General features: G+C 58.4%; 48 protein-coding genes, 1 tRNA gene and 4 pseudogenes (2 of these 53 cut by a window edge). 27 read left to right on the top strand and 26 right to left on the bottom strand.

Annotated elements, in window-relative coordinates; all coding sequences use genetic code 11:
• Positions 1-657: the 5' portion of a cyclase family protein gene (locus CIC12_RS29145; RefSeq protein WP_168669419.1), read on the bottom strand. Its footprint begins 396 nt before the window's first position; 657 of the gene's 1,053 nt are visible here — the first part of the coding sequence; its start codon is at positions 655-657; the stop codon falls past the left edge of the window.
• A gap of 69 nt (positions 658-726) precedes the next feature.
• The gene (locus CIC12_RS29140) at positions 727-1,470 is read right to left on the bottom strand and encodes an IclR family transcriptional regulator (protein ID WP_168669417.1); all 744 of its coding nucleotides are present in this window, start codon (positions 1,468-1,470) and stop codon (positions 727-729) included.
• Positions 1,471-1,712: 242 nt separating this feature from the next.
• Here CIC12_RS29140 and CIC12_RS29135 point away from each other — a divergent pair, with 242 nt between their 5' ends.
• Positions 1,713-3,035, top strand: a complete 1,323-nt coding sequence (locus CIC12_RS29135) for an MFS transporter (RefSeq protein ID WP_168669415.1) — start codon at positions 1,713-1,715, stop codon at positions 3,033-3,035.
• A gap of 93 nt (positions 3,036-3,128) precedes the next feature.
• Here the strand turns inward: CIC12_RS29135 and CIC12_RS33720 are convergent, their stop codons facing one another.
• The 5 genes from CIC12_RS33720 to CIC12_RS29115 form a co-directional block, all read right to left on the bottom strand.
• Positions 3,129-3,263 carry a hypothetical protein gene (locus tag CIC12_RS33720; protein ID WP_274597584.1) on the bottom strand — a complete coding sequence of 45 codons (135 nt, stop codon included), beginning with the start codon at positions 3,261-3,263 and terminating at the stop codon, positions 3,129-3,131.
• Positions 3,264-3,299: 36 nt separating this feature from the next.
• The gene (locus CIC12_RS29130; RefSeq protein WP_168669413.1) at positions 3,300-4,355 is read right to left on the bottom strand and encodes a permease; all 1,056 of its coding nucleotides are present in this window, start codon (positions 4,353-4,355) and stop codon (positions 3,300-3,302) included.
• 25 nt (positions 4,356-4,380) lie between these two features.
• On the bottom strand, positions 4,381-5,451 hold the full coding sequence (gene mnmH / locus CIC12_RS29125; RefSeq protein WP_168669411.1) for a tRNA 2-selenouridine(34) synthase MnmH: 1,071 nt from the start codon (positions 5,449-5,451) through the stop codon (positions 4,381-4,383).
• 188 nt (positions 5,452-5,639) lie between these two features.
• Positions 5,640-6,704, bottom strand: coding sequence for a selenide, water dikinase SelD (selD, locus tag CIC12_RS29120; RefSeq protein WP_168669409.1), 1,065 nt, complete (start codon positions 6,702-6,704; stop codon positions 5,640-5,642).
• A 222-nt stretch (positions 6,705-6,926) separates the two neighbouring features.
• A complete protein-coding gene (locus CIC12_RS29115) occupies positions 6,927-7,283 on the bottom strand; it encodes a beta-xylosidase (RefSeq protein ID WP_238812950.1) in 357 nt (118 codons plus the stop codon).
• A gap of 190 nt (positions 7,284-7,473) precedes the next feature.
• Between CIC12_RS29115 and fdnG the strand changes: the two genes are divergently transcribed.
• From fdnG to CIC12_RS29080, 7 genes are all read left to right on the top strand, one after another.
• The gene (gene fdnG, locus CIC12_RS29110) at positions 7,474-10,542 is read left to right on the top strand and encodes a formate dehydrogenase-N subunit alpha (protein ID WP_168669407.1); all 3,069 of its coding nucleotides are present in this window, start codon (positions 7,474-7,476) and stop codon (positions 10,540-10,542) included.
• Between the two features lie 9 nt (positions 10,543-10,551).
• Positions 10,552-11,484 (top strand): formate dehydrogenase subunit beta, encoded by a 933-nt coding sequence (gene fdxH / locus CIC12_RS29105; protein WP_168669405.1) that lies wholly within the window; start codon positions 10,552-10,554, stop codon positions 11,482-11,484.
• On the top strand, positions 11,471-12,127 hold the full coding sequence (locus tag CIC12_RS29100; protein ID WP_168669403.1) for a formate dehydrogenase subunit gamma: 657 nt from the start codon (positions 11,471-11,473) through the stop codon (positions 12,125-12,127). The genes fdxH and CIC12_RS29100 overlap by 14 nt, the downstream gene beginning before the upstream one ends.
• A gap of 87 nt (positions 12,128-12,214) precedes the next feature.
• Positions 12,215-13,216 (top strand): formate dehydrogenase accessory protein FdhE, encoded by a 1,002-nt coding sequence (gene fdhE / locus CIC12_RS29095; RefSeq protein WP_168669401.1) that lies wholly within the window; start codon positions 12,215-12,217, stop codon positions 13,214-13,216.
• Between the two features lie 34 nt (positions 13,217-13,250).
• Positions 13,251-14,693 (top strand): L-seryl-tRNA(Sec) selenium transferase, encoded by a 1,443-nt coding sequence (selA, locus tag CIC12_RS29090; RefSeq protein WP_168669400.1) that lies wholly within the window; start codon positions 13,251-13,253, stop codon positions 14,691-14,693.
• Positions 14,690-16,609: a selenocysteine-specific translation elongation factor gene (gene selB / locus CIC12_RS29085; protein WP_168669398.1), complete on the top strand. Its 1,920-nt coding sequence runs from the start codon at positions 14,690-14,692 to the stop codon at positions 16,607-16,609. Before selA ends, selB begins: the two co-directional genes overlap by 4 nt.
• 20 nt (positions 16,610-16,629) lie before the next feature.
• Positions 16,630-16,725, top strand: a tRNA-Sec gene (locus CIC12_RS29080).
• Between the two features lie 308 nt (positions 16,726-17,033).
• Here the strand turns inward: CIC12_RS29080 and CIC12_RS29075 are convergent.
• The 3 genes from CIC12_RS29075 to CIC12_RS33470 form a co-directional block, all read right to left on the bottom strand.
• On the bottom strand, positions 17,034-17,177 hold the full coding sequence (locus tag CIC12_RS29075; protein WP_446728048.1) for a hypothetical protein: 144 nt from the start codon (positions 17,175-17,177) through the stop codon (positions 17,034-17,036).
• A 26-nt stretch (positions 17,178-17,203) separates the two neighbouring features.
• Positions 17,204-17,908 carry an NIPSNAP family protein gene (locus tag CIC12_RS29070; RefSeq protein WP_238812949.1) on the bottom strand — a complete coding sequence of 235 codons (705 nt, stop codon included), beginning with the start codon at positions 17,906-17,908 and terminating at the stop codon, positions 17,204-17,206.
• Positions 17,909-18,392: 484 nt separating this feature from the next.
• Positions 18,393-18,548, bottom strand: a complete 156-nt coding sequence (locus tag CIC12_RS33470; RefSeq protein WP_342030584.1) for an SDR family oxidoreductase — start codon at positions 18,546-18,548, stop codon at positions 18,393-18,395.
• Positions 18,549-19,361: 813 nt separating this feature from the next.
• Between CIC12_RS33470 and CIC12_RS29060 the strand changes: the two genes are divergently transcribed.
• The 5 genes from CIC12_RS29060 (at position 19,362) to CIC12_RS29040 (ending at position 24,693) form a co-directional block, all read left to right on the top strand.
• Positions 19,362-19,997 carry a VOC family protein gene (locus CIC12_RS29060; protein WP_238812948.1) on the top strand — a complete coding sequence of 212 codons (636 nt, stop codon included), beginning with the start codon at positions 19,362-19,364 and terminating at the stop codon, positions 19,995-19,997.
• Between the two features lie 47 nt (positions 19,998-20,044).
• Positions 20,045-21,004 (top strand): PDR/VanB family oxidoreductase, encoded by a 960-nt coding sequence (locus CIC12_RS29055; protein WP_168669392.1) that lies wholly within the window; start codon positions 20,045-20,047, stop codon positions 21,002-21,004.
• Positions 21,005-21,086: 82 nt separating this feature from the next.
• The gene (locus CIC12_RS29050) at positions 21,087-22,418 is read left to right on the top strand and encodes an MFS transporter (protein WP_168669390.1); all 1,332 of its coding nucleotides are present in this window, start codon (positions 21,087-21,089) and stop codon (positions 22,416-22,418) included.
• Between the two features lie 670 nt (positions 22,419-23,088).
• Positions 23,089-23,385 carry an NIPSNAP family protein gene (locus tag CIC12_RS29045; protein ID WP_168669388.1) on the top strand — a complete coding sequence of 99 codons (297 nt, stop codon included), beginning with the start codon at positions 23,089-23,091 and terminating at the stop codon, positions 23,383-23,385.
• Between the two features lie 72 nt (positions 23,386-23,457).
• Positions 23,458-24,693 carry a cytochrome P450 gene (locus CIC12_RS29040; RefSeq protein ID WP_168669386.1) on the top strand — a complete coding sequence of 412 codons (1,236 nt, stop codon included), beginning with the start codon at positions 23,458-23,460 and terminating at the stop codon, positions 24,691-24,693.
• A 590-nt stretch (positions 24,694-25,283) separates the two neighbouring features.
• Here the strand turns inward: CIC12_RS29040 and CIC12_RS29035 are convergent.
• The 3 genes from CIC12_RS29035 to CIC12_RS29025 form a co-directional block, all read right to left on the bottom strand.
• Positions 25,284-26,114: a LuxR C-terminal-related transcriptional regulator gene (locus tag CIC12_RS29035; RefSeq protein ID WP_168669384.1), complete on the bottom strand. Its 831-nt coding sequence runs from the start codon at positions 26,112-26,114 to the stop codon at positions 25,284-25,286.
• 113 nt (positions 26,115-26,227) lie between these two features.
• Positions 26,228-26,884, bottom strand: coding sequence for a TetR/AcrR family transcriptional regulator (locus tag CIC12_RS29030; RefSeq protein ID WP_168669382.1), 657 nt, complete (start codon positions 26,882-26,884; stop codon positions 26,228-26,230).
• Between the two features lie 777 nt (positions 26,885-27,661).
• Positions 27,662-28,033 carry a hypothetical protein gene (locus CIC12_RS29025; RefSeq protein WP_168669380.1) on the bottom strand — a complete coding sequence of 124 codons (372 nt, stop codon included), beginning with the start codon at positions 28,031-28,033 and terminating at the stop codon, positions 27,662-27,664.
• 153 nt (positions 28,034-28,186) lie between these two features.
• On the opposite strand from CIC12_RS29025, the gene CIC12_RS29020 reads away from it, so the two are divergent.
• Entirely contained in the window at positions 28,187-29,368 is a 1,182-nt protein-coding gene (locus CIC12_RS29020) for an alpha/beta hydrolase (protein ID WP_168669378.1), read from the top strand.
• Between the two features lie 77 nt (positions 29,369-29,445).
• On the opposite strand, the pseudogene CIC12_RS33465 reads toward CIC12_RS29020, so the two are convergent.
• The 3 genes and pseudogenes from CIC12_RS33465 to CIC12_RS29010 all read right to left on the bottom strand — a co-directional run.
• Positions 29,446-29,643 (bottom strand): annotated as a pseudogene (locus CIC12_RS33465) (ATP-binding protein); the annotation flags it as partial.
• Positions 29,644-29,766: 123 nt separating this feature from the next.
• Positions 29,767-30,080 (bottom strand): annotated as a pseudogene (locus tag CIC12_RS33460) (transposase); the annotation flags it as partial.
• Positions 30,081-30,400: 320 nt separating this feature from the next.
• A complete protein-coding gene (locus tag CIC12_RS29010; protein ID WP_168669376.1) occupies positions 30,401-31,627 on the bottom strand; it encodes a porin in 1,227 nt (408 codons plus the stop codon).
• A 2,092-nt stretch (positions 31,628-33,719) separates the two neighbouring features.
• On the opposite strand from CIC12_RS29010, the gene CIC12_RS29005 reads away from it, so the two are divergent.
• From CIC12_RS29005 to CIC12_RS28975, 7 genes and pseudogenes are all read left to right on the top strand, one after another.
• Positions 33,720-34,892 (top strand): cytochrome P450, encoded by a 1,173-nt coding sequence (locus CIC12_RS29005; RefSeq protein WP_168669374.1) that lies wholly within the window; start codon positions 33,720-33,722, stop codon positions 34,890-34,892.
• 71 nt (positions 34,893-34,963) lie between these two features.
• Positions 34,964-35,785, top strand: coding sequence for an SDR family NAD(P)-dependent oxidoreductase (locus CIC12_RS29000; RefSeq protein ID WP_168669372.1), 822 nt, complete (start codon positions 34,964-34,966; stop codon positions 35,783-35,785).
• 86 nt (positions 35,786-35,871) lie between these two features.
• Positions 35,872-36,523: pseudogene (locus CIC12_RS28995) on the top strand (IS6 family transposase).
• 466 nt (positions 36,524-36,989) lie between these two features.
• Positions 36,990-37,730 carry an SDR family NAD(P)-dependent oxidoreductase gene (locus tag CIC12_RS28990; protein WP_168669370.1) on the top strand — a complete coding sequence of 247 codons (741 nt, stop codon included), beginning with the start codon at positions 36,990-36,992 and terminating at the stop codon, positions 37,728-37,730.
• 121 nt (positions 37,731-37,851) lie between these two features.
• Complete coding sequence (locus CIC12_RS28985; protein WP_168669368.1) at positions 37,852-38,355, top strand: hemerythrin domain-containing protein; 504 nt, start codon at positions 37,852-37,854, stop codon at positions 38,353-38,355.
• 274 nt (positions 38,356-38,629) lie between these two features.
• Positions 38,630-39,985, top strand: coding sequence for an MFS transporter (locus CIC12_RS28980; RefSeq protein WP_168669366.1), 1,356 nt, complete (start codon positions 38,630-38,632; stop codon positions 39,983-39,985).
• 453 nt (positions 39,986-40,438) lie between these two features.
• A complete protein-coding gene (locus CIC12_RS28975) occupies positions 40,439-40,822 on the top strand; it encodes a hypothetical protein (protein WP_168669364.1) in 384 nt (127 codons plus the stop codon).
• A 6-nt stretch (positions 40,823-40,828) separates the two neighbouring features.
• On the opposite strand, the gene leuD is transcribed toward CIC12_RS28975, so the two are convergent.
• The 10 genes from leuD to ltnD form a co-directional block, all read right to left on the bottom strand.
• Entirely contained in the window at positions 40,829-41,485 is a 657-nt protein-coding gene (gene leuD / locus CIC12_RS28970) for a 3-isopropylmalate dehydratase small subunit (protein ID WP_168669361.1), read from the bottom strand.
• On the bottom strand, positions 41,485-42,894 hold the full coding sequence (gene leuC / locus CIC12_RS28965) for a 3-isopropylmalate dehydratase large subunit (protein ID WP_168669358.1): 1,410 nt from the start codon (positions 42,892-42,894) through the stop codon (positions 41,485-41,487). The genes leuD and leuC overlap by 1 nt, the downstream gene beginning before the upstream one ends.
• Before the next feature lie 16 nt (positions 42,895-42,910).
• A complete protein-coding gene (locus CIC12_RS28960; RefSeq protein WP_168669356.1) occupies positions 42,911-43,903 on the bottom strand; it encodes a hydroxymethylglutaryl-CoA lyase in 993 nt (330 codons plus the stop codon).
• A gap of 13 nt (positions 43,904-43,916) precedes the next feature.
• Positions 43,917-45,128 carry a CaiB/BaiF CoA transferase family protein gene (locus tag CIC12_RS28955; protein ID WP_168669353.1) on the bottom strand — a complete coding sequence of 404 codons (1,212 nt, stop codon included), beginning with the start codon at positions 45,126-45,128 and terminating at the stop codon, positions 43,917-43,919.
• A gap of 483 nt (positions 45,129-45,611) precedes the next feature.
• On the bottom strand, positions 45,612-47,372 hold the full coding sequence (gene dld / locus CIC12_RS28950) for a D-lactate dehydrogenase (RefSeq protein WP_168669351.1): 1,761 nt from the start codon (positions 47,370-47,372) through the stop codon (positions 45,612-45,614).
• A 118-nt stretch (positions 47,373-47,490) separates the two neighbouring features.
• The gene (locus CIC12_RS28945; RefSeq protein ID WP_168669349.1) at positions 47,491-47,688 is read right to left on the bottom strand and encodes a hypothetical protein; all 198 of its coding nucleotides are present in this window, start codon (positions 47,686-47,688) and stop codon (positions 47,491-47,493) included.
• 181 nt (positions 47,689-47,869) lie between these two features.
• Complete coding sequence (locus CIC12_RS28940) at positions 47,870-48,394, bottom strand: gamma carbonic anhydrase family protein (protein ID WP_168669347.1); 525 nt, start codon at positions 48,392-48,394, stop codon at positions 47,870-47,872.
• A gap of 1 nt (position 48,395) precedes the next feature.
• A complete protein-coding gene (locus CIC12_RS28935; protein WP_168669345.1) occupies positions 48,396-49,991 on the bottom strand; it encodes an acyl-CoA synthetase in 1,596 nt (531 codons plus the stop codon).
• 31 nt (positions 49,992-50,022) lie between these two features.
• On the bottom strand, positions 50,023-51,189 hold the full coding sequence (locus CIC12_RS28930) for an acetyl-CoA acetyltransferase (RefSeq protein WP_168669343.1): 1,167 nt from the start codon (positions 51,187-51,189) through the stop codon (positions 50,023-50,025).
• A 30-nt stretch (positions 51,190-51,219) separates the two neighbouring features.
• Positions 51,220-52,110: an L-threonate dehydrogenase gene (gene ltnD, locus CIC12_RS28925; RefSeq protein WP_168669341.1), complete on the bottom strand. Its 891-nt coding sequence runs from the start codon at positions 52,108-52,110 to the stop codon at positions 51,220-51,222.
• Positions 52,111-52,742: 632 nt separating this feature from the next.
• On the opposite strand from ltnD, the gene CIC12_RS28920 reads away from it, so the two are divergent.
• From CIC12_RS28920 to CIC12_RS28895, 6 genes and pseudogenes are all read left to right on the top strand, one after another.
• Entirely contained in the window at positions 52,743-53,564 is an 822-nt protein-coding gene (locus tag CIC12_RS28920; protein WP_168669339.1) for an IclR family transcriptional regulator, read from the top strand.
• 691 nt (positions 53,565-54,255) lie between these two features.
• Positions 54,256-55,191, top strand: coding sequence for a LysR family transcriptional regulator (locus CIC12_RS28915; protein WP_342030583.1), 936 nt, complete (start codon positions 54,256-54,258; stop codon positions 55,189-55,191).
• Between the two features lie 448 nt (positions 55,192-55,639).
• On the top strand, positions 55,640-55,813 hold the full coding sequence (locus CIC12_RS33950) for a transposase (protein WP_446728047.1): 174 nt from the start codon (positions 55,640-55,642) through the stop codon (positions 55,811-55,813).
• Complete coding sequence (locus CIC12_RS32835; RefSeq protein WP_238812946.1) at positions 55,810-56,553, top strand: hypothetical protein; 744 nt, start codon at positions 55,810-55,812, stop codon at positions 56,551-56,553. The genes CIC12_RS33950 and CIC12_RS32835 overlap by 4 nt, the downstream gene beginning before the upstream one ends.
• A gap of 390 nt (positions 56,554-56,943) precedes the next feature.
• Entirely contained in the window at positions 56,944-57,450 is a 507-nt protein-coding gene (locus CIC12_RS33455) for a DUF4148 domain-containing protein (protein ID WP_238812944.1), read from the top strand.
• Positions 57,451-57,601: 151 nt separating this feature from the next.
• A pseudogene (locus CIC12_RS28895) lies at positions 57,602-57,671 on the top strand (transposase) (its annotated part continues 449 nt past the right edge of the window); the annotation flags it as partial.

Here is a 57,671-nt window from a genome sequence, read left to right as displayed (position 1 = left end):
CATGTCGCCGCGTTCGATCTGCACGCCGTCGGCGTCGATCGCGAACATCAGGTCGTCGTAGCCGACCGTGCGATGCTCGCGTGCGTAGTGCGCGACCAGGTCGACCAGCACGCCGCGGCCCTGCATGCCTTTGACCGCCAGATTTTCGATGCCGAGCACGTCGGCGTGACTGTGTTCGCCGCCGCATGCGTGCGGCGCGAAGCCGTCATCGGCGCGATACTCGATCGGTCCGACGACATCGGCCTGCGCGCGATAACCGTTGTAGTAGACGCTCTCGGGCACGCCGTCGCCGTCCGCGTCGAAGCGCGCGCCCACATGCGCGAGCGAATCCCATTGCGTCGAATATTGCAGGCTCAACAGCACCTGGTCGTCGCTGACGACGTCGGTGGCGCCGGGTTCGTTGCGCGCGAACGGGAAGTTCACGTAGGGCAGGCCGTCCCTGACCGTGGGCCGCAACACGGGCGGGTGGCGGCGCACGTTCAGTTTGTTGTCGCCGGGAAAGTCGAGCGGCAACGACAGACAGAAGCTCAGGCCCGCGCGGATTTCACGCGCGCCCCTCAGTACCTGTTCCGTGCCGATCAGATTCGGCCTGCCGAGTTGGTCGTCGGCTCCGAAGTCACCCCAGTTCGAGCCTTCCGGCCTGTTCTTCCAGCGCATTGCAAATCCTTCTGAGCTGGCCTGCGCACTGCACCATCCGGATACCGAACGAAGCGTGGCGGCGCGCCGTCACGCCAGGAGTTCTGGCGGGATCTGGCCGTAAATGTCGAGCAGCGCTTCGATCGCGCGCTGTTCGTTTTTGAGCAGTCGTGCTTTCGGACCGCCGATCACGAGCGCAAACGCTTCGCCGTGGATCAGGAAGCCGCGTGCGAGACCGGCGACGTCTTCGACGTTTTCGCCGGTCGAGCGATGCCAGCCGTTCGTCACGCCTTGCTCGACTTCGGCTTCGAGTGTCTTGCGGACGATCACCGAGCCGTCGGTCGATGCGGTCAACGGCTCGCAACTGTCGAGCAGCTTGCGGCGTGCCTCCACCGACAGCGCCCCGAGCAGCGCCTTGCCCGCCGCACTCGCATGCACGTACATGAAGCCGCCGGGCTCGTCGCTGTAGCGAATCTTCTGGCGCGACTCCATCACCTCGAGATAGACGACGCGGTTGCCGGCCAGCGTGGCGAGCGCCGCGGTCTCGCCGGTGGCGTCGCGCAGCGAACTGAGCAGCGGCTGGAACAGCAGCGTCAGCGGGTCTTCGCTGCAGATGTCGCGGGCGACGTGCAGCAGCCGCTGGGTCGGGTAATAGCCGGCTTTCACGCCCGGTGCGTACAGGTAGCCCTTGGCCACCATGGTTTGCAAAAGCGCGTGGCAACTCGACAGCGGGATCTCGGTTCGACGCGCAATCTCGCTGTAGATCATGGGTTGCCGCACTTCGGCAAAAAGGTTTATCACGTCGAAGACGCGTACTGCTGTTTTCACATCCATGACAACATTATCGACATTTCGATAACGCGATGGCAATAGGGACACGGGTATACACCTAGTCGCTTGCCGCGTTGTCGGGAGTTGTCGCAGGGTAATCCCTTGATTGACGCATATCGCCGACGATCCTTATAGTCCGGCTCCTGTTCGTTAACGGAAATAAAGTTCGTAAATCGAACAAACAGCGCGGATCGAATGTGAGGTTCGTCCGCTGCATTCGCGACTCAACATGGAGACGTACCCCGATGGCGCTCACGCTCGAAACGCAACACCGGAATGCCCGCAAGGCGGGTATCGCATCATTCGTCGGGACGACGATCGAGTGGTATGACTTTTACGCGTACAGCACGGCGGCGGCACTCGTGCTCGGCAAGATCTTCTTTCCGACCACTTCGGCCCTGGCCGGCACGCTCGCCGCGTTCGCAACCTTCTGGGTGGGCTTTCTGGCGCGGCCGATCGGCGGGATCATCTTCGGCCACCTCGGCGACAGAGTGGGGCGCAAGAAAACGCTGATCATCACGTTGATGCTGATGGGCTGCTGCACGACCGGCATGGGTCTTTTGCCGACCTACAACCAGATCGGTTTGCTTGCTCCCGCGTTGCTGATTCTGCTGCGTCTGATGCAGGGCATCGCGATGGGCGGCGAGTGGGGCGGCGCGGTGGTGCTGTCGTCCGAACATGCGCCGAAGGGCAAGGAAATTCTCTATTCGGCCTTCGCACAGCAAGGTTCGCCCGCTGGCAATCTGCTCGCAACCGTGGCGTTCCTGCTGACCTCGATGCTGCCCGATCACCAGTTCATGACGTGGGGCTGGCGCGTGCCGTTCCTGTTCTCCGCGCTGCTGGTGGTGGTCGGGATGTTCATCCGGATGAGCGTCGACGAATCGCCGGCGATGCAGCAATTGAAGGACCGCAAGAAGGTCGCGAAGCTGCCGATCGCCGACGTGCTGCGCGACCATAAGGGGCTGGTCGCGATGGGCGTGGGCGCGTGCGTGATCGGCTTGTCGGCGACCTACTTCAAGACGACGTTCGCATTGTCGTGGGCCGTGACGAGCATCGGCTTCGACCGCACGCAATTTCTCACGGTGATCACCGGGGCGATCGTCGTGCAGCTCATCGTGCAACCGTTCGGCGCCTTGCTGGCGACGAAAATGGACCTGAAAAAAGCAGTGATTTACATGCTAGTGCCGGAAATCATCGCGCTGCCGCTGATGTTTTCGCTGATTGCAACCGGCTCGACGAAGCTCGCGATGCTGGGCATGGCGCTCGCGTCGATTCCGCATTCGCTGTACTACGCAGCGATGGCCGGTATTCTGGCGAAGTCGTTTCCGGTGCAGGTGCGTTATACGGGTATTTCGCTTTCCTATCAAATCTGCGGCATGGTGTTCGCCGGTACGACGCCGATTCTCGGGCAATATTTGCTCGGCGCGACCGGCTCGATTCTGTCGGTGGTCGCACTCGGCGTATTGCACGTGTTGATTACGCTGTTCTGCGCACTGGGGCTGATCACGCGGATGCGCCAGGAAGGCGCGCGGGATGCGGCGCGCGAAGCGATGCTGGCGCAGAGCTGAGCGTCTGCGCCGAAACGGGAAGGGGGGCGCTGGAAAGGGGACGAGCCGCTACGCGGCGACCCGCGTCCAGTTCGACTGGAACGTGGGTCGCTGTCAGGGGCGCAGCAGATCGAAGCCGGCTAGCGCAACGACGCCGCTGATCGCGATCAGTGCCACCGAGTGCTGTCCGACATACAGCAGGCCGGCAGCCGACCAGCTTGTCAGCGTGAATGCGGCGATTCGTTTCATACGCTGGCGATGGAGATACAGTAACGAGACGGAAATTCAGAAGCCCAAAGCAATCGCAAGCAAGCCGCTCACCACGCCGCATGCGACCACGGCCACGGCCACCACGGTCAGCACGCGCCGCGGGAACGAGCGGCCCAGCATGGCCATCGACGGGACACTGATCAGCGGCAGCGTCAACAGCAATGCGCCGGCCGGACCCGCGGCCATGCCGAATGAAAGCATCGCCTGGATGATCGGCACTTCGCCGGCAGTCGGAATCACGAACAAGGTGCCGGCGATCGACAACGCGACGATCCACAGCAGGCTGTTGTCAATGTGCGGACCGATGTGCGGAAACAGCCACGCGCGCGCCGCGCCGAGAATCAGCACCAGCACGATGTATTCGGGCACGAGGCGCAGCGTCATGCTGGCGAGGATTTTTATCCAGCGGGTGAAGGCGGTGCCGGGGTCGTCGGCGGTGATCAGTTGCGAGAGCGCTTCACGCGACGCTTCGGCTTCCTTCGGCGTGACCATGCGGTTCACCAAGTAGCCGAGGCCGAACACCATTACGATGGCGAGCGCGAGCCGCAAGCCCATCCACTGCCATCCGAGCACGAAGCCCATGAAGATCAGCGTGGCCGGATTCAGCGCGGTATTGCCGAGCCAGAACGCGATTGCCGCGCCCGGCGCCGCCTGGCGCGCGCGCAAACCGGCAACGACCGGGGCCGCGCAGCAGGTGCACATCATCCCCGGCAACGACATCAGGCCGCCCTTCACCACACTGCTGAAATCGGTGCGGCCGAGCGCGCGCGCGACCCATTGCGGCGGAATCAGCGCCTGCACCGCCGAGCCGAGCAGCAGGCCGAGCACCATTGCTTGCCAGATGGCCTTGCCGTACGCGAACGCGTAATCGATCGCGGCTTGCCACGATGCGTCCGGCGCGCTCGCCGAGGTGCCCATGAGGATCGATTTGCCGATCGAGTGCTGGCTCGCGGCGACGAATGCGCGGTTGTAGTACGGGAACCACTTCACGTAGAAGAGGCCGACGACGGCGATCAGCAGGAAGACGATCCAGCCGAGCGCGATACGAGGTTGTCTAAGGGTTGATTGCATGAGTGGTCTCAGCGTGGTTTTTTGATCAGATCACAGAGGCAAGGGCGCGGCTGTCGAGCCGCGCCAATAACGCTTTCGCCTGGTCGACGACGTCGGCGTCGTTGGGGCGGAAAGTCAATGGCAAAGCGTGCGGCAACTGGACGAAATGCTGATGGCTGCTGCGCGCGTACGCCGGATCGTAATGCCGCTCGATCAGTTCGTGCGCGAGTTCGGCGCGCTGATCGGCGTCGACGAGCTGCTGCCAGCCCGTTACCCGTTCACGGCTATGCAAACCGATCAGCCGTTCCAATTGCCCTTTCAGCGCCTCGGGGTCGTCGAACAGACGGGCGTAATCGTGCAGCAGGAACTCGGCGCGATCTTCGCGGCTCGACAGCACCTCGACGCACGCACCCCCGTGAAATGTTTCCAGCAGCGCGAGCGGCAAGGCGACCGAACCGATGCGCCGGCTTTCCGCTTCGACGAACACCGGCCGCCCCGGATCGAACTCGCGCAGCGCGCTCACGAGCAGCGTATCGAAACGCTTCTGCGACGGCTGCGGCACACCCGCCCATGCGCCGAGCAGCGAGCCGCGATGCGCGGCCAGCGCTTCGAGGTCGAGCGTCTGCGCGCCCGCCTGGTTCAGCGCCGCGAGCAGGCGCGTCTTGCCGCTGCCGGTCGGACCGACCAGCGCGATGTAGGAGAAGGTTTTCGGCAGGGTGTCGAGCGTGTCGAGCGTGAAGCGCCGATAGCGCTTGTAGCCGCCGTCCAGTTGGCGCGCGGGCCAGCCGATCATGTTGAAGAGCGTCGTGACCGAACCCGAGCGCTTGCCGCCGCGCCAGCAATAGATGAGCGGCCGCCAGTTGCGCGGCCGGTCGGCGAAGGTCGTTTCCAGGTGATGGGCGATGTTGCGTGCGACCAGGGCCGCGCCGATGCGCGTGCCTTCGAACGGCGACACCTGCTTGTACGTCGTGCCCACCAGTACCCGCTCTTCGTTGCTCAGCACAGGGGCGTTGAGCGCGCCCGGAATGTGGTCTTCCGCGAACTCGAGAGGCGTGCGCACATCGATGATTTCATCGAAATCACCTGCTTTTTCGAGGCTGACGAGAAGGTTTTTCAAGGGGTACGGACGAAACGGGACGGCGAAAGGGTGAAATTATCGCATGCGCCGCCAGGGCGGGCCGGCGTATGCGCAAAGCTGTTGGCGTGCGGGGCGCTTCGCGTGGGGTCTCGTGCCCGCCTATGGCGTGCGCCGGGTGCGTGGAGCACGTGCGCCACACGAGTTCGCTAAACAGCGCCCCAAACGTTTCAAACGACTTCGACGCGTCTTTCTCCACCCACCATTTCGCCGATCACACGCGCGTCGCCGAAACCGTCGGCATGGAACAGCGCGAGCACTTCGTCGGCCGATTCCGGTGCGCACGAGACCAGCAGGCCCCCCGAGGTTTGCGGGTCGGTCAGCAGTGCACGGGCCGCCGGCGGCAATGTGGCGGGCAAGACGATGTCTTTGCCGTAGGCGTCCCAGTTGCGCCCCGAGGCGCCGGTAACGATGCCTGCCTGCGCGAGGCTTACCACCTCCGGCAGCCAGGGGAGATCGGCATAACGCACGCGGGCGGTGAGATTCGAGCCGCGCGCCAGCTCCAGCGTGTGCCCGAGTAGGCCGAATCCGGTGATGTCCGTGAGCGCATGCACGCCATCCAGCCGCGCTAGTTCCGCGCCCGGACGATTGAGCCTGGTCGTTGCGCCGATCATCGCGGCGTAGCCGGCGGCGTCGAGCCGGTCTTTCTTCAGCGCCGCCGACAGGATGCCGACGCCGAGCGGCTTGCCGAGAATCAGCACGTCGCCCGCCTGAGCGCCTGCGTTGCGCTTGACGCGCTTCGGATCGACCACGCCGATCGCGACGAGGCCGTAGATCGGCTCGACCGAATCGATCGAATGGCCGCCCGCGAGCGGAATGCCGGCTTCGGCGCAGACGGACTCGCCACCCTTCAGCACGGCCGCGATCACGGCGGGGGGCAGCACGTTGATCGGCATGCCGACGATGGCGAGCGCCATGAGCGGCTTGCCGCCCATCGCGTAGACGTCGGATAGCGCGTTGGTGGCGGCGATGCGGCCGAAGTCGAACGGGTCGTCGACGATCGGCATGAAGAAGTCGGTGGTGGCGACGATCGCCTGCTCGTCGTTGAGCTTGTAGACAGCGGCGTCGTCGGCGGTGTCGTTGCCGACCAGCAGGTCGGGGAAAAACGGCAGCGGCGCGCTGCGCTTGAGCAGATCGGCGAGTAGGCCGGGCGCAATTTTGCAGCCGCAGCCGCCACCGTGCGACAGGCTGGTGAGACGGGGCGATGGGCTGGTTTGGGCGTGGGTGTCGGTCATGTTGGCGCGAGTGTCGGGCTGCGGATGCCCGCAATTATGCGGGTTGTTCGGCCGCGGCGCTGCCCGGCGTGCCTCACGCCTGTGGTGACTCGAGCCGCACGGCGCGGCCAGGCGCCGCGAGCGACGCGTTATCGCCAAGGCGCGTTATCTCAAAGAAGCGGGGCCCAAGCGAGGGAAGCGGCAAAATACGTTCCGAGACGGTGCGACAAATTGACCCGATTGTCATTTATTGCTGCCCGCACCGGTGCCGTACAAGCCGTTATTAAAACCTCCCGCACCGTGGGCGTTGTGATCCTGACCCGTTTTGCCGCGCGAGGCGGCCGACCCGCCGTCCTTCGCCTGCGGTTTGTGCGACTCGTGGACAACCGAGGCCGCCGGATCGGGCGTCGTCCCCATGGCGGACGTGCGATTTTCTTGCTGCTCCGAGCCACCATTCTGTGGAATTTGAGCGCTGCCGTCGGGACTTGCGACGAGCATCACCGCGCCCAGCACGAGTGATGCCACCCGCGCCGACGCGAAGGCTCGCGCGGGAATGTGAACAGTGTCCAGGCGGACATGGAACCGTGAGCGGCGAGTCATAGGAGCGCCTTTTACCGAAGTCAAGGTTGGAGTGGCTCAATCCATGCAGCACGAATGATGCCCGCAAGTGGTCAAAACCGGCTATAAAAGTTCATATTTGCCCTGGTGGTCAAGCGTGTCAGTCTGGCTGCACGACGTCATATCGCACCCTATAATCCTCTCAGTATCCCGAAAGAGCCGAGGCCATTAAATGACCCATCTGTCCCGGCGACAATTCCTGAAGGTCTCCGCCACCACGCTAGCCGGATCGAGTCTCGCCCTGATGGGCTTCTCGCCGGCACCCGCGCTAGCGGAAGTCCGCCAGTACAAATTGTCGCGCACAACCGAAACCCGCAACACCTGCCCGTACTGCTCGGTAGGCTGCGGCATCCTGATGTACGGACTGGGCGACAACGCCAAGAATGCAAAGTCCAGCATCATCCACATCGAAGGCGATCCCGATCATCCGGTCAATCGAGGCACGCTGTGTCCGAAGGGCGCGAGCCTGATCGACTTCATTCATAGTGAAAGCCGTCTGAAGTATCCCGAGTACCGCGCGGCCGGCTCCAATGAATGGAAGCGTATTTCGTGGGAAGACGCGCTCGACCGCATCGCCAGGCTGATGAAGGAAGATCGCGACGCCAACTTCGTCGAGACGACCGAAGACGGCAAGAAGGTCAACCGCTGGCTGACCACCGGCATGTTGGCCGCATCCGCCGGCAGCAATGAAGTAGGTTATTTGACGCACAAGACTATCCGTAGTCTTGGCATGCTCGCATTCGACAATCAAGCACGTGTCTGACACGGCCCGACGGTGGCAGGTCTTGCCCCGACGTTTGGCCGTGGAGCGATGACGAACCATTGGGTCGACATCAAGAACGCGGATGTGATTCTCGTGATGGGCGGCAATGCGGCCGAGGCGCACCCGTGCGGTTTCAAGTGGGTGACGGAAGCCAAGGCGCATCGCAAGGCGAAATTGATCGTGGTCGACCCGCGCTTTACGCGCACGGCGTCGGTGGCGGACTATTACGCGCAGATCCGGACCGGCTCGGACATCGTATTCCTGGGCGGCGTGATCAACTATCTGCTCACCAACGACAAGATCCAGCATGAGTACGTGAAAAACTACACGGACATGTCGTTCATCGTTCGTGAGGATTTCTCGTTTACCGACGGTCTGTATTCCGGCTACAACGCCGAGAAGCGCAGCTACGACAAGAGTTCGTGGGACTACGAGCGCGGCGACGACGGCTTCGCCAAGGTCGATCCGACGTTGCAGAACCCGCGTTGCGTCTATCAGCTGCTGAAGCAGCACTACTCGCGCTACACGCCCGAGCAGGTCGAGAAAATCTGCGGCACGCCGAAGGAGAAGTTCCTGCACGTGTGCGAAATGCTGGCATCGACGGCGGTCCCTGGACGCGCCGGCACGGTGCTGTACGCGCTCGGCTGGACGCATCACTCGGTCGGCTCGCAGATCATCCGGACCGGCGCGATGGTGCAACTGTTGCTCGGCAACATCGGCATTGCGGGCGGCGGCATGAATGCGCTGCGCGGTCACTCCAACATTCAGGGCTTGACCGACCTCGGCCTGATGTCGAACCTGCTGCCCGGCTACATGACGTTGCCGATGGAAGCGGAGCAGGACTTCGACGCGTACATCACGAAGCGCGCGTCGCAGCCGCTGCGGCCGAACCAGTTGAGCTACTGGCGCAACTATCGCGCGTTTCATGTGAGCTTCATGAAGTCGTGGTGGGGCGATAACGCGACGGCCGAGAACAACTTCGGCTTCGACTATCTGCCCAAGCTCGACAAGTCGTACGACATGCTGCAGGTCTTCGAGCTGATGAATCAAGGCAAGATGACCGGCTACATCGCGCAGGGCTTCAACCCCCTCGCCGCGGCGCCGAACAAGGCGAAGATCGGTGCGAGTCTGGCCAAGCTGAAGTGGCTCGTCATCATGGACCCGCTCGCCACCGAGACTTCCGAGTTCTGGAAGAACTTCGGGGAATTCAACGACGTCGATACGGCGTCGATCCAGACCGAGGTATTCCGTCTGCCGACCACCTGTTTCGCGGAAGAGCGCGGCTCGCTGGTCAGCTCGAGCCGTGTGCTGCAGTGGCACTGGCAAGGCGCAGAAGGCCCCGGCGAATCGAAGAGCGATCTCGAGATCATGTCGGGGCTGTGGCTGCGCATCCGCGACGCCTATCGCAAGGACGGCGGCAAGTATCCCGATCCGATCCTCAATATGAGCTGGCCGTACTCCAATCCGGAAAGCCCCACGCCCGAAGAGGTCGCGATGGAGTTCAACGGTAAGGCGCTCGCCGACGTCACCGATCCGACGGATAAAACCAAGGTGCTCGCGAAGAAGGGCGAGCAGCTGGCGAGCTTCGCGCAGTTGCGCGACGACGGCAGTACCGCGAGCGGTTGCTGGATCTTCTGCGGATCGTGGACTCAGGCGGGCAACCAGATGGGCCGCCGCGACAACTCCGACCCCACTGGCATCGGCAATACGCTGAACTGGGCGTGGGCGTGGCCCGCGAACCGGCGGATTCTGTACAACCGTGCGTCGTGCGACGTGAGCGGCAAGCCGTTCGATCCGAAGCGCAAGCTGATTGCCTGGAACGGCAAGACGTGGTCGGGTGCCGACATTCCGGACTTCAAGGTCGACGAGCCGCCTGAAAACGGCATGAATCCGTTCATCATGAATCCGGAGGGTGTCGCGCGCTTCTTTTCGCGTGACGGGCTGGTCGAAGGGCCGTTCCCCGAGCACTATGAGCCGTTCGAAACGCCGCTCGGCTACAACCCGCTGCATCCGCAGAACAAGGCGGTCGTCAGCAATCCGGCGGCGCGCGTGTTCCCGGACGACCGGGCGGCATTCGGCACCCACGAAAACTTCCCGCATACGGCGACCACCTATCGTCTGACCGAGCATTTCCACTACTGGACCAAGCACGCGCACCTGAATGCGATTGTTCAGCCGCAGCAGTTCGTGGAGATCGGCGAGGATCTGGCGAAGGAAGTCGGCGTGGTGGCAGGCGATCGCATCAAGGTGTCGTCCAATCGCGGCCACGTGTTCGCAGTCGCGCTCGTCACCAAGCGGATCAAAACGCTGACGATCGAAGGCAAGAAAGTCCAGACCGTCGGATTGCCGTTGCACTGGGGCTTCAAGGGCCTCACGCAACCGGGTTATCTCGTCAATACGCTGACGCCTTCCGTGGGCGATGGGAATTCGCAAACACCGGAATTCAAGTCGTTCCTCGTCAAGGTCGAAAAGGCATAAGGAAAAGAGATGGCACTGCAATCACTGGATATCAGACGTATCTCCGCCACGACCGTGCCTGCGCCGCAAGCGCGTGAGCCGGTCACGGGTACCGTCGCCAAGCTCATCGACGTGTCGAAGTGCATTGGCTGCAAGGCGTGTCAGACCGCCTGCATGGAATGGAACGATCTGCGCGACGAAGTCGGCGTGAACGTCGGCGTCTACGACAACCCCGCCGATCTGACCGAGCACTCGTGGACCGTCATGCGGTTCTCCGAGTACGAGAATGAGCAAGGCGATCTGGAGTGGCTGATCCGCAAGGACGGCTGCATGCACTGCGAGGATCCGGGCTGCCTGAAAGCCTGTCCGGCGCCTGGCGCGATCGTGCAGTACACGAACGGCATCGTGGATTTCCACGAGGAAAACTGCATCGGCTGTGGCTATTGCATCGCCGGCTGCCCGTTCAACGTACCGCGCATTTCGAAGAAGGACCACCGTGCATACAAGTGCACGCTGTGTTCGGATCGCGTGGCGGTCGGCCAGGAGCCGGCTTGCGTGAAGACCTGTCCGACCGGTGCAATCATGTTCGGCACCAAGGAGGACATGCACCAGCAGGCCGCGGACCGGATTGTGGATCTGAAGGAGCGGGGTTTCCAGAACGCCGGTCTGTACGATCCCGCCGGAGTGGGCGGCACGCACGTGATGTACGTGCTGCACCATGCCGACCGGCCGGGTCTGTATCACGGTCTGCCGGACACTCCGAAGATCAGCGTGATGGTCTCGCTGTGGAAGGGTCTGGCCAAGCCGCTGGCGCTGGCGGGTATTGCGTTCGCAGCCGTGGCCGGGTTCTTCCATTACACGCGCGTCGGTCCGAACGAGGTGACGGCGGAAGACGAAGCCGTTGCACAACGCGAAGCCGACGAAGCACGCCGTTCGAGGGAGGCATCCAATGAAGCACCCTGAGCATACCGGGCTGAAGGACGTGAAGGGCAATAGCCTGATCGTGCGCTATACGCCGAACGAGCGCACGAATCACTGGATCACCGCGATCACGTTCGTGTTGCTGGCGCTCTCCGGCCTCGCCATGTTTCATCCGGCGATGTCGTGGCTCTATGCGATCTTCGGCGGCGGGCAATGGACGCGGATCCTGCATCCGTTCGTCGGCTGCGTGATGTTCGTGTCGTTCCTGATTCTTGCGTTGCGCTTCTGGCATCACAATTATCTCGACCAGGCCGACATCCAGTGGATGAAACAGATCGACGACGTGCTCAACAATCGCGAGGAAAAGCTCCCTGCGATCGGCAAGTACAACGCCGGTCAGAAGCTGCTGTTCTTCACGATGGTGGTGTGTCTCGTGTTGTTGCTCGCGAGCGGCATCGTGATCTGGCGGCGCTACTTCTCGTTCTATTTCCCGATCGGGGTCATCCGGCTCGCGGCGCTGGTGCATGCGGCCACGGCGTTCGTGCTGATCGTCGGCATCGTCGTGCATATTTATGCGGCGTTGTGGGTGAAGGGTTCGATCGGCGCGATGACGCGCGGCACGGTCACGTACGGCTGGGCACGCAAGCATCATCCGAACTGGTTCAAGGAAATCATCGGCAAATAAGGTAGCGCGTTTCAGCGCCCTGCACACCGAGCCGCCGCCTTTGTTCGACGAAGCGCGGCGGCTCTTCAGTTTTTAGAGGTCGATATAGTGGTTCAACGCATTCTTGAAGCGGGCGACATCGAGGCGCTCGATCACACGGCGATTCCGCGCGTCCGCATGCCGGAACGCCTCGCGGTGTTCGCGCCGCGCGCCGTGCGCCTGCGCCAGCTCGCGGGTCTCAACAATCCGATCGCCGGTTACCTGCGCCTGATGGCCGTGCTGGCCGACGCGCAGCAGGCGGTGATCGCGGGCTTCAAGGCGCAGCCGCCGAGCCCCGAACTGATCGCAAGCGCGCAGCAACACTCGATGCCGCTGATTCCGGCGCTCTCCGGCGCTCGCGATCCCGCGTGGCGCAAGGTACTGAGCCAGTTGCTCGACAAGCTCGAAGCCGCCGGTCCGCTCACGCCGCCGCTCGTGGAATTGATCGCGCGCTTGCGCACGCTCGACTCGGCCACGCTCGACGCCCAGGCGGACGCGATCTTCGCGCAGCGCTTCGACGAAGTCGATCCGGCTAGCGCGCCGTTCATCATGGCCGCGCTGCAGGTGGTCTGGACCGATCTCGCCGCTGACATCGACAAGCGTGCAGTGCCGTACATCGAAACGCTCGGGCTGTGTCCCGTGTGCGGCTCGCATCCCGTGGCGAGCATCGTGCGGGTGGGGGGCGCATATGACAATTACCGCTACCTGCAATGCGGCTTGTGCTCGACCGAGTGGCACATGGTGCGCTCGAAATGCTCGAACTGCGATTCCACCAAAGGCATTGCCTATCACGCGGTCGGCTCGCCGGACGCTGACGAAGCGACGCGGGAAGCCGAATCGAAAAACGCCGTATTGAAGGCGGAGTCGTGCGACGAATGCCATACTTACCGGAAGATCGGCATTCAGTCGAAGGACTACGATTTCGAGCCGTTCGCGGACGATCTCGCCAGCCTCACGCTGGATCTGCTGATGGGGGCGGAGGGTTACCGGCGGGCGTCGCCGCATCCGTGGCTGTGGCCGGAGCAGGCTGACGACGCGGAAGAGCCCGCCGGCGAGTCCGGGTCCGACTAGAATCAGCCGGACACCACTTCAAAGGGATTGCTTCGTGAGCGATGTGAGCGGCTCGGCATTGCGCGCGCTGATGGCGCGTGTGCCGTCGGTGGAGAAGGTCATGGCGTCGGCGGAATTCGCGGCGCTGATCGGCGACTATGGTCGTACGCAGGTGCTGGGCGCGGTGCGCGCTGCACTCGACGCGTGGCGCGCCAGCGCGCAGGCGGGCGATGCATCCGTCAGCGCGCTCGACATCGCCCGCCTGCACGCCGCGGTCGAAGCCGCGCTGCGCGAGCGCAACGCGTCGCGCTTGCGCAGCGTGTTCAATCTGACCGGCACGGTGCTGCACACCAACCTCGGCCGCGCGCTGTTGCCCGACGAGGCAGTGCAGGCCGTGATGAAGGCGCTCACGCAGCCCGCCAACCTCGAGTTCGATCTCGCCACCGGCAAGCGCGGCGATCGCGACGACCTCATCGACGAACTCATCTGCGAACTGACCGGCGCCGAAGCGTCCACCGTGGTCAACAACAATGCCGCCGCGGTGCTGCTGACCCTGTCTGCGCTGGCGTCGAAGAAAGAAGTGGTCGTGTCGCGCGGTGAGCTGGTGGAGATTGGCGGCGCGTTTCGCATTCCTGACATCATGAGCCGCGCGGGCGCCAGACTGCGCGAGGTCGGCACGACCAATCGCACGCATCTGAAGGACTACGCCGAAGCCATCGGTCCGCAAACCGCGCTGCTGATGAAGGTCCACGCGAGCAACTATGCGATCACCGGCTTCACCAGGGAAGCCGGCCTCGATGAAATCGCGCCGCTTGCGCATGAGCGCGGCCTCGCGGTCGCCGTGGACCTCGGCAGCGGCACGCTGGTCGATCTGAGCCAATGGGGCTTGCCGCGCGAGCCGACCGTACGCGAAACCGTCGAAGCCGGCGCGGACCTCGTCACGTTCAGTGGCGACAAGCTGCTTGGCGGCCCGCAAGCGGGCTTGATCGTGGGCCGGCGCGATCTGATCGCGAAGATCAAGAAGCATCCGCTCAAGCGCGCGCTGCGTGTCGGCAAGCTGACGCTCGCGGCGCTGGAGCCGGTGCTGCAGTTGTATCGCACGCCGGAAAAACTCGTGGAGAGGCTCACCACGCTGCGCCTGCTCACGCGTGGCGCCGACCACATCCGGCTCGCCGCCGAGCGCGTGCAGCCGGCTTTGCAGCGCGCGCTCGGCGAGCGCTATGCGGTGGTCGCGGAGCCGATGTTCAGTCAGATCGGCAGCGGCGCGTTGCCGGTCGACGTGCTGCCGAGCTACGGCCTCGTCGTCAGGATGGCCGACGGCAAACGCGGCGGACGTCATCTGCTCGCGGTGGAAAAGCTGCTGCGCGAGATGGCGCGACCGGTGATCGGCCGGATCGCGGACGATGCGCTGCGTCTCGATCTGCGCTGCCTCGAAGCCGCCGATGAAGCGCAACTGATCGCGCAGTTGACCGAACAACTGAAGGGCGCGAAGGCATGATCGTCGGCACGGCGGGACACATCGACCACGGCAAGACGAGCCTGGTGAAGGCGTTGTCGGGCGTCGATACGGACCGGCTGAAGGAAGAAAAGGCGCGCGGCATTTCGATCGAACTGGGTTACGCGTACGTGCCGCTCGAGAACGGCGACGTGCTCGGCCTGATCGACGTGCCCGGCCACGAAAAGCTCGTGCATACGATGACCGCGGGCGCGAGCGGCATCGATTTCGCGCTCCTCGTGATTGCCGCCGACGACGGTGTGATGCCGCAAACGCGCGAGCATCTGGCGATCGTGGAACTGCTCGGCATTCAGCGCGGCGCGATTGCGTTGACCAAGGTGGATCGCGTGGATACGCAGCGGCTGCGGGAAGTGCGCGATGAGCTCGCCGCGTTTGTGAGCGGCGGCGTGCTGAAGGATGCGCCCGTGTTCGAGACCTGCGCGACGCGCGCTGATGATCCCGGCGTGGCCGCGTTGAAAGCGCATCTGCACGCGGCCGCCGAGGCGTGGCATATGAAGCGCGCCGACGGCCTGTTCCGGCTCGCCGTCGATCGGGTCTTCACACTCGCGGGGCAAGGCACCATCGTCACCGGGACCGTGGTCGCCGGCAGCGTGACGGTCGGCGGGACGATGCTGCTGGCGCCGAAGAATCAGGCGGTGCGGGTGCGCAGCATTCATGCGCAGAATCGGCCGGCCGAGACCGGGCGTGCCGGCGAGCGCTGTGCATTGAATCTGGCGGGCATCGAAAAAAGTGCGATCGATCGCGGCGACTGGATCGTGGATCCGCGTCTGTCGCAAGCGTCGGAGCGGCTCGACGTGATGCTGACGCTGCTCGCCGATGCGCCGCTGACGCTCGAGCATTGGGCGCCGCTGCATGTGCATCTGGGCACACAGCATCAGGTAGCGCATGTCGCATTGCTCGAAGGTGAAACACTCGGCGCCGGTCAGCGCGCTCGTGTGCAACTCGTGTTCGAGCGGCCGGTGTGCGCGGTGGCGGGTGACCGATTCGTCGTGCGCAATGCGCAGGCCGATCGAACCGTAGGCGGTGGGCATGTGCTCGATGCATTCGCGCCGTCGCGCAAACGGCGCTCGGCCGAGCGGCTCGCGTGGCTCGATGCGATCCAGACGATGCTCGACACCGGCACGCTCGACGCGATGTTCGCGAGAGCGCCGCACGGTTTGTCGCGCGCGTTGCTGGAAAGGCTAACGGGCATGCCGGCGGCTGCGCTCGCGTTGCCGTCGGGCACTCGCGTGGTCGAATTGCCTCGCCACGATGCGTTGCTGGTTGCCGATGTTGCGTGGCAGGCGTTAGACCACCGGCTGATATCGACGCTGACGCAATATCACGAGCGCTCGCCGGACGAACTGGGCCCGGACGTGTCGCGCTTGCGGCGAATCGCAGCACCTTTGGTGGACGATGCGCTGTGGCGCGCGCTGGTCGATGAAGCGGCGGCGCGCGGTGCGGTGGTCAAGCGCGGGCCATGGCTGCATTTGCCTCACCACACCGTGACGCTCGACGACGCCGATCGGGCGCTCGCGGCAGCGCTGCTGCCGGCCGTCAAGGCGGGGCGCTTCGACCCGCCGTGGGTGCGTGATCTGGCGAGCGCGCATGGTGTGCCCGAGGAGCGTGTGCGTCAATTGATGCGCAAACTCGCGCGCCAGGGCGAGCTTTTTCAGGTCGTGCGTGATCTCTTTTATCACCCGGAGATGATCCGCGAACTGGCTGCCATCGCGGCGACCGAAGCACAGAAAAACGCGGGCACGGTAGGGGCCGCGCCTTTTCGTGATGCCACCGGATTGGGACGCAAGCGCGCGATCCAGCTTTTGGAATTCTTCGACCGGGTTGGGTATACTCGCTTCCACCGTGGCCTGCACCTGATGCGCACGGATAGTCGTTGGCTCGATCTGCTGATCGAATAACGCGTAGTTCAATCACCGAAGGAAGGCATTCGTATCCGGTGGTGCGGCTGGGCTTCAAACCCAGTTGAGGACGTCAGACGTTCTCAGGTCGGTTCGACTCCGGCTGCCTTCCGCCACACAGGCTTTCCGGGCTATTCCAACCTCTTCTGTAGAGGTAACCATAAAACTTCCGCTTGGAAGTTAATTGGTTTAAAAATCACCTGCCCGATTTACCTTTTTTACCGTTCCCGATGACCCTAAGCTATGACAGCCGATAGTGCGTAGCCCAGAACTTGGCCGTTGGTTTGCTCGACGTTCAGCCAGCATGTTGACCTTTAACTCGTTGTCCCGTCGGGTGGCAGCGCCGCCGCGCGCAACGCACGGACTTGCGGACGGTGGGCGCGGGTCTGGCCGGCACCGTCTTAGCCAGCGCATCCGGTTCGTTTTATGCCGCGTCCGGGCCACCTTCCTCGGCGCGCCCGGCGGCGTCAATCGTGAAAGCGTCGAGCAAGCGCAGCGTTGCTTTGAGATCGCTGCGCGACATGCCCTTGAGCGCCCGCGCGCGCAGGGCGACGAGCTCTTCTTCCATTTTTGCGGTTGCAGGCGCGTCGACAATTATTCACTGCCGCGGCCGAACTCCGAACGAATCGCGACGCCGGGTGCAACCTCCAGCAGATTGACTTCGCTGCGCTGAAAACAGGTGGTGCCGGTCGTTCGACGTTGTGATGTCAGAACGGCGCGCATGTCGGCGTGATTTTCCATCCAATGGCGCCCCGCGTGCCAAGTGGCCGCATCTGGCCAGGCAAAGAAATATGCCATCTTTTGCATCGCCGGTCCCGAGGCCATATCAAACAGGCCGAGAACTTGCGCTCCTGCTTCGCGAAGCAAGGGCAAGTATGTGTCTCGCAGGAACGCGTTGGCGACAGAATTTTGTCCGGGCGCGATCTCCTGCATGACCAACTCGTGCAACCCTGCTACCGTCGATGCGGGTCTCGTTGGGGCGCCCCACAATGCATTTGGCTTGAGGAAGAGCAAATCATGTCGCTCCACCATTTCATGCCCCGCGTTGGTCGCGGCGCGAATTCTCCACCATTCATCGTCCTGGTAGAAGCTCGCCCAGGTTTCCTCGCGATGGGCGTAGTCGCGATAAGCCATCATGTAGACGAAGCGAGGGGCATTTGGTCCGGCCAACGCGGTCCATCGTCCAACACAGTTCACCCCATGACGCTGGAACAGCGGCGGGAGATGTTGGGCGAATCGATCGTTCACGTCGGCCATTCGGCCGGGCGCGACGGAGTATAGGCGGAGTTCATAGATCATGGTGACAATGATCGGGTCGGAAATAGGTGTTGTCTGCCCCCCCCAAGGGGGACATTCATTTCTCACGGGGGTGTCCCTCCGGGGAGGCACTGGCGGCACAGGTACTGTCCGGCAACATCGCTTACATCGTGCAGGTGCCTTCCTGAAACTTATGCTCACTGTTACCGCACGCACCGGAAGAAATGAAGGCAGCGCTAGATTACTCCTGGGACGGGCAATGCGCGCCGGTCGATACCCGTTGGCACGACTGGCCAATAGACTTAGACGATACGTCGAGGTCCGACTCTGTGCCGCGATCGCGGCACTGACACAGGTGGAGTCAGGTAGCCGCGCGATTTGTTCGAAGGGGCCGGCGCCATGCCGGTCGCCATCACTCACATGGGGCGACGCAGTGGAGGCAAAACCAGAATTCTTGCCGACCCCGCTCAACGCCCGAGTCAGGGGTCTATGCGCGTGTCGTGTGAACCGATTTTACGAGGTGCTGTTAGCGCATATACATGCCGCCGTTGATATCAATGGTTGCGCCGCTCACGAAGGCAGCGTCGGACGAGACGAGATAGCAAACCGCCTCGGCGATCTCATCGGGATCACTGATTCGATCTACCGGTATCGACGCTACGCCCATATATTTGAGTGCCACTTCCTGCCGACACTGCTTCCTGAAGCATTGGCCTGTTGATGGGGCCGGGCGCGATGGTAGTGACTTTGATTTCCATCGGCGGGCGGGAGTCGGGATGGGCGGCGGCTTCTGCAAGAGGGCGACCGACATCCAGATCTGCAATGGCTACCGCGATGCCATCCCGACCCGGTCGTTGGGCGCTAGCAAGCCCAAGCCGCTGGTCTAACCCGTGAAGGGTGCTGAGCAATTGTTGCCATTTCATCAGCTCGTCGCGATCTTTCGCGCACACCGCGACACCGGTGAATATTTGATGCGCCGCATGTGACGGCACTACCGGGGCCGATTGCCCGGCGCGTCGAAAAAGCAAGCGTGGATCCGCCAGTCATGCGGAAGAAAATATTGAAATGAGGTAACCGCTCACCTGGAGGACATACGACCATCGAATACGGCAGGCGTGGCCCCATATGAGCATGATACGGGGGTAGAAGTCAGCGGTAGCAGCAACGACTGGAGGTTGCCCGGGAGTGAGGGTTAGGGGAGGCAATCGTTGGTCGGTGAGTCTCAGTGGTGAGTTCCATCCGGTTATGTGGTCCTGCGCTGTAGCGCTGCTTACATTCAAACCAACTGTGCGTGGGCCGCTCATGCAGGTCTGTCTCTATCGGAGAATGCCTGGACGACTTCGGCGGCCGTATCGAAGAACCAAACCTGCAGTCCGACCGAGGGCGCCGTCAAGGCAGTCAGGGACGCACGCGTACTGGTGTCCCTGTCGTGGGGGACAGCCATATGAAGCGGAGTTGCCTACCATGGACACACCCTCACGAAAGGTTCATTCAAATGGCTACCGAGACACTTGCAACTGATCAGACGTCCCCCGACTCACCGCGCCCGCGCAATCCGGGGCTGACACCGCAGATGCTGAATCATGCAGCCTACGTCACTCACGACGTGGCGGCAACGGCCGACTTCTACACCCGGATCATGGGCATGGAGTTGGCCAGTACGGTGTTTGACGAACGCATTCCCTCGACCGGCGATGATATTCCGTATTTCCACATTTTTTTCCGTATGGCCGATGGGTCGACCATCGCATTCTTTGAGGCGCCGGGCATTCCTGAGCCATCCAAGTCGAGCCATCTGGCCTATGACATCTTCAATCACATTGCGCTACAGGCCAGAGACCGCGAAGAGGTGTTGGCGTGGTACGAGTGGCTTAAGGTGAATGGCGTGCCGGTCATTGGTCCGACCGATCATAAAGGACTGATTCTGAGCATCTATTTTCACGACCCCAGCGGACATCGTCTGGAGATCACGACGCCGCTGGACAAACAGTGGAATCGTCACACTGAGCAAGGCTACCAGGATCTGGCGCAATGGGTGAGTTGCAAGGATGCCGCACAGAGAGAAGGTCGCGATGTGCCAACGGCCCTGCGTGAGCTGATTCGGGAAACACGCCAGCGCTATACCCGGTAAAAGTGCTAGCAAACCGGCTTTACTGTAATTGATGTGGGATTCAGATCATGAATAGTTCTAATCTTATTGAAGTGGTGATCGCCTCGGTGAGGCGGGAGACGGCGGATATCTCGGTGTTTGAGTTGCGCCGCGCCGATGGCGGAACGCTGCCGGGCTTCACTGCCGGCGCGCACATTGACGTGCATCTGCCCAACGGAATGGTGCGCAGCTATTCCCTCTGCAATCCGCAGGCAGAGCGTGACCGGTATGTGATCGGCGTGGCAAACAGTCAGAATGGGCGGGGCGGCTCGAGCTACATGCACGCCACGCTGGCGGTCGGCGACAAGTTGAATATCGGTTCACCGCACAACAACTTTCCGTTGGACGAGGATGCGTCGCATACCGTGCTGATTGCCGGGGGAATTGGCATTACGCCGATCCTCTGCATGGCAGAGCGCCTCGAGTCCCTAGGGCGCTCATGGGAGATGGTGTACTGCGCGCGCACACGTCAACACGCGGCGTTCATCGAGCATCTCTCGGACGAAGCGTACGCGAATAAGATCAGGTTCGTATTCGATGGCGAACCGGGCGCGCAGATGTTAGATATCAGCTCGCTTGCGCAAAGCGTGCCGGCGTCGACGCACCTGTACTGCTGCGGTCCGCAGCCGATGCTGGATGCTTTCGAGGCCGCGACGGTGGGTCGCCCGGACGGTACGGTTCACCTGGAATACTTCTCGGCTAAGGAGGCGCCGGCCAACGAGGGGGGGTTCACGGTGAAGCTGGCCCGAAGCATGAAAGAGTTTCAGATCAAGCCGGGAGAGACGATTCTGGATACCTTGCTGGAAAAGAAGGTCCAGGTGTCGTATTCGTGTCTCGAAGGGACCTGCGGAGAGTGCGTGACGCGCGTGCTGGAAGGGACGCCCGATCATCGCGACGTGTATCTGTCCAAAGACGAGCATGAGGCCAATGACCAGATGACCATCTGCTGCTCCGGATCCAGAAGTACCGTACTCGTGCTTGATCTGTGAGCTGTGGCTGGCTGGTCGTCAGGCTGTAAGGAGGGACATCTGTATTAGAGACTAACTAAAAAACGCAGAGCAAGGAGACGTCGTGGAGAAATCGCAGTCTGCAGCATCGAAACTGAGTCCGGCACAACTAGTTGCAATCTCGGTGGGAAATGCGTTCGAGTGGTATGACTTTGTGGTCTATGCCTATGTTGCAGCGGAGCTAAGCGGAGCCTTCTTCCCAGGCAATGATTCTGGCGTCCATCTGTTACAGGCCTTCGCCGTATTTGCAGTAGCGTACTTTTTCCGCCCCCTCGGCGGCATTCTTTTCGGGCACATTGGCGATCGTTGGGGGCGCAAGCGCATACTCACTGTGATTGTGACACTGACTGGTGTGTCAAGCGCTGCGATTGGAATATTGCCTACCTATAGTCAGGTAGGGATTCTCGCGCCGATTCTGCTTCTGACTTTGCGCATCGTGCAGGGGATCGCTGCCGGCGGCGAATATGGTGGGGCGGCGGCCTATCTTGCCGAGTCGACGCCCGCGCACGAACGCGGTCGCTATATAAGCATCGTGCCGCAGACATCGTATGTCGGATTGCTCTTTGCCTCGCTTCTCCTTAGCGGCTTGCGAGCCGGTTTAGGCAACTCAGCATTCCACGCATGGGGATGGCGCGTGCCTTTTCTGGTTGCACTACCCACGGCATTTATTGCGCTGTGGATGCGGTCGAAGTTGAATGAGTCGACCCAATTCCAACGACTGCGGGATGCAGATGCATTAGAGCACAATCCGCTCTCGAGCAGTCTTCAGCAGGACTGGCGCATTATCTTGCAGGTAATTGGACTAATGGCCTGCTTGTCCGTTGGGACATATGTAATTATGGTGTACCTGCAAACATACCTCTATCGGGTTGGAAGGCTGGACGCCATTTCGGCTCAGTGGGTGATGTCTGCCGTGCTTCTCGCAGCCATCGTCGTGCTCCCGTATGCCGGGCGTTTATCCGACAATTTTGGGCGGCGGCCCACGATGTTTGCCAGCCTTCTGCTCCTGATGATCGTACCTGTTCCAGCCTTCATGATCCTGTCGGCGAGTAATGTCGTACTTTCGCTGATCACGTCCATCACTCTTGCTGCTATCTTCGCCGCGTATCAGGTCGCCTCCCTGACTGCTATGACTGAGGTATTTAACACTGCGCGTCGGCTTAGTGGTTTCAATATCGGGTATAACGTCGCAATTGCGGTTTTTGCAGGACCCACTCCGTATGTTGCTATGTTTCTGATTGAGTCGACGGGGGTAAAGATAGCGCCTGCATACCTCGTTGTTGGGTCGGCGGTTGCTTCAATCCTCACGGCACTGACACTTAAGGAAAGTGCCCCCCTTTTAGTGGAGGTAAGGCGATATCGCGTGAGAGAAAAGGAAAAGCCGACGGCCGTTTAGAGCGAAGGCCGGGCAGCTAACCACACAGCATCGATCTAGAATAAGAAGTGTAGGGTGAAACTACGCCGCCTATTTTCGCTGGCGGTGGTTCGAGAGACGCCCGGCGGGGCGTGCCGCGATGCTGCCACGTGCATAGGGCGTCGAGCAGCGCAGCTTTCCACGCTGCACGGTCCCAGCGGTGCAGCGCTTCCATTCTGGTCATGCCCTTCGGACGAAGTATGTCGCTAGATCGCATACATTGGCATCGGGCCGAGCTGCGACTCCATCGCCGAATAGCGTGTGCCGTCGCAACGGCGTTCAAAGCCCAATACGATTGCAACCTGCACCCGCAACGCGAAAAGTGCGCCTCAAATCGCCCGCGGAACCCGTCAGGAACGGTTGGGGAAGCGGGCCGACTGTACTGCGGAAGCGCATCAAACCACCCGTAGTCGGCACGGCCCTGTAACGTCTCAAGATTGTGCCGAAGTAGTTTGCGGGAGTATGAATCAGCGACTCATATACACAGTTACCGCATGTGCGCTCGCGAAACATAGTTGCGACCAAAGTGCAATTGAACTCGGTCACCTTTGACAGGGACTGACCGATCTTTTTGAATTTGGTTAACTTCATAGAGAGGATGATTTTCCCATCTTCGCTTTCGAGTTCGTCGCTGGTAATAGGAGTGCTACACATGGTTTTTCTTCACGCTCTGATCAAACTTCACCCGGGAAAGCTGCAAGCTTTCAAGAATCGGCTCGCGGTCATGGCTCCCCTCCAGGCCAGGCACGGATGGAAGTTGATCGGGTGCTTCTCGAGTATTTCAGGCGACCTCAATACTGTTATTGACCTTTGGGAGTTGCCGAACCCAAATGCACTGCAGGCCGCGCTCGCCGATCCGGCATTCGCTGAGCATTCTACCGACAAGTGGGAGATAGTTGCCCATGAGACGCTTACCCTTTTTGAGCAGGTACCCGTAGTAACGGCATGAGCTCCCATGCTACCGGCGATCAACGCGCTTAGGTGGGTGACTGTCTAATCTGAATACTATGAGAGACGCAAGATGAAAACGCCAGAATGTCCGATTCAAAACTTCCCGATCTTCCCGCCCGCACGCGATCCGGAGCACCCTTTAGATCCTCCGCCGGCTCTATTGAAGATGCGTGCAGAAGGCGGCGTCGCGCGCATCAAGCAGTGGGATGGTGTGGATGCATGGGTATTCACAGAATACGAAACAGTACGCACCGCGCTCAATGACAATCGATTGAGCGCAGATCCGACTCGCCCCGGCTATCCTGAGAAAAGTGCTGCGTATAAGCAATCCATCGGCAAGGACCGGAATCTGCGCACGATGGATGGTGCAGAGCACGCAGTGCAAAAGAAGATGCTGTTGCGCGACTTCTCAACTAAACGAGTTGAAGAAATGCGCCCGGCGATCAAGCAGAAGATTGAATCTCTAATCGACAACATTATCGCCAACGGACCAACCTTTGATCTGGTTAAAGATTTTGCACTTCCCATTCCCACGATGGTCATCTGCGAAATGCTAGGAGTTCCGTTTGGCGACCGTGAGTACTTCAGCGAAAAAAGCAACGTTTGCACTTCCACTACCGCGTCTTCAGAAGAGGCCGCGAGTGCTGCGAAAGAGCTCTACGACTACATGGAACACCTGATCGATATCAAGCAAGCGAGGCCCGATAACGATCTAGTCAGCCGGTTAGTCGAAGAGCAGCTTAAGCCGGGCCTGCTGTCGCGGAAGGAAGTGATCGAGATGGCACGCTTCATTCTGATCGCGGGTCATGAAACGACCGCGAACATGATCGCGTTGAGCACGATCGCGCTATTGCATCATCCAGACCAAGCCGAATTGTTGCGAACTAACCGGGATGCAGCTTTCGTAACTAACGCGGTAGACGAATTGCTCCGATACCTGTCGGTCACGCACACTGGCCGTCGCCGTGTAGCCGTCGAGGATATGGAGATCGCCGGCCAGCAGATCAAGGCTGGCGAAGGCGTCATCTTATTGAACAGCGTTGGCGATCGCGACGAGTCAATTTTCCCCAATGCCGATCGCCTTGACCTCACCCGAAAAAATGCACGGAACCACATGGCCTTCGGTGGCGGTATCCATCGATGTACTGGCGCTGCGTTGAGCAAATGCGAGCTGGAACTGGTGCATGATTCGATCTGGAAGCGGCTGCCCAATCTTGCGCTCGGCGTCCCTGCATCCGAGATTCCGTACTACGATAGCGGTTCGGTGTACGGCGTGCGCTCGGTCCCGCTAATTTGGGGGCGATAAATTCGTTTGAGGCATCGGAAACACTCACCGGAAAGACGCCTTGACGCCGGACACGACCTTCCAGATTAAACACAATGGGTATATATCGCCATTGAGGACACGTCTGTCGTCATGGAGACCTATGGATTCTCCGGGAGGCAGGGCGCCGTCGATCTGGGGGATCCTGCTACGGCCCAAGGGCATAGACTCGCGGAAACTTCTGATTTACATGCGTCCCACATCGACGGTACAGCTCTTAACCATTCCGGGTGGAACAGTGCAGTGGGGCGCATACGCGCTTTGTGCGGCAAGCCGTTGCGTAAAATATGACACGGTCTTGATAATGGAAAAAGCCGCCCTCGATTCGAGCGCACCCGTGCGTTACGCCAGAAAAAACCTTGGCTGCGGCGAAATGATTTTCTCCGCTGGAAGGCATCTCTCATAGATAAGCGAAATGTAGATCAGCCAAAGCGCCGCAATACTGGTGAGATCGAGCGCGGTTTTGTCGTTGACCCAATACTAGCCGACCTACGCTTCTTGGATCGGACATGAAAATCGGTTAATACATTGCTGGCTTGGGGGCCATAGCCTCATCGACATCCGATGATAGCTCAGGCAGCGGCACCAAGCCGTGGGTTAGCCCATGCACTCCAATTTGCAAGATACCAGCGGAGCAACTCCCGTTCGCAGCCGATACCTAGCCGCTGGTATGCACGCTTTCTGTAGGTCTTGACGCTCTCTTCTCCAATGCCAAGATCAAGAGAGATGCCCAGCGACGACACGCCATAGAGGACGCGTGCACAAACCTCTGATTCACGCCGCGGCAGATTGCTTCGTGCAATCAGGCAACGCTCGATCTCGGAAAGACTGCTCAGCGCAGTTGATACACCAGACCTTGACGCTGACATGGTCACGTGCTTGATCAAGCTCGAAACGAGAATATTGGAAACTGCTGCGAGCTGTTGAACAGCGTCGTCACTAAAAGACTGATTGGGGTCCGTGCAGACAACACTGACGCCTATAATCGAATTTTCAAGACGTCGGCACAAGAGTATCCGATCACGCACGCGGGGAAATATGTAAGCTTTGATCTCGTCGTACGACCGGTCGTTGATATCGGCATGGATCAGGCCCGCGCCTGCGCCGCTCAACCTGCCACGCACCGCCGAGATGGCTGGATCTTTGCGCCACAACCCTTCCTTGAAATAACGAGAAGCGTACGTGATCGCCGACTCACTTTTCTGAAGACTCTCTATCAACAACGAATGGATGCTGTCATTTTCGAACTGAAATCCCGCGCAGTGATCAGCACCGCTGATCGAATTTAACAAACTCAACAGCGTCGAGGCAAACTGTTCGCTTCCAATGCTGTCAATTACTTTGGCAAGCACCTCAGGTCGTCCAAGGCTGCCGCCGTCGCATTCGCGGAAAAGCACTTCCATCTTTGTCTCCTATCGCCATCTGAACCGCGACGCTAGCAAACAAGCAGCGGCAGTTCGTGACGTTATCTTCCGGCCCACTTCCAGTGGTCCTACCAAGGTAGGACCCTGCGCCTTTACTCCGAAGCTTCGCTGAGGCCAGTCCAAACAACTTTCATCGCATTCTTAAATAACGCCTGCTTGATAGCATCATCGTCATTCCACCGCAAAAAAGTCACTAGGCCTTCGAAACTGCATTGCAGTAGTGCACCGCGTAAAGACCGTTCTTCTAGCGTCAAGGCGGGATTAATTTCCCCCACGAGACTTGCGAACATCGTTCTGTACTCTCTGCGTAATCGAATAACCAGATCCTTCGCAAACGGTTCACGCAGTGCTAAGACCCAACTCTCAAAAATTGCTACCGGAAGACCTGGCTTTACCAATTCCCTGAAGGCGTCTTCCGCGATATCTTCTAGTCGCCGCTTGGGCGTGACTTTGCGGTTCTCTGCAAGCTCGCGAAAGCGCTCGAGATATCGCCTCGAGATCTCTTCGATCGTGCAGCGCAGCAGTTCATCCCGGTTGGGAAAGTAATGTTGCAGTGTGCTTAAACGTATGCCTGCTTCGCTCGCTACGCGGTTAATCGCATAGCCCGCATAGCCGACGTCCACCAACACATTGATAGACACCTCAATGATTTCGGGGATTCGACTTTCCCGACTGCCCCGTTTTCGCGACGTAACCGCTGGCTGTAACGGCGCACGAATCGATTCCGACTTGAGTTCAAAATGTTTCATTTTGCTTTCACCGTTGGTTCCGTCGTACGCCGAACCCGGCTCCGTTGATTACGCCGGCCTTCCCATAATGCCGGGACAATGCGGCACCGGCGTTTGTCATTATCCCTGTGTCCATAAGATCAACAATAGGTAGAACAACCAATAGTGTCAATCGTGGAATCGAAGAAAACGTCCACCAAGCGCCCGGTTGCGGCTGAGTGTTAGGCGGCTGACGACGTTATCCGCGAATACTTGTTTACCCGAACGCTTACCTACACGGCTTGAATTTATAGGTTGCGCTACCTATACTCAAGTCATGCATCGTCCGTCGGGCCGCGGTATCTGATTCACGGGAATCTGTCATGTCTACGCACCCTAAGTCGTTACGCCAGCTTGTTGACAAGTGGTTTGTTATTACGCCGCCAGTCAGAGGGCATGTAATCGAATTCGGGCGCACCAGTCGGGAGCAATGGCGCTTCGTCCGAATCGGCGTGTCGCGATCCGATGCTTTGCCTAGCATCGTGTTTTTTCGTCACTACGATGGGTCATGGAACGTCTTCCCACCGTCAAGCTCCGCAACCAGTGTTTTGTCTTGGTCGTAACGTTCATCTGCCGGCCAGCCAAGTCACAATTTCAGTGCTTGAACGCTACACAGGGGCTCAAACACACAATGAACTCGCAATCGATACCAAAAGACTGCGGAGACAAATGTATCGGTGCGTGCAGCCGTTGCTTGCCGAAGTATGGGTTGTTGAACTGGCAAGCACTTAAAGCTGCGGCGCTTACGGTCGCTCTTGCCTACGCCGCGCTCAGCTGAGCGCGGCGGCCACCAAAGATCATCCCCGTTTGACTCCGCCCGCTTCCGCGGTTGCCCGCGCGTACTTCGCTGGCGGAACACGTACGGCGTACCTCCTTGATCATCTTGATCAGCGCACTGAATACGTTCTTACCTTCACGCTTAGCCTTTTCCTTGCACTCGAGCCATTGCGCCAGGTCGGCGTAGCCTTTTTCGGTGTGTCGGTTCCAGTCCTTGTCCAGTGCGGTCGTAATTTCGAGGCGAACACCGGCTGGGCAATGGAGGTAGATTGGCAAGATCAGTCCCTTCTGATTGATTGGGCCAATTACGTTGATGTCGTAGATGTAGGTCCAGGAAATGGTCGTCCCTCGCATTCATGCAGCGCAATTACTCGCGGCGATACTGACTGGCTAAGCAGTAAGAAAGCTGTCCCCTTGGGGGGGGGCTGCATTTCGCCACCTACGAATTTAATCTTATAGGAACGAGAGGTTTTCACGACCTCCCCCCAACCCCCACGGAAAAAGACGATGAGCGCGGACAGAACCTTCGAGATCGATACCCAGTGGCTGCACATCCAATATAGGGATACTTCCACCTTCACCGAAACGTACGGGTTCTCAGGAAACCAAGGAGCGGTAAATCTCGAAGGTATTTTGATGCGGCCCAAGGGCGAGGCCTCCAAAACGCTTTTGATCTACATGCACCCCACATCGACGCTGCAGCTCCTCCCAGTTCCGCGTGCTGCGGTGCAACGTGGTGCACATGTGCTTTGTGCAGCCAGTCGTTATGTTAAAAACGATGCTGCTCTGATTATGGAAAAAGTCGTCCTTGATCTGGGTGCATACGTTCGTCATGCGAAGGAGGTCTTGGGATACGAGAAAATAGTACTTGCGGGCTGGAGTGGTGGGGGCTCATTGGCCCTCTTCTACCAAGCAGAGGCTGAAGATCCTTCGGTCACGCAAACGCCGGCAGGAGATCCAGTGGATTTGAAAAACGCTAACCTTCTTCCGGCAGACGCAGTTATCTTCCAGGCCGCTCACATTTCTCGAGCCCAACTTCTTCTCGATATGCTGGACCCATCGGTTGAAGACGAGACGAACCCGGATAGCCGAGACATAAATTTCGATATCTATGATCCTCGTAATCCCAACCAGCCGAGGTATTCGCCCGATTTCATTTCTGCGTACCGAAATGCTCAACTGAGGCGCATGCACCGAATTACATCGCGCGTTAAAGACACGCTCCAGGAACTGAAACGCCGTAACACCGGCGAAATTGAGCGTGGTTTTGTCGTGCATCGCACGTTGGCGGACCCGCGCTTCCTGGATCCGACGCTCGACCCTAACGACCGGAAGCCGCGCTGGTGCTATCTTGGGAACCCAGAAACGGTGAACACTGGTCCCGTTGGACTCGCGCGATTCTGCACGCTACGATCGTGGCTCTCGCAATGGTCGATTGAAGATTCACGTGCGGATGGGGTCAGTTGCGCTGCCCGAATATCTGCTCCGTTGCTGGTCATCGAGAACACCGCAGACGACGCGGTACCTAAGCCGCACACTCAGATGGTGTTTAATGCTGCTGCTAGTCCGGATAAAACAATGCGTGTCGTAGAAGGCGCAACCCATTACTACGCTGGGCAACCCGAGTTGCTAAGTCAGGCAAACCAGCTAATTCGCAATTGGTTAGCTGAACGTCATCTGATTGAATAGATAGACTAGGTTTGGCTGAACAGAAAATGCATATGCGTACTACGCGCGACTTAAACTAATCAGCCTTGATGAAATTGTCAACGCCGACTGAGCTCTGACCGGCGAACGTCGAGCCGCCGAAGTAAATCTACCCCGAGGTCCTTGTGTTGCGCAGCCCCTTTCGCGGCTGTGCGTGTCGCCGCTTGGCCGATCTTTCGCTTGTCCGTGAGCCGGTAGCTTTTGCCGCTGATTTGAACAATGTGAGCGTGGTGCAGCAGCCGGTCGAGAGAGGTGGCCGCGTTTGTTCGGACAGTCCTCTGAGATTTTTAAGTGGGACGTCCACGCCCATGCGCTTCATGAACGTGCGCACGCGGCGGCGGCCGACCTCGTGGGCTTCCCGGCGCAGCAGGCGCGCCAGCGTCCGTGATCGCTTTGCGCTCAGCGATCCCGCTTTGGTGAGCGTGCCGCTTAAAAAATGATCTTCCAGGCTGAGTTGGCGGATCTTCGCATGCAAGGTCTTCACGTCCACCGGTGGTTCGCTCGACACCGGGCCGGCCGCGCGGAACAAGTCGGCCGCGCGCTCCTGCAATTGCCGTTTCCATTCCTTGATCTGGTTCGGGTGCACATCGAATTGCTGCACCAGTTCGGCCAGCGTGCGCTCGCCCTTGTCAGCCGCCAGGGCCACTTTCGCTTTGAGCGCCGTTGAGTGCGTGCGTCGCGTTCGTTTCGTCATTTGCCCGGTTCCTTCGCCAGCATTATCGCTGGCTCAGGCCCCGGATATTCCACTTACCACCTGCCTGATTTTGCGCGTTCGCCTCTCTGTCCCAGCGGAAAACTGAGGCGAGGATCGGTGTCTTCCCACCAAAAAGAATGACCAATCTCGGAATGCCGGTGTCCTCGAGGAGTCTGAAACGTTTGGACCACCGGCGCGTGTTAGATAAAATTCTCTTCGTTCTACAATGCCCATCTGTGCACGGCTCGGTGCCTATGGGGTTCGCCGTTTCTTCACCCGAGTGGAATTCGCACCGCCAGATCACCGATCCTCCGACGCATTCAGAATTTGTGCCTGAGGCCGATCCGAAGAGCTAGTTGGTTATGGGTGTTCGACGGTGTGTTCGTGAAAACGAACGCCACAGCCGGTTGGCCTGTCGAGTCTGTCCCAGCTGCTTTCATAAACGAGCCCGTAACATAAATGTCACTTCGCTTTGAAAGGAAGTAGTCAGCGCCTAGACTGAACAGTTGATATCGGGCCCTTGGCTTTCCGTCCACACTCCCTCCTGTCAGGAAATCATATGCGGCGCTAAGACTGACAGAAGGCGTAACAGTATAGACTCCATATACTGCATAGTTATTGAAAGTCGCAGTGCCTCGATAACTTAGGGGATTGGTCATGGACAACGTGCCAGACGCGGGATTGTTTAAGTCTTTAAAGCCGATGTTCGAATAGTTAATGCATAAAAGTGCACTGCCGAACGCATATTGAGCGGCGGCGTCAACGGCTTGAAATGTCGTTGCGGATGCGAAACCGCCAATTATGGGGTTTCCTTGCACGCCCGTGAAAGCGGTTAGGTTATTCGCGGTCGGCGAACTATTCGTCATGTTGCCGTAAAGAGACTGATTCGGATTGTCAGCTCGCAGGTAGCCAACAGCCAGATCGACTGAGCTTATGCTATAAGATGCGCCAACTGAGTAGATGCTGTTTCGCTTGAAGTGCCCTGCTACGCCACCGAGAGCGTACATTCCGATCACTTGAAAACCGTCATACCGGTTGCTGGTGAACTTTATGGCATTGTTGATACGATATGTCCCGTTAGCGTTAGCAATGTCTCCGGGGTGAAGAGCGAATCCTCCGTGGGCAAAATCGCCTCCGAGGGGAGCGATCACATCGTAGGTTGCATCGTACTGCCGCCCTAGAGTGATACGACCAATGGGAGTTGAAATACCGACAAAAGCCTGTCTTCCAAACATCGTGCCACCTTGTTGAAGTCGGCCGTTTGTTACGTCGAAACCACGCTCAATCTTGAAAATCGCTTTATAGCCGCCGCCAAGATCTTCGGCGCCGGTGAGACCCCAACGCGAGCCTTGCAACACGCTACTGCTCATTGTGTACGCGTGGCCGCCATCGCGCCCCCGAGGTGAGCCCGGCGAAGTAAACTGGGCGTTGCTAACGTAATTGACGCCCAGATCAAGGATTCCGTACAAGGTGACACTGCTTTGAGCGTAAGCAGAGGTGATGGGTGCAATGGCAATCGCCACGCTTAAGGCCAGCGGTCGTTTCATCTTCGTCTCCGTGTGCCGGTCGAACCGGCGATTTTGTTGTAAATGGAAGAGCTATTCGTTAAAGGCCTACCAGGTGTGCACGTGCCAAGACCACGGTGGCCACTCATTCGGCAAACGTATGGGTACGTTGCAACGGCGCGCGTACTAGCGGTTCCAACCGCAGATCGGCCGCATGTCGTATCAGATATGCCGCATCGAAACTTGACACGGCTGCCGCAGTGGCTCCATATGTATAAGGTTCAGCCGTCGAAGGACGGAAGCTTCGTAAGATGGAATTTCGGCGCTCCGCAGCAAAGCGGAGAGCCAACATTCGCTCATCTGTCGTTGACTCCCGGGAGGCAGGTAAATTGTGGGTCGGAAGGCGCCCGGCTATTATTTCGGTTTATTGAATAGGATGCTTCGTTGCACTGCGCAGGCACTTCCGCGCGTTAGTTCGGGTCGTCAACATTCTGTGGCGAAGGTAACGGGCGCCGCACAGATCGGTTTCACGTCTTCCGAAAGTCTCACTTGTCATAGGATCGCAACCTTGGGATCGATAGTTTGCCGACGACACGCACAAACTAATTTAGTTGGCGTTAAGTTGCTGTCCCTCTGTGTGGGGACGCGGCTCGCCACCGTGCAAGGAACTGCGTCGCATTGGACCCGGAGCGGTGACCAGGACGGTTTGGAGATATCGCCCTAACGCGCAGCGGCTGCGTCACCTCACGCCAGTCTCAAATATCGAAAGATCGCCCGTGCGCTTGAGGCCTCGCTGACCACCGTCGGCAATACGTTTGTCGCATGCAACGCGATGGACTCAGTTACCAATTGGCTACGCCGCTCTGGCCGGCGAACTCGAAGCGGTGCTGTGCCTGCCGGCACCGGGGCGAGACGCTACGCCCCAAACCCGCTTGGCCCACTGTGCGGCGCGAGTTGTCGCACAGGAGTGTTATGCTCAACATGCTCGTGGAACGAGCTGGCGGCCGAACATCGCAACGGCTGCGGCACACGTTGTTCTGCGCCCTCGACAACGGGCGTGCGAGTGCATTGCCTCTGACTTTGCACTAGGGGCGCGCGCCCGGAGAGAAGCCGTTGGTCGACTACTCCCTCGACAGGGTCGCCGTCACCGACGCGCAGAGCGGCGAGATCCGCGATCCGAACTGCTTGTTGTTGTTCTCGGAGCATCGGATTACGAATACGCCAAAGCGAGTTGGACGCAGGAGTTGCCTGACCGGATACGCTCGCATGTGCGCAGGTTCGAATTCATCGGCGGATGTACCGAAAGCGTCGTACCGGACAAACGGGAGCGGGGCGTCCACAAACCGAGCTTCTAACGAACTCATCGTAAATCGCGTCTACGGCGCGATGGCTTCGCTTTTTCCGTAAGAGTCGTTCCGAATCATAGTAAAAAAACCGAAGGACAGGGCCAAGGTCTAACAGGGAGTGCTCCTGGCGCAGCGATGGATTCTCGCCGGTTGCAAGCAACGCTTCTTCGGTCTTGCCGAAGCGGACTTGGCGATCGGCGCGCTGTTCGTGGGCCCGAACGCCAAGGCATCCAAGGAACCGTGCGGTTCCCGGCGAACTGCCTTCGAAGAACATATGCCGGCCGATCATCAGGCCTTCATCGGTTGGGGCTTGCAGCGTCAGCGGAGCGAGGCCGCCACGATTGGCCCGCGCACAGACGTCAGCATCCGTAGCAAGCCGATCGTACCTTCCTGGGCTTCTTGCGACTGGCCAAAGACTACGGCAACAGCGACTGGAAGCCGCCTGCAACAGCGCCATCGACCTGAAGCAGTCGAGTCGCCGGGGGCGCGCACGTCTTGCAAATCCGCCGGCATCGGTGCGGGACGGTGTTGCTCGTGTTGGATACGCGTTCTTTCGGCGCCCGGATAAGTGCATGTGCGCGCTGTAGGTGCCTGAAAGTACCGGCAGTGGCATAGGCAAGGGGGGCCGTCGTCTAGTGTATGCGGCCCTCGGTTGCTTGCGAAAGCTTGTCCCCCGTCAAGGGGATGGACTAGTCAGTGTGAACGGTCGACAGTAGGGTCTACTTCTTCCCCTCCCAAACGTTATGCCGACGATTGATCAACTCTCAAATGGGCTTAAGACGTGTCCGGTGCTGGACATCGATCCGTTCTCCGACGAGGTCCTCGCCGACCCGTACCCATTTTTTGAAATGCTGCGGGAAGTTGGCCCCGTGGCTTACATCAAGCCTCATGGCTACTATGCGGTCGGTCGCTACGAGGAAGTAGGCATTGTCGCGACGGACCATACCCGTTTTACGGTAGAAGGCGGAATCGGCCTAAGCGATATACGCAAGCCTGGTGCTTGGCGTGCGAAAAGCCCCATCTCTGAAATCGATCCCCCCGAGCACACGAGCGTAAGGGCGGCGCTGCAGAAAGTGCTTTCGCCGGTGGTCATCAGGCAGTGGCGTGATGAGTTCGAGATGCATGCGGATCAAGTGGCGGAACGCGTGCTTGACCAGCGTGATGTTGACGGTGTGCGGGACGTCGTTGAGGCATTTGTCCTTGGTGTCTTTCCCCGTCTGCTGGGCATCGATATACCACCGGAGAGATTGGTCATTACCGGCGAACTCAACTTCAATCAGCTAGGTCCTAACAACGAGCGGTTGCAGCGTGCACTCGCACGCGCGGAGCCCATACTTGATTGGTACGCTGCGCAATTGCAGCGCGACAAGATGAGCCCGGGCGGATTCGGCGCACGCATATACCAAGCCGAGGATGAAGGCGACTTTGAGAAGGGGACGGCGGCGGCTCATGTACGCTCCTTTTTCCGGGCAGGCGTGGACACGACGATGGCAGGGATCGGATTCGCATTTCATCAGCTTGCTCGGAACCCTGATCAATTCAATCTCGTTGCGGCTGATCCGTCGATTGTGCGCTACGCGTTCGAAGAGGCCATCAGGCACGAGTCTCCGGCCCAATTGATTTTTCGCACAACCGTCGGCGCGGTCGAACTCAGCGGCTACAGCCTTGAGGCGGACACGAAGGTCGGATATTACGCGGGCGCTGCCAATCGCGATCCGCGCAAATGGAATGACCCAGACAAGTTCGATGTCAAGCGAGCGGTGATGGGACAGCACCGTGCGTTCGGCGTAGGGGCCCACATGTGCATTGGACAGATGATTGCACGAATGGAGGCCGAAGCGATCATCGGGGCCATCGTGCGCCGTACAAAACGCCTTGAAATCACGGGCGACATCACCTACCGGCTGGTAAATACGTTGCGAACGCTGGACACCCTCCCTCTGCGCATCACTCCCGCGTGAGCATCGGGCTAAGTCGTTGTTGGCCGGCGTGGGGAAGCGCCTTGCCGGAATTCATAAGGATTGGTACAAAAATGAATGTCGAGAACTATCACTGGCTGGGCTTGCAGGATCGCGTATGCGTAGTGACCGGAGCCGCGGGCGCCATTGGCTTTGAGATTGGGAGGCAACTGGCGTTAGCTGGCGCCAAGGTCGCGCTGCTAGATCGCGACGGGCGCGGCACGGCGGCTATGGTGCAAGCACTGGCCGATTTGGACTTGAAGGCGCAAGGATTCCAGTGCGATGTGACGAATGCCACGGATGTGCGGTCGACCGCCGACATCATCGCTGACCGACTGGGTCCATGCGAGGTTCTAGTGAACAATGCTGCAACTATTTACCCCGACTCACTAATGGATGTGCAACTGGATCGCTGGAACCAGTTGATGGCCGTGAACGTCACTGGTTACCTGCTATGTGCCCAGGCCTTTGGACGGCATATGATCCAGGTGGGCTGTGGAAGTATGGTGCATATCGGATCGTTGTCGGGCCACGAGCCGCAGCCATACAGTGGAGCTTACAGCGTTAGCAAAGCGGGCGTGGCGATGCTGTCTCGATTGCTGGCGGCAGAGTTAGGCGGACACCAGATCCGTAGCAATCTGGTCTGCCCGGCAATGGTTCGGACTCCGATGACGGAGTCTATTTACTTGGATCCCGCAGTGTGCCAACGCCGTGAGGAAATCGTACCCGCGCACCGAATCAGCACTCCCCTGGATATCGCCGAAGCGGTTTTGTTCTTTGCGAGCCAACGTTCCGGCTACATCAGCGGCCAGGATATTCTTGTGGACGGTGGGCTGAGTCAGGCTTGGTTGAGCCTCATTCCTCGCCCAGGGTTCGAGAAAAAAGACGTCGCTTAAAATGGCTCTGTCGCGTTAAGACGATCTGCTGTCGTAGCGCCGGGAAAACGAAAAACTTGATCGACGATGACGAGTCTGATGCGGGTATGGACAAGGTGCTCAAACGGCTGCACATCTCCACTGGATGTGATGATGAATTGTGTGCGCTGGCGCATGGCCGATCCGCTGAACCTGCGTCATCCGAAGGATGATGGCCGAGTGGGACGTTTCGGTCGATCATTCGACCGTGCATCGCCGCGCCATCAAACTTCTGCCCGCGCTGGAAAAGACGCTTCGGCGACACAAACGCGCAGTCGCTAGAAACTGGCGAATGGACGAAACCTACGCCAAGGTCAACGGTTAATGGAAGAACTTGTACCGGGCTGTTGACAAAGTGGGCGATACGGTTGCGAGCCAAGCGGCACGAGGTGGCCGCCCGGCGTTTTTCGAGAAGGCCATCGATCGAAACGGCGTCCCGGAGACGGTGACGATCAGCAAAAACGGCGCCAATCTCGCGCGCTGCATGCGATCAGTGCCGGACGAGAAAGGTCAATCAAGATTCATCAGACCAAGTATATGACCAACGTCGTCAAGCAGAACCATCGGGCTATCAAGCGTCGCATTCGTCCCACGCTGGGATTCAAGAATTTTCGTTGCGACCGCATATTGCTCGGTGGCATCGAAGTCATGCACATGACCATAAAAGGGCGGATGAGGTGCCGCCATAGCAACGCGCGGTCTGCAACTCGGCAATTCTAAGCGTTGGCTGCATAAGCAACACGTAAGACATCGCCTCTGTTTCGCCCCACCAACTTGCTGCGAAAAAACCATTAAAAAGGCGTCTGAAGGTAGCCTCATTCGCTGGACAGTATTAGTGGACATCGAGACGCTCATGTCGTACTGAGCGTCTAATCAATGACTATGCCATCTCCACATTATTGCAGGACTGACGCTTTGATGGAGAAAGCTGCATGTTCTGCGTCACCTGTCCCCTGCCTAGGGGACTGCGACGCAAACGTCAAATTCGTACGATACAGCTACCTCTTGGCGCTCACTCTATCGATGTAGCGGCACCCAAGACAACCATAGGCTGCGCTTCACCGTGTCGCGCAAAAGCAGCCTGATCGACACACCGCGAGCAGGGGTCAATGGCTCAACTGCAACGTGGATCAATAGGCCCCGGGTATCACTGAACCGGGCAGCTTAAACTGACCTAGGAATACAGATGTTTGATCTTGACGGTAAAGTGGCGCTGATTACCGGGGGTGCCAAGGGGCAAGGTGCAGCCGAAGCACGCTTATTTTCGGAGCACGGAGCTCGGGTGATGATCGCTGATGTGCGTGAAGACGAGGCTCGCGTCGTGGCCGGCCAGATCAGTAATTGCGATTACGTGCGGCTGGATGTCGGCGATGAGGCGGGTTGGAAAGCAGCAGTTGAAAAGACGCTGGGGCGCTTCGGCCGGCTCGACGTTCTAGTGAACAACGCCGCGATCAGTCATTTTTCACCGATCGAAGAAACGAGCTTGGCGGATTTTGATCGTGTCATGCGTATCAACCTCGGAGGGATCTTTCTAGGGATGAGAACGGTGCTCCCCGCGTTGAGGGCCCATGGTGGATCGATCATCAATATTTCGTCAATTGCTGCACTGACAGGGCGCGCACGCCTGTCAGCCTATGCGTCAAGCAAGTGGGCCGTGCGCGGCCTGAGTCGGTCTGCTGCGCTCGAGTTCGCGCCCCATAAAATCCGGGTCAATTCGATCATTCCGGGCGTTATCGATACGCCTATGACACGGGAGGCCTACGGTTCAGAGAAGCTGCAGCTTCGCGGGGAGGCGTTGCCCATGGGGCGTGTCGGCCTACCCCAGGACATCGCAAACTTAGCCCTTTTTCTCGCTTCTGATGAGAGTTCCTTTTGCACAGGCGGCGAATACCTGTGCGATGGCGGCGAGACCGCCGGCATTGCGTGAATCACCGCTAGGTGCTCGATGTCATGGTTATCTTTGCCGTCATCGTGTAACGGGGCGGGCGGGAAAAGGTCGGGTGCGTTCCAGCTCGAATCGTCTTGAGCTCCAGCAATAATTTTTCGACATGTCCAGCGAGCCGAGTGCAGTCAAGCATATCAAGCAAAAGCATCGGTTGATCCAAAAGGCGCTGCAACTTTTATCTCAGGCGTCAGAGGATGCCAGTTCGCCGGAGGCACGACCCGATTTCCAGGTGCTCCGTGAGCGTCTCCTGCAGTTGAAAGACATGCTGAGGCGCGAACACTATGCCACCCGAAACGGGATAGTGTCTTTATTGATCGCCCACCGGTGTCCTGCGATGCAGCCGGTGCTAGACCGGTTGCGGCGTGAACATAACCAAGGCGTATTGTTGGTGCGCGCGCTCATAGACGCACTCGAGGTTTGTGAGTCGACGGGTATGCGGCACGGTTCGAGCTTCGATGCCGCAATAAAGAGCTGCCGAGAAATTCACCACGGTCGCATCCAGGTCGAACAGAGCTATGTACTGCCGGTGGCGATGGACTATTTATCGAAAGCCGATTGGCTTGCCATTGACCTGTCACTCTCCGTCCGATCTTACTCGGGCGAGTAGGGCCTTGATACCGCCACTCGTAGCCTAGGCTAAGGTGCTCAAGAGTATCAACAAATCGACGGATGCAAGCAGTATCAATCGAACGGAGTATCAGGTGACCTAATGCCTGAAAGCGGAGGAGCGTTTCCTGCAGGCCAGATCAGCACCCTCAGGAAAACTTTCAAACCGCTGGGCCTGACCAGCCGAGTCCGATGCGGAGCACGATGAGCGGCCCAGAGCCGACTCCTCACCCGATCCGCAGAGATAGAACAATAGCGAATCAAGGAGGAGAAACATGAGCGATTACCAGCAGAAGGTTTCGGAGAGATCAAAGGATAAGGTGTTCCGCCGTCTTATTCCTTTCCTTATGGCCTTGATGTTTGTCGCCTACCTTGATCGAATCAGCATCTCGTATGCGGGGCCGAATGGGATGAGCGCGGACCTCGGCCTGTCCGCTAAGCTGTTCGGAACCGCGGCAGGAATCTTCTTCCTCGGCTATATTCTCTTTGAGATCCCGAGCCAGGCCATGCTGCTCAAGTTTGGCGCCCGTCGTTGGATCGCGCGAATCATGGCGACGTGGGGAGTCGTCCAAGCGCTGATGGCGTTCGCGCCAAACGCCGATACCCTCATCGGGTTGCGTTTTCTGCTTGGCGTGGCGGAAGCCGGATTCGCTCCGGCGATTATCGCCTATCTTGCGCTATGGGTGCCCGCAAGGAACCGCGGTGCAGCTATCACGCTATTCCTCGCGTCTACACCGATTGCGAGCATACTGGGAGCCCCGGTGGCTCAGATCCTGGTCTCAACGGGAACCGGTTCTCTTGCGGGGTGGCGTGTGTTGTTTTTCGTTACGGGCATGCTCGCCGTTGTGTGCGCAATCCTCGTTCTTAAACGACTACCCGATCATCCACGTGACGCCCGCTGGCTAACTTCGGATGAGAAGAAACACTTGATTGAAGAGAGCGATGTGGAGCGGCAAGGCCACCGGTCCAGTGGCCATCGGTTCACCGATGCGTTAAAGGATTATCGAGCTTGGGTACTGGGCCTCGGCTACTTCGGCCTCGCGTACAGCGCGTACGCACTCACGTTTTTCCTGCCGTCCCTGGTCAAGGCATTTCAATCCTCATTCGGAATAGGATTTGCTCCCGGCACCGTGATCGCCCTCAACGCAACCCCCTTCGTCGTATCCCTCGTCTCTATGCTGGCGATAGCTCATTTCGCCGACAAATTCCAAAAAACCGGACTGTTCATTATGCTGGCCGCTGCTATCGGAAGTGCCGGAAGTCTGATCTCGGCGTTCGCGCAAGGCCCCCTTACGACCATGGTAGGCATGTGCTTCATCGCGACCGGCTTCATGTCGGCCATGCCGCTTTATTTCAATCTTCTTCCCAGATTCTTCAATGGGGCCGCGGCGGCGGCCGGCATAGCGCTGGTCAACTCCGTTGGTCTGGTCGGGGGCTTTTCTGGTCCGATCGCGACCGGCTGGATTATTGATGCAACTGGGAGCTACCGCCTCTGCTGGTTCGTGACCGCCGCTATCTTCCTACTCTCCGGCTTTATCGCGCTGCTTAGCGACCGCTTCAGCGACCCGCACGCGACTAGAGGGCCGGCAGTCGTAAGGATCGATCCTGTCAAAGCACCTCCGACAAGCTGACGGGTGGTCTTCGACCAGGTCGCTGCACACGAAATCCTCGGCTAAGCGGCTTCCGTCTACACATGGACTTCTTGCGCTGAACCAGCGGGAGCTTCGATCCAAGCCGCCTGGTGGGCAAACAGACGAACCATAGACGCCACTTATATGTCCGCCGAAATGAGAGCGTTCGGATAGGGAGAGCTAAGAAGACAGTGGCACACCATACCGCGACGTACGGTGTTTACGCCGACCGAAAATTCAGCCACAGGGGGCCATATGGACCGTTTGCGCGATGTTTGGCTCGTTGGCGCTCACCTTCGGTGCCCTGGCTGCGCTGCGCCTTCTCGCTACCTGACAGGAAAACTCATGAAAAGACTGATTGCTATACGCGTGTGCGGCGTATTGGCCAACCCGACGGTGGCGAAGGCCGATGAGGCAATGTCAAGTTGAGCCGGGTGCCGGTTAAGATGGGGCATGAAAAAGAACACGCACCAAACGCGAACAGCCACTGGCGCGTTTTGCTGGCTAGAAGCCGCTGCCAACCGCGCTCCCCGATGTCTTCCGTTGCTCGTAGCGTGGTCCTCAGTCAACGTGACGCTTACATCCGGTATCAACAAGGCACGCTACTCGGGACAGTTCCCTGACTGGCAAGAAGCTGAGGGCAAAGGCGACCGACACGGCGGTGCATTTGTTCTATCAGCACGAAACTCGTCGCCACTCATCCCCGGTGGGGCGCAAATGGGCGCTCGCTCGACCGTCCACGATCTTCAGGCGCCGGCCGCGCAGGCGTGGCTCGAAGATGTCATCAAGGTATCTGGCGCAGTATCCAGCTCTGATTTCGGTTTTTTACTCCGTTGATAAGATCTATCGCCAAGTAGGTGGCCGTTCAAAAATCCAAGGTTCGATTTTGCGGCGGTGTTCCTCATAATCGCGTATTGCTTCAGCATTTCGCAAGGTCAAGGCTATGTCGTCGGCGCCGTCTAGAAGACACTGCTTCCTGTAGGGGTCCAGCTCAAAGTGGATGATCTGGCCGTCGGGACACGCTAACGATTGCGAAAGTAAGTCGATATCGATCGCGTATCCTGGCCTAACTGATACAGCAGCGAACAGCCTGTCGACCAGCGTAGCATCTAGCGTAATCGGCAACATGCCATTTTTATAGCAGTTGCCCATGAAAATATCCGCAAAGCTGGGCGCTATGAGGGCTCGGATACCCCAATCGCGGAGAGCCCATGCAGCGTGCTCCCGACTGGAACCGCAGCCGAAGTTCTCGCGCGTTAGCAAGACGTTGGCCCCTTGGTAGCGAGGCTCATTGAGCGCGAAGTCAGCGTTCTTTGGTCGTCCCGTAACGTCTTGACCGGGTTCTCCACGATCCCGATAGCGCCACTCGTCGAATAGGTTTGGACCGAACCCTGTTCGACGAATCGACTTCATGAACTGCTTCGGAATAATGGCGTCAGTATCGACGTTGGCGCGATCTATAGGAACGACCAAACCATGGATGGCAGTGAACTTTTCCATCAAAACGCCCCTTCCGTCAGGTCCACGAAGTGACCGGCAACTGCTGCCGCTGCTGCCATGGCAGGACTCATAAGATGGCTGCGTCCCCCAGCTCCCTGCCGCCCTTCGAAATTACGGTTGGAGGTAGATGCACATCGCTCACCAGGGCCAAGCCTGTCGCCATTCATGCCGAGACACATGGAACACCCAGCCTCACGCCATTCAAATCCCGCATCGATGAAGATTTGATGCAACCCTTCTTCCTCTGCCTGAGCCTTGACCAGTCCGGAACCTGGGACTGCAAGCGCAAGCTTGATGTTCGGAGCAATCCGCCGTCCTTTCAGCTGGGCAGCTGCGGAACGTAAGTCCTCAATTCGAGAATTAGTGCAGGAACCAATAAACACCTTGTCCGGGCGCAGACTGACGAGTGGGGTGCCAGGAACTAGCCCCATGTATGCGAGCGCCTGCTCCATGGCGCGCCGGCGTACGGGAGCCTCTTCACGAGCGGGATCCGGAACTGAGGCGCTAACGGGTGCCACCATCTCAGGTGAGGTTCCCCACGTGACCATCGGCCGAATCAAGCTGGCGTCAAACTGCAATTGACAGTCAAAGACGGCACCGCTGTCACTGACCAGCGTTCTCCAGTAGGCCACCGCATCGTCCCATTGGGCACCGGAAGGAACAAACGGCCTGCCCTCCAGGTAGTCGATGGTAGTCTGGTCCACTCCTATCAAACCGACTCTTCCGCCGGCCTCGATGGCCATGTTGCAAAGAGTCATGCGGCCCTCCATGGACAAGGCCTGAATGGTTGTGCCTGCGAATTCGATGGCGTAGCCCGTAGCACCTGCTGTCCCCAGAGAACCGATAATATGCAAGATCAAGTCCTTGGCCGTCACGCTAGGGTGCAACTGCCCGTCTACGCGGATCAACATCGACTTCATCCGATGCATCGACAGGCATTGCGTGGCAAGAACATGCTCGACTTCGGAGGTGCCCACACCGAAAGCCAAAGCGCCAAATGCGCCATGAGTGCTGGTATGAGAGTCTCCCGCCACCACAGTCATACCTGGTAGCGTTGCGCCTTGCTCAGGGCCGATCACGTGAATGATGCCTTGACGGCGATCATTCAACTTGAACTGAAGAATCTCAAAATCCTCGCAATTGCGTCCCAGTTGGTCAATTTGCTCTCGGGAAAGAGGATCGGTCACCCCTCTATCACGAGATGTCGTCGGTACATTGTGATCTGCGGTCGCCAGAACCGTCTCTGATCGCCACGGCTTTCGATCGAATAGACGCAGTCCTTCAAATGCCTGTGGGCTTGTGACCTCGTAGACGAGATGTCTGTCGACATAAATCAGAGATTGGCCGTCTGACGTCTGCTGCACGAGGTGACTGCGCCAAAGTTTTTCGACGAGTGTCAGTGGAGTCATGTTTGGGCCTCCGGGGCTATACAAGCAGGGTCGGTCGCGCGGAGGCTGTCCCCCCAAAGCGCAACTGCGGCTCACGGTTCATCACACCGGGGGGCACCTCGTAACGACGTGTCGAAGGGCCTGCTTTCATGACTTGGCCGGGCACTTCATGTCCCACTAGTTGTGCCAACCCGTTCGCCAACGATAACAATGCCGTGAGATCGACGCGTGTGTCATAGCCCATAGATTGAAGCATGTGCACCAGATCTTCTGTACAAACATTGCCGCTGGCGCCTGGCGCGAACGGGCAGCCACCCAATCCACCCAGAGCGGAGTCAAACCGCACGATTCCAACCTCAAGCGCAGCTAGAACGTTGGGCAGTCCCATAGCTCGTGTGTTGTGAAAGTGAGCTGTCAATCCGAGGGCTGGCCATCGCTGACGCACTGCACCACATAGGCGGGATACTTGTACTGGATGAGCCATGCCTGTCGTGTCGCACAGGGTTATCCGGTCGATCCCCATATCTACAACACGATCTACGAGATCCAACACCACATCGTCAGGCAAATCGCCTTCAAAGGGGCAACCGAAGGCCGTGGACAGCGATGCATTGATGTGAGCACGGCCTTGGGTAAGCCGCACTATCTCCGCAAACTGTGCCAGCGACTGTTCGGGCTGGAGGCGCAGATTAGCCAGATTGTGAGTTGCACTCGCCGACATCACCAAGTTCAGCTCGTCCACATCACAGCTTAGTGCACGCTCGGCGCCGCGGACGTTGGGCACTAGAGCGGCGTATTCGACCCCCGGCACGCGTTCGATTTGCTGCATGACGGCTTCTGCGTCGGCCAATGCCGGAATGGCCTTGGGAGAGGTGAACGACGTTACCTCGATCTTGGTAAGACCGGATCGACTGAGTGAATTGATCAGCGACACCTTGTCTGTGGTGGGAATGAATGTCGGCTCGATTTGGAACCCATCTCGAACCGACACCTCTTGAATGTACACGCGTCGCCCGTTTGCGATTGTCATGGCCGCCATTTCCCTAGACCACACCATTTGCTCGTAGACGCTTGATCTCTTCCGCACCGATTCCGATCGACGTTAGTATTTCGTCGGTGTTAGCTCCAAGATCTGGGCCTATCCATTGAGTACGCCCGGGCGTACTGCTTAGCTTCGGCACGATTCCTGGTAGCTTGATTGGCTGACCATCTGGCAACTGATGAGTCTGAATCATTTCTCGAGCGGCGTAATGCGGGTCTTCAGCAATGTCAGCAGCCGAGTAGACGCGGCCACAGGGAACATCTGCGGTCTCCAGTATCGACAAGACTTCATTGAGCGATCGCTCGATGGTCCATTGCGAAATTGCTGAATCCAATTTGTCATTGTGTTTCACGCGCCCATCATTTCGAGCGAGCTCTGAATCTTCGGCCAGATCTTGCCGTCCCAACGCGTTCATCAGACGCTTGAAGATAGCATCGCCGTTCCCAGCAATCACGACGTATTGTCCATCCGCGCACCGGTAGGTGTTAGACGGCGAGATGCCCGGCAGAGCGGAGCCCGTACGCTCCCGCACGTGACCGAAGGCGGCATACTCAGGGATCAGGCTCTCCATCGTAGCGAAAACCGCCTCGTAAAGCGCCACGTCGATGAACTGCCCAACGTCGTGATTAACCTTCACGTGATGCATCGCCAACAGTGCGCCGATTGCGCCATATAAGGAAGCGAGCGTGTCTCCGAGACTGACGCCCGCGCGCACCGGCGGACGATCCGGGAATCCTGTCACATGCCGCAGCCCCCCCATGCACTCCGCGATGGCAGCAAATCCAGGGCGCTGGCTGTACGGCCCGGACTGTCCGTATCCTGAAATTCGCACCATCACGAGTTTCGGGTTAAGCGCAGAGAGATGTGCCCAGCCCAGGCCCCACTTTTCAAGCGTGCCGGGGCGAAAATTCTCGATCACGATATCGACATCCTGCGCGATCCGGCGCACGATCTCTTGCGCTTCTTCCTTCTTTAGATCGAGAGTGAGGGACTTCTTGTTGCGACTTTGTGTGTACCACCAAAGCGACGTACCATCGTGCAACTTGCGCCACTTTCGCAAAGGATCGCCATGTTGCGGCGGTTCCACCTTGATAACCTCGGCTCCGAACTGGGCGAGTAGCGCACTTGCGTAAGGCCCCGCTATCAAGGAACCTAGCTCAAGGACGCGCACCCCCTTCAGGGGCATCCCTTTAACATCGTTAGATTGGCTCATCGTAACCATCGCTTATGATCGATCGAGGCGGACAGGATTTTCACCTCAGGTGGCAACCATATTGCAATGGATGTCAAGGATTGTCCGCCCCCTCCCAAGGGGACAATCGGCCCCATGAAATTGCTGTGTTCATGGAGCGCGGGCAAAATCAGCAGACTCATTATTCGAGCACGTCGCCCTGCGGACCAGAGGCTCCACGGAGAACATGATAGACATGAGAGAAGCGAGTCGCTTTCTTACCGTCGGATGCTGGACTGACGTAGTTTGAAAGCGCGTGCTCAAGGCGGTGTTCTAGAGGCGCGAAGCAGAGGTGCTGCACGCGGCACATCTACCATCTAAATCCCGAAGGTCTCAAGATTGTTGCGGTTGCGCTCTGGACCGACAAAACGCGAAACGAAGGCCTTCAGCCGATTTCAAGGGCTTGTGAAGAACCTGCACTAATTGTGCGCCAGTCGGAGGGGCCGGAAAGAGAAAATCGCTTGGCTATGCCGCCTGATTATCATCGCGGTAGGCGAATAATTTCGACGTCTTGCCAATCCCTGGATTGAAGCAGTTGCATGGGTCCAGTTGCTTGTAGAACGCGCGCAGCTGCGGCTTTGCATCATAGAGGTGTCCCACATTGTGCTCGGCGGGATACTCCGCGCCGCGTTTATCGAGCAAATCAAGCATTCGGTGCTCCAATTCGACACAGTCATGTCCTTTATGCACAACATAATCCTGGTGGAATACATGGCATAGGAAATGCCCATAATAGAGCTTTAGTGCGATCGATCGCTCGATGTCGGCTGGCAATTGTTCGAACCACTCTCGCTCATTCCGCTTGAGCGCGATGTCCAACGCCACGATACCTGCGACGTTCTTATGGTGGACATCCCTGTACCGTACCGCCGCGCTTGCCGCTACGAACCGGTGCAAAAAGGCTTTCCTTCCTTCGTCTTCACTGCATTCAAAAAAGCTGCCGGACGATTCTGCGAATTGTCGTGATAGAAACTCGCGCGCTTCGGGGACCCCCTCCGCGGAAATTTTAAGCATCAGGTGGTGCTCGTAACGGCGCCGATACTCCAAAAGCCGGCCGGGCAGATGGCTTGGACACCAGCGGCTAATCGACTGGAGCAAGCGATCGGTGAGGTTCTTCGGAAAAAAAGGAAGTTGCTCAAGCAAGCTGTCGCATCGGTTCTTCAATGCGAAGAACGTTGGGAGCCGGTCAGTGCCAAAATTATCAATAAGCAGGAACATATCTTTTCCATACTTCTCGGCGACGTCGAAGGCATGGCGATGCATGTATTCGCCCGCAATCGGAAGTTCAGAAAACTTGCTTAAGGCGTGCCTGCGAATTTCAGCGAGCTCAGCCGGGCGATTTGTTCCTATGTAAAAGACTTTGGCCCCTTCGGCCGCAGGAAATGTGTCCAACCGAACTCCGAACACCATGACCTTTCCCGCCGAGCCCGATGCCTCGAACAATCTCGTTGGATCTGCGTTATACCGTGCCGGGGAATCCGCATCAACTTCCCGTACGTGACTGGCATAGTTGTGATCTGAGCCTGCGCCGACGCTGGCTTCCAGATCGCACTCAGAAAATGCACCGGCTTCAAGGCGCGTAAGAATCTTTTCCGGTGAGTCGCCCAGGTCGACGCCAAGATGGTTGAATAGGCGGGGCATTCCTTCCGAGTCGATTGCTGCGAATACGGCCATTTCGGTGTATGCGGGCCCACGACGTACCAGCGACCCTCCCGAGTTATTGCAGATTCCGCCAATGACCGACGCACCTATGCACGACGAGCCAATGACTGAGTGCGGCTCGCGATTCAAGGGCTTGAGTGCGCGCTCGAGTTGGTGGAGCGTTGTGCCGCCGAGGCAGATTACCTGACGGCCGCTATCGACAAGGTGAATCTTCCTGATCCGCCTCGTGCTCACGATAACGATGTCGCGATCGTAGTCATCACCATCCGGCGTGGATCCGCCGGTCAGCCCGGTGTTGGATGCCTGTGTGATTACGGTAGCGCGAGCGGCGGCGCATTCAACAAGCACTCGCCATTGTTCAAGAAGCGAGCCCGGACACACGACTGCACGCACATTGCCCCCGCCGAACCGGAATCCAGTGCGGTATCGACGGGTCGCACGATCGCCGACCAAAACGTGCCTGCGCTTGACTATACGAACGAGTGCGGATACAAGCTGCCGTGGCTTGTCATGATAAGAGGCACCACGGGGGATGTCTGAATGGGTCGAAACAGGTGGTGACATAGTTGGGTGGGACAGTTATTCAACCGCCAACGGCGGGTCAAGAAATTCAGTTAAGGAACGGTCGAACTCAACCATCAACTTCAGGGCAGGGGCAAACTTCACTTCGTTCAAACACGCGTCAAGCAGTCGTTGAATGCTGACACTCGCTACCTGTCGAATGGACGCGATTATCTTCTGCGGCGAACCAGCCGGGCGCATCGTGACTCGAGATGGCAGCGAGGAATGCAACGCGCTCATCGCCATTTAATTGGCCAATGGCGATCATCGATAATGGTGTGTCGTTCCAGCACGGTACGCCAGCTACTAAATTCAACATACGTATTCTCCTCCAAACAACCAGCCGAACTGGCGGATCACAACCGAATGGGTTGTGCCGCCGTTCGTACGTCCAGAAATACTGAGTCCATTGGCGATACCCGGAATGTATGGCCGCGACTGCGGCTGACTTAGGGCACTCGTGCCAACTTATTTACTAATCGCTATTTAGCAATCGCGGCCTAGTCCACACGTTCTAACTCCGTCCGATAGGACTGTCCCCGCTCACGGTAGTCTCTCGCGTTTGCGGATAGTTGCGCAATAACGTCGTCGGTGAGCTCACGAGACACCCTGGCTGGAGTGCCGATAATCAAGCTTCGCTCGGGGAACGATTTTCCCTCGCTCAGCAACGCCCCCGCCCCAACTAAACAGTTTCGACCGACCCTCGCGCCGTTCAAGATAACCGCCTGAATTCCGATCAGACAATTTTCTCCAATCGTGCAACCGTGTAGCATCGCCTGGTGGCCGATCGATACTCCTTGTCCGATGGTTACTGGAAAGCCGGGGTCCGCGTGAATGATCGCGCCGTCTTGAACGTTGACATCGCGCCGGATCACGATCTTTTCGTTGTCGCCCCGAATCACAGCTCCAGGCCAGACCGACACGCCTTCCTCGAGTTCAACGTCACCGATGATTACCGCATGTTCGGACACGTAGGCACTGGGATGAACTATGGGCTGTCGCGATCGGATTCGATAATTTGCCATGTTAAGCGCGCGCTCCGTGATCGATGCAACGCGTTTCCCATTCTTGTGCAAGCTGCGCTAGAACGTCCTTCTTGGTGATCTTTCCGTATGCGGACTTCGGCAACGCATCCCAGAACACGACATGCCGCGGCCATTTATAGCGCGCAAGTTTGCCGTCCAGGTGCTGGATCAACTCGTCCGGCGTTACTTCAGATTCCGGCTTGCGAACGATGACGGCGACTCCAAGCTCACCCCATTTGGGATCGGGCATTCCGAGAACCGCTACCTCATGCACACCTTCGTGAGTCAGCAGCGCTTCTTCGACCTCGCGCGGATAGACGTTCGAACCACCCGATATATACATGTCGGATGATCGGCCGGTAATGTACAGAAAGCCTTCTCTATCAAGGTGGCCGAGGTCACCGGTATGGAACCACCCGTGCTTGAACGCCTTGGCGTTTGCTTCCGGATTGTTATCGTAGCCGAGCATGACAGCGGGGCCTCGAACGCAAATTTCACCGGTTTCGTGAGCCTGAAGTCGCTTGCCATCGTCGTCGAATATCGCCAGTTCAATTCCGGTCCGAGGATAGCCGCAGGTGCCGACGCGGCAGTTCGGCGCTTCGTCGTCCTCCTCATGCATTGACGGCGGCAGAACCGTAATGTTGCCGGTGACTTCGCCCAGACCATAGTATTGGACCAGCACTCGACCGAGCTTGCGTAATGCTTGCTTCTGGTCCGTGCGATACATCGGCGCACCCGCATAGATGACGAACTTAAGGGAACTGTGGTCGTAGCGATCTACCGCGTCATGCTCAGTCAGCATCTTCACGATGGTCGGTACAGTGAACATGTTGTCGACCCGGTGCTTCTCGACCAATGTCCAGATTTCTTCCGGGTCCATTTTTTCCGAGCCCGGCAGAACGCTAGCGGCGCCCCTGGCCGTGTTCACGATCGCGTGGATGCCGGCGCCGTGCGAAAGGGGCGCAACGACGAGCGAGCGTGACCGATAGTCGATGCCGGGCATCAAGTCGGCAAGGTGGTTCGTGACAACGAATGCCATCTGCCCGTGTGTGAGCGTTCCGGCTTTTGGGTACCCGGTGGTACCGGAGGTATAAAAGAACCACAACGGATCGTCCCGGTCGACCTCCTCGGATTCGAACGGAGCCGTCCCAGCGCTGGCGAGCTCCTCGTATCCGAGTTCACCATTCCGCGGTTCGCCCAATGCAACAACCATTTCCAGGGCCGCGGACGCGTCCCGCACAACGTCGACGTAGTGCTCGAAGCCATAGTCATAGATCATGACCCTCGCGCCGCTGGACTTTCCAAGATACGCTGCCTCGGGCGGCGCCACGCGGAAATTCGTCGGCACCCACACAGCTCCCAGTTTGAAAGCCACGTAGGCGCTCTCGAACAAGGGGAGATTATTGCGTGAGTGCACGAGTATTTTGTCACCCTTTTTGACCCCACGCTCGCGCAGCGCTGTGCATACTGCATCGACCCGACGGTTGATTTCGGCCCAGGTGTGAGTCTTCGCAGGTGTAATAAAGCCCGGCTCTTCGGGATGCCGGCGAGCGACTTGCGTGAGCAAGTTTCCGAGGTTCATGACGGTGGTTAGCATTGCAAATTTCCTGTTCAAAAACACGATTCGTTCACGAGCGCCGCTCGAGGATGCTCAGATAGTTCGTAACCGCTGCTCCCCCCATGTTGAAGACGCCCGCAAGGGTTGCGTTTGGAATCTGCATATCGGCCGCTTCGCCCGCAAGCTGCATTGCCGCCATGACGTGCATCGAGACGCCCGTGGCGCCGATGGGGTGGCCTTTCGACTTCAGGCCGCCTGAGGGATTGACCGGCAGACGACCCTCTTTTGCTGTGACACCATCCAGGATCACCCGCGCTCCTTGGCCCGGTTCGGCCAATCCCATCGCTTCGTACTCGAGGAGTTCCGCAATCGTAAAGCAATCGTGCGTCTCGACGAGCGACAGGTCGTCCAAGGTAAGTCTTGCTTCGTCAAGACCTTTTCGCCATGCGTGACGTGCACCGCTAAACTCAGTGCGGTCGCGCCGGGACAGTGGAAGGAAGTCACTGACTTGGACGGACGCCCGGAAAGCAATGGCACGTGGGGCGGAGCCAGCAACGTCAGGAGATGCAATGACCAAAGCGGCCGCACCGTCCGAAATCAGCGAACAGTCGGTGCGTTTCAGCGGACCAGCAACGAAGGGATTTTTTTCCGACGGCGTGCGGCAGAAATCGAAGCCAAAATCCCGGCGCATATGCGCGTACGGATTGGATACGCCGTTGTGATGATTCTTCGCGGCAATCGCTGCGAGCGCGTCGGACTGATCGCCATAACGCTCGAAATATGCCTGCGCAATCGTTCCGAAAATTCCGGCAAAGCCGCCCGGCACGCCTGCCTCTTCCTTTGCGTAAGAGCATTTCTGCAGCACGTCACCGACTTCCTTCGTGGGAAGGCTTGTCATTTTCTCGAATCCGATTACGAGGGCGTATCTCGAGCGCCCCGAGCGAACCGCGTCAAGCGCAGAATAAACCGCCGCTGATCCGGTAGCACACGCGTTTTCACATCGAACTGTAGACGCGTAGCGCAATTCTGGAATTGAGTTCAACACGAGCGCCGACGGAAAGTCTTGATACACGAACCCGGCGTTGAACGTAGCGACGTGGACCGAATCGATTTCTTCTGGGCGGAGTGCCGCGTGCTCCAGTGCCGCTTTTGCCGATAATTCAATCATCTGCTCCGGTTCGAGCGTGTCGAGTTTGCCGAACGGAAGATGACTCCAGCCGATGATGGAAGGTTGCATGGTAAGGACCTGTCTAATATGAAAATTCACTCAAGCACCCGGGAGGGTGATGCCCGGAAAGGTTTTGATTACCGCTGTGTCGTCTTCGTTACCGAAGCCCGCAGCGGATGCTGTTGCAAACATTTGATATGCAGTTGACGCCAGTGGTAATGGGAAGTTGCTTGCCCGCGCAGCTTCCAGCACCAGTCCGAGGTCTTTGACAAAAATGTCGAGCGCGGTTTGCGCTGGTGTGTATCGCCCTTGCAGAATGTGCGGGACGCGATCGGCGAACGCCCACGAGTTCCCTGCGCTGCGGACGATGACGTCATAGAGTAGCTCCAGGTCGACGCCTTCACGCAGACCCAAGGCCATCGCCTCCGCTGCGGCCGCAATCTGGACTCCCACCAGAAGCTGGTTGATTACTTTGATCTTTGACCCGAGGCCGTGTTGTGCACCCAGTCGATACACCTTCGACGAAATGGCATCCAGCACGTCGTTACAAGCTTCGTATGCTGCCTCGGGGCCTGAAGTCAGAAGCGTCAGCGTGCCTTCGTTCGCGCCGATTACACCGCCGGACATAGGCGAGTCAATGAGGCCGACACCGCTTTTGGCGAGTCGCTTGCCTAGTTCAATAGCGTAGGCCGGTGCCACGGTGGCCGCGCCAACGACGACGCTGCCGGGACGGAGTTGCGGTGCGGCACCGTCGTCACCGAACAGCACCATGTCTGTCTGTGCGGCGTTCACGACAAGAATGATGACCACCTGGCACTGGGCGGCAAGGGCCGCTGGAGTATCGCAAACCTGCCCTCCAATGTTCGCAAAGGCTGCGACCGACTCCTTGCGTACATCGCAGCCAAAGACTTCGAAGCCAGCGTTGATAAGATTTTTGGCCACACCGTGGCCCATGGCTCCCAATCCTATTACTCCAACCGCTCTACGCATTTACTTCCTCCTTCAGCGCCGCGAGTATCTTTCGTGAAGTTGCGGGTTGACCAGGTCGTCCGTAACCTCAAGTCCTACGGACTGCCGTAGCGCGCCGTTGCCAGCATGTGAAAGCGCACACCGGTCGCGGGGCTCTTTTCGATGAGCCAATGAATGAGACACGGTCCAAGAAAGCAATCGCGAACAAATTCGATCACGGGAATGCCGGCGGTGACACCACACACCTCCCCAACGGAACACCTCCATGAGAAGCGAGTACCGATATCGGTAGGCCGGCTACAAAATCACGACGGTCTTGCTTCGGCACGTCCCCACGCAAGCGTGGGACGTTGGCTCAAGGCCAGCGAAATGAGCCGCCATACCACATTGTTGTAGGTGCCGGATTCATCGGTTTCATTCATTGCGATTTCAGACCACGCAATACTCTTGCGGCTAGACATGTCTCCCACTAGGGCGTTGCGGCGCAGCAGATGTGGCAACCTACCCCTCAATATGTTCCATATAATGGACCAAAAATCTGATCTCTCAACGAGACGTGTTCATAGTAGTTAGGGAGATCAGTGGAACAAAGACATTTTTCGCGAATGTCGGGTTAACTATGGTGCTATAATATGGACCATATGGGAGGGCATATGGCTGAGCCAGTGATTGGCGCGCAGGCGGTTTCTCGCGCGTTGCGCGTTTTGCGAGCTGTGGCGAGAACCCGAGCTACGGGCATCAACCTCGCGCAGCTCGTGCGAGATACGGAGCTGAACAAGCCGACCGCTCATCGATTGGTATTGGCGCTAATAGCTGAAGGGATGGTGGAGCAGGACCCGCGTTCGTTGCGGTACTTTGTAGGGCGAGAGTGCTACGTCCTCGGCGGCATCGCGAATGAGCGGTTTGGCTTGGGACGAGAGGCGGCAGATGCCGTCGCACGACTTGCTCGCACCTCAGGCGACTCCGCATTCTTCTCAATTCGCAGTGATGTGTTCGCAGTTTGTGTGCTGCGGGAAGACGGTGATTTTCCTTTGAAAACGCATGTGCTACAGCCCGGCACGCGACATCCGCTGGGAGTCGGCGCCGGCAGTCTTGCCATGCTCGCGGCAATGGAAAACCATGAAGTTGAGCGCTGCCTGCAGGAAAACGAGGCGCTTCTCAAAAGGAACTACCCGAGGTTCTCGTTGCCTCTTTTGCGGCGGGAGGTGAGTCTTACGCGCGAGAGAGGCTTTTCGGTCAACGAAGGCCTTGTGGTTAGCGGGTCTTGGGGAGTCGCTGTCGCGGTGCGCTCGCCGACGGGGGAGGTGGTGGGCTCACTTAGCATTGCAGCGGTCGAGTCGCGGCTTCCGAAGGAGCGTCAGCTAGAGCTTGGAAATCATCTTCTGGCTGAGGCCACGCGTGTCGAGATGCATTTAGCGCGTGCAGCTGCCATGCGGCCCGAACCAAAAGCAAAGCGGACAAGCCGCAGCGTGTGACTTTCAAGTCCGGTGCACGAGATGTGGGGTGGCCAGCAAGAGGGCAGTCGGACGCAAGCGCCCCCTTGTCCTCGTGAGGACTTACAACTACAGTGGGATAGTCTTGAGCGCGAGATTGCTGGGGCGGCAGATGCGATTTAACGCACACCTGCATTATTAGTATGCGTGATTGCAAAGTATTTCGGATTAAAACGTGGTTCGTAGTTCTGCGTAAGCGTGATATGCATAAACGCAAGAAGCAATGCCTGAAAAATTTGCCACACCTAACATGCATCGGCCTCGTCAGCGGCTTTCGCGCGAATCATGGTCTTAGCATTTACTGGCTGAAGGATCGATTTTGCGAGGGGCGAATCATCGTATCGCTAGTGATCAATGCTCCAATTTGTATCCGGAGGCCGGCTCGCCGCACCGTAGCTCCTCTCTACGCATGTTGTATGGAGTGACAGCGCCGCGAGACGGTCGCGGTGAGGAATTCAGGCGGTCGATGACGCTTGCGGCTAGCGTTGAAACGATCAGCTGATGAAAAAACAGCGTCGAGCTAGCCCACTTCGGGCTGAGATGCGTAATGTGGGCCTTTCGGCGTCCGGATCGCCTTGTCTAAAGGAAGTCGGCTCGTCTCATTCAGGTGCACATTTCGCTTAACTTAAATAACTGACATTATATCTGTCTATTTATGGACACCTTGGATTGCATGCAGCTGTTCATTCGGGTCGTAGAGAGTGGAAGCTTTACTAAAGCGGCGGAGCGCGCCTCGATTACCGTTCCACAGGTATCGCGGGCAATCGGCGAATTGGAGTCGCGATTGCGCACGCGGCTTTTGAACCGAACAACACGCCGCATTTCGTTGACCGAAGCAGGGCAACGCTACTTCGAACGCGCGGTCTCGATTCTGTCATATGTCGAAGAGGCAGAAGCGGAGGCCGCCGACGCCCGAATAAAACCTTGGGGTAAGTTACGGATTCACGCGACATTGAGCTTCGGCCAGCATTATATGCCACCGCTTATCGCCGAGTATCACCAGAGGTTTCCGGATGTCTCGACGGAACTCGTCCTTGCGCAACGAACTCCCAACTTCGTCGAAGAAGGCTATGACATCTCGGTAGCCGTCACGCGGCAATTGCCCGATTCGTCAATGATCGCCAATCGCATCGGCACTACCCATATCATTCTCTGTGCTTCGCCCGACTACCTCGATCGTCGCGGAACAGTTCGCAGGGTCGAGGACCTACGGGAACATACGTGCCTGCATTTGACGTTGCCCGACCTTCCGGCTAGCCAATGGCCGCTGGAAGGACCTGATGGCGTTGTTGTTCACGAGTTCGAACGGACTCCGTTCGAGGTCAATGCAGCGGAAGCGCTCGAAGGCGCGGTCGCCGCCGGCATGGGCATTGGCCCACTCCCGGTCGCAGTTGCATTGCCTGGTCTGCGTGCAGGAAATCTCAGGCAGGTTCTGCCTGACTACCGCTTGTCAGGCAATCATATCTATGCGATTTTTGCATCGAGGCAGTATGTTGACGCGAAGATTCGGACGCTCGTCGAGCTCCTTAAAGAAGCGGTCCCGCTTGCGTTGAAGAAGCATGATCTTGAGGTCAGAGTGCTGAGCGAGAGGCTCGACGTAAATCGATAAGTACCGGTGTACGATCGCGCCAAAATCGAATGCGAGGCTGACCGTAGGTCGTCAATTCGCAGCGATTTTACATGACACGAATTTACTTCACACAGGTAAATGCATGATTTCGATTGATTAAATATAAAGATATTTTTTAGGTTATACACAGCTGAGCGCAATCCCGATCTGCCGTCGATGTTCAACACCTGCTGAGACAGGGCCAACTCAACGCGACGCTTTCCCATCCGCTTTCCTGCCCAAGCGTCAGTAGCCATCAAAACGCGACTGATTTGGCAGCTCAAACCAGATCATTGCGCGGAATAGGTGCTCAACAGTCCGCACAGCTGAGCCGAAATCGGGCCGCACCGTGGCCTTTGCTGGTGAATTCCCTTGATACATCAAGTAAGCGGTCGAAATGTACCGTCTGTTCGCGAAAGCGCGGCACAGGCAGTCTGATTCCCATTAGATGTGTAATGGGAATCAGATCGATGAAGTCAGTAGTGCATGGAAGACAACCGGGATGAGGAGCTGCACGAAGGAGTTTCGGGAAGCGGTTGCTGCCGAAGCGAACGATCCGAATCGTTCGATTGCCGAAGTGGCTCGTGCGCATGGCTTGAACGCCAATATGGTCGCCCAGTGACGGAGAAGCTTACCGGAGGCGCAACATGCAACGTCGATACCAAACGTCGCGCTGCTGGTGTTAATCGGCTTGTAATTACCCACATCCCCATCGAAAAACCCGGTACCCTGGAATATGTCGGGTACACGGGCAAAGCGACAATGCGAACCGGGTACAAGGGAAACGGATTGCAGAATTCGCTGACCCAATGCGGCATCCTGATGCATTCCAGCCTGGCGGTAACCACCGAAGGTTTGCCTCTGGGTCTGAGCGCCATAAAATTCTGGACACGGAGCAAGTTCAAAGGCTGTACGGCGCTCAAGCGTCACGTCAACCCTACGCGCGTACCGATTGCGGAAAAGGAAAGCTACCGCTGGCTCGAGAATATGCGCGAGTCGAGCGCGCTGCTGGGGGAGCCCGGGCGCTGTATCCATGTAGGTGATCGGGAAAGCGACATCTACGAACTGTTCTGCACGGCGCACGATCTCGGCACACACTTCCTTGTTCGCACATGTGTAGATCGCCTGGCTGGAGATGGTCAGCATACGATCGACGGCGAGATGCGTAACGGAAGGGTCAAGGGCCTGCATCGCGTTGAGCTTCGCGACGCGAAGGGCGCGCGACTGGTGGTCGACCTGGAGCTTCGCTATCAGCGCATGACGGTGCTGCCGCCCATCGCAAGCAGAATCGTTATCCGGCGCTGCAGCTCTCAGTCATTCATGCTCGGGAGCGTAACGCTCCTGCCAAACGCGCCCCGATAGAATGGAAGCTGATTACGGATTTGCCAGTCAGCTCGCGTGCACAGGCCGTAGAAAAGCTCGACTGGTATGCCATGCGCTGGAAGATCGAGACGTTCCACAAGATCCTGAAGTCGGGATGCAAGGCCGAAGACGCCCGGCTACGTACGGCAGACTGGCTGGCCAACCTCATCTCCGTACTCTGCATCCTATCTGGCACGTGCCAGCGATCCTCCGCCTGGCAACACGGTGATGTGGCGACGTATGCGACGGCTGACGGACATTCAACTCGGTTACGAACTCGCAATGAAAAGAAGTGGGTAATTACAAGGTTAATCGGGCGCTTACTGCATCAACGTCGCCAGTCGCGGATGATCTCGGCGTCGCGTCATTGCCTTGGCTGCCCGTGCTGGGATGGCTAAAGCTTCGGCGATGCCGATCAGCAATCAAGAAATGAATAGGACTTGTAACGCAACAAGGGTCGACGTGATTATTTTGGTATTTGACAAAGTCATTCATCAAAAACGGCAACGATCTTACAAGACCGCAGGCTTACACTTCGATGACCAGTGGCCCGTCCGGCCAATCCGCGGACGGAGCATCTTAATTGAACCGGAGGTCAAGATCATGAAGTCGCTCGTTTCTGTCGCCGCTCTAGCCGCTGCATTCGCCGTCCCCGCTCCTTCGAGCGCTCAAGTCGAAGTTCCGTTGAGCCGCGGGGATGTCCGCGCTCAGCTTGTGCAATTCGAGAAAGCAGGGTACAAACCGAATATGAGCGATCCGTACTACCCGTCGACCGTGTTGGCTGCACAAGCGCGGGTCACTGCGGAAGCGTTGCCGCAAGCACCAACGCAGACGAGCGACTACGGCTCGGTCGCGGATGGTACGTCCCAGATGGGTGGAATCCATCCGCGCCGCTAAACGCTCACGTGAATCAGTTAATGGGACGAGCCGGCGGCCGTCACCGGTTAATAACATGAAAGTGCCGCTACTCCGGTGGAAAATCTGAGTCGCAACTGCTATGAACCGCACCGAATTTTGTGGAGGCTCCAACTCTTGAGACAATGGAGCCGTGAACAAGAAGGTAACCAGGTTTTCCCCAGAAGTTCGCGAGCGTGCGCTACGTCTGGTGCGAGCAGCGT

This window comes from Paraburkholderia sp. SG-MS1 (assembly GCF_012275575.1).
GTDB lineage: Bacteria > Pseudomonadota > Gammaproteobacteria > Burkholderiales > Burkholderiaceae > Paraburkholderia.
The sequence above is the reverse complement of the archived record's forward strand: the minus strand, read 5'-3'. Positions and strand labels throughout refer to the sequence as shown.

Coding starts and splice junctions, on each gene's coding strand:
- CIC12_RS29140 (WP_168669417.1), bottom strand. CDS start 1,470: ATGGATGTGAAAACAGCAGTACGCGTCTTCGACGTGATAAACCTTTTT.
- CIC12_RS29135 (WP_168669415.1), top strand. CDS start 1,713: ATGGCGCTCACGCTCGAAACGCAACACCGGAATGCCCGCAAGGCGGGT.
- CIC12_RS33720 (WP_274597584.1), bottom strand. CDS start 3,263: ATGAAACGAATCGCCGCATTCACGCTGACAAGCTGGTCGGCTGCCGGC.
- CIC12_RS29130 (WP_168669413.1), bottom strand. CDS start 4,355: ATGCAATCAACCCTTAGACAACCTCGTATCGCGCTCGGCTGGATCGTC.
- selD (WP_168669409.1), bottom strand. CDS start 6,704: ATGACCGACACCCACGCCCAAACCAGCCCATCGCCCCGTCTCACCAGC.
- CIC12_RS29115 (WP_238812950.1), bottom strand. CDS start 7,283: ATGACTCGCCGCTCACGGTTCCATGTCCGCCTGGACACTGTTCACATT.
- fdxH (WP_168669405.1), top strand. CDS start 10,552: ATGGCACTGCAATCACTGGATATCAGACGTATCTCCGCCACGACCGTG.
- CIC12_RS29100 (WP_168669403.1), top strand. CDS start 11,471: ATGAAGCACCCTGAGCATACCGGGCTGAAGGACGTGAAGGGCAATAGC.
- selB (WP_168669398.1), top strand. CDS start 14,690: ATGATCGTCGGCACGGCGGGACACATCGACCACGGCAAGACGAGCCTG.
- CIC12_RS29075 (WP_446728048.1), bottom strand. CDS start 17,177: ATGGAAGAAGAGCTCGTCGCCCTGCGCGCGCGGGCGCTCAAGGGCATG.
- CIC12_RS29070 (WP_238812949.1), bottom strand. CDS start 17,908: ATGATCTATGAACTCCGCCTATACTCCGTCGCGCCCGGCCGAATGGCC.
- CIC12_RS29060 (WP_238812948.1), top strand. CDS start 19,362: ATGGCTACCGAGACACTTGCAACTGATCAGACGTCCCCCGACTCACCG.
- CIC12_RS29055 (WP_168669392.1), top strand. CDS start 20,045: ATGAATAGTTCTAATCTTATTGAAGTGGTGATCGCCTCGGTGAGGCGG.
- CIC12_RS29045 (WP_168669388.1), top strand. CDS start 23,089: ATGGTTTTTCTTCACGCTCTGATCAAACTTCACCCGGGAAAGCTGCAA.
- CIC12_RS29040 (WP_168669386.1), top strand. CDS start 23,458: ATGAAAACGCCAGAATGTCCGATTCAAAACTTCCCGATCTTCCCGCCC.
- CIC12_RS29035 (WP_168669384.1), bottom strand. CDS start 26,114: ATGGAAGTGCTTTTCCGCGAATGCGACGGCGGCAGCCTTGGACGACCT.
- CIC12_RS29030 (WP_168669382.1), bottom strand. CDS start 26,884: ATGAAACATTTTGAACTCAAGTCGGAATCGATTCGTGCGCCGTTACAG.
- CIC12_RS29025 (WP_168669380.1), bottom strand. CDS start 28,033: ATGCGAGGGACGACCATTTCCTGGACCTACATCTACGACATCAACGTA.
- CIC12_RS29020 (WP_168669378.1), top strand. CDS start 28,187: ATGAGCGCGGACAGAACCTTCGAGATCGATACCCAGTGGCTGCACATC.
- CIC12_RS29010 (WP_168669376.1), bottom strand. CDS start 31,627: ATGAAACGACCGCTGGCCTTAAGCGTGGCGATTGCCATTGCACCCATC.
- CIC12_RS29000 (WP_168669372.1), top strand. CDS start 34,964: ATGAATGTCGAGAACTATCACTGGCTGGGCTTGCAGGATCGCGTATGC.
- CIC12_RS28990 (WP_168669370.1), top strand. CDS start 36,990: ATGTTTGATCTTGACGGTAAAGTGGCGCTGATTACCGGGGGTGCCAAG.
- CIC12_RS28985 (WP_168669368.1), top strand. CDS start 37,852: ATGTCCAGCGAGCCGAGTGCAGTCAAGCATATCAAGCAAAAGCATCGG.
- CIC12_RS28980 (WP_168669366.1), top strand. CDS start 38,630: ATGAGCGATTACCAGCAGAAGGTTTCGGAGAGATCAAAGGATAAGGTG.
- CIC12_RS28975 (WP_168669364.1), top strand. CDS start 40,439: ATGAAAAAGAACACGCACCAAACGCGAACAGCCACTGGCGCGTTTTGC.
- leuD (WP_168669361.1), bottom strand. CDS start 41,485: ATGGAAAAGTTCACTGCCATCCATGGTTTGGTCGTTCCTATAGATCGC.
- leuC (WP_168669358.1), bottom strand. CDS start 42,894: ATGACTCCACTGACACTCGTCGAAAAACTTTGGCGCAGTCACCTCGTG.
- CIC12_RS28960 (WP_168669356.1), bottom strand. CDS start 43,903: ATGACAATCGCAAACGGGCGACGCGTGTACATTCAAGAGGTGTCGGTT.
- CIC12_RS28955 (WP_168669353.1), bottom strand. CDS start 45,128: ATGAGCCAATCTAACGATGTTAAAGGGATGCCCCTGAAGGGGGTGCGC.
- dld (WP_168669351.1), bottom strand. CDS start 47,372: ATGTCACCACCTGTTTCGACCCATTCAGACATCCCCCGTGGTGCCTCT.
- CIC12_RS28945 (WP_168669349.1), bottom strand. CDS start 47,688: ATGTTGAATTTAGTAGCTGGCGTACCGTGCTGGAACGACACACCATTA.
- CIC12_RS28940 (WP_168669347.1), bottom strand. CDS start 48,394: ATGGCAAATTATCGAATCCGATCGCGACAGCCCATAGTTCATCCCAGT.
- CIC12_RS28935 (WP_168669345.1), bottom strand. CDS start 49,991: ATGCTAACCACCGTCATGAACCTCGGAAACTTGCTCACGCAAGTCGCT.
- CIC12_RS28930 (WP_168669343.1), bottom strand. CDS start 51,189: ATGCAACCTTCCATCATCGGCTGGAGTCATCTTCCGTTCGGCAAACTC.
- ltnD (WP_168669341.1), bottom strand. CDS start 52,110: ATGCGTAGAGCGGTTGGAGTAATAGGATTGGGAGCCATGGGCCACGGT.
- CIC12_RS28920 (WP_168669339.1), top strand. CDS start 52,743: ATGGCTGAGCCAGTGATTGGCGCGCAGGCGGTTTCTCGCGCGTTGCGC.
- CIC12_RS28915 (WP_342030583.1), top strand. CDS start 54,256: ATGCAGCTGTTCATTCGGGTCGTAGAGAGTGGAAGCTTTACTAAAGCG.
- CIC12_RS33950 (WP_446728047.1), top strand. CDS start 55,640: ATGTGTAATGGGAATCAGATCGATGAAGTCAGTAGTGCATGGAAGACA.
- CIC12_RS33455 (WP_238812944.1), top strand. CDS start 56,944: ATGGCTAAAGCTTCGGCGATGCCGATCAGCAATCAAGAAATGAATAGG.